Below are 57,348 nucleotides of genomic sequence, written 5' to 3'. Positions count from 1 at the left end.
AGGATATGGGGCGGGGTTCGTCTATCCAGAAATTGGCTTTGCTGCACGTCGTCTTGTCCTTTCACGCCCGCCTTTCGGCCCTTCCACCCCGCCTCTTCCTCTCAGGCCGGCGGGGCGGCGGCGGCCTTGTCGGTGGTGATGCCCTGCCGCTTGCGCTCGCGATAGAAGGTATAAAGGCCGGAACCGATAACGACTGCCGCGCCCACGAGCATATAGGCGTTCGGATGTTCGCCGAAGACGAAAATGCCGATGACCAAGGCCCAGAGCAGGCCGGTATAGCGGAAGGGCGCGATGAAGGAGATCTCGCCCGTGCGCATCGATTGGATGATCGCCTGGTAGCCTGCGAAAACCAGCACGGACGCAAATGCCAGATGTCCCAGCGCATAGGTGCTGACCGGCTGCCAGCCGCCCATCGGCACAACCAGGATTGCCCCGACAACGGTGTTGGCGAGGGAGGTGAAGAGCGTCACCGTCAACGAAGGAATGTCGGCCTTGATGCGTTTGGTGGTGAGATCGCGGCATGCCGTAAAACAGCAGGCGATGACGGCGAGCAGGGCTGCCGGCGTGAATCCTTCCGGGCCTGGTCGAATGATGATGAGCACGCCGAGGAAGCCGACGCCGATCGCCGTCCAGCGCCGCCAGCCGACCGGCTCGTTCAAGAAAAGCGCTGCCCCCAATGTTACGGCAAGCGGCAATGCCTGCATGATCGACGACATGGCGGCAAATTCAATATGGGCAAGTGCCGAGAGGAAGGTCAGGGTGGCGCCAAGCTCGAAGAAAGTGCGCAGCAGCACCAGCGGATGCATGACCGCCTTGGCCGACAGGGTCACGCCCATGTAGCGCGCGACACAGTAGATCAGCAGTGTCGCCATGACGCCGCGTACTGCCATGATCTGGGGGATGCTGAGCTCCGGGGTGACCGACTTGACCAGCGCGTCGTTGCAGGTGAAAGCCGCCATGGCGAGCGACATGAACAATGCGCCCCGCGAATTTTCAGACCATGCCATCTGCGAGATTCCTCCGGTACCGGGTCTCTTAAAGCAACGGCTTACGCGTCGCCAGCCCGATTGCCTCCCGGGCGGTACTCTTTTGGATAGCGGCAGGAAAATCGGATATCCGACACTGTGTAACAATATGAATTGTAAGGGTCCCGAATTAACCGTTGTTCAACCGAATTTGACGATTGTGAAAGCTATTCATTCCCGCATGAAGCTGGAATCGTGCCGTTGCTGTTTCGCGAATGCGCTGACGCGAAGCCGCATCTGGTTTACAGTTGGGGGAAAAATGTCTTTCATCGATCGTCTTCTTCAGAGCCGCAGGATCGTCACCAAGGTTCTCCTGTTCGTCATCCCGCTGGTGCTTTTGATCGCCGGGGTAGGCCTTGCGGGTTACTATACGGCCAGCATGCTGAACGGTCATATGACGGTGACGCGTGCGACGATCGAAAACATCGGCGACTTTGAAAACCTCCAGGCGGTTCTCCAGGAATTCAACGGCAAGCCCGACAATGCGTCACTTGCCGCCTTGAAGGCTGCGATCGACAAGCAGGAGAGCGGCGTCAACGTGCTCGAGGACCTGCTGGTCACCGATGGAGACCGCGAACGCATCGCCGTCGTCATCGGCCTCGCGCCGAAGATGCGCACCGAGACCGATGTGCTCTGGAAGATCAAGCAGAGGCGTGACGAAAATGCAGCAGCGCTCGACGGCAGTATCGACGACGTGCGTACCGTCGCGATAGGGGTCTCGGATCAGGTTGCCAACGTTCGCAAGCAGTTCGAAGGCAAGGAAAAATTCGCCAAGGGCATGGTGCTGGAAGCCTATGCCTACAAGGCGATCGCCGAACAGATCGGCGAGCTTCGCAATTCCGTCAAGGAAACCGGCACGGACGACGGCGCGATCAGTACCGCCGACATGTATCTCGGCATCCTGGACAAGACGTTTCAGGAGGTTCAGGCCTTCCTCACCCCGAACGGCATCAAGCAGCTGAAGCCGATCAACGACGCGATCAATGCTCTTGCTGCCACCATCAAGGGCAATCAGGATGTTTCGGAAAAGGCAAAGGCCGTGCGCGACACCGTTGCCGGCATGGAGAAATTCCAGGCCAAGATGGAGGCGGAAGTCACCAGCAAGGCCGGCAATGCGGCCAGCCGTTTCGCCAGCATCGAAGGCGAGGTTGCCAGCCTGCGCACGCTTCTCGACCGCAGTGCCGAAGCGTTGCGGCTGATCGACGCCATGCAGCTCTACGTCGAGCGGTTGCGCGCCACGCAGACGGAGGACGCGCGCAAGGTCGTCCTCGACGTCATGGCAAAGCTGAAGGCCGCCAGTGCGGAAGTTTCCGAACTCGCCAGAAACCCGGCCATGCGCGACTTCTCGACCACGCTTCAGCCGCGCCTGAAGTCGATCGAGGACGATACCGCCAAGCTTCTCACCATCGCCGCCGACTGGAAAAAGGCGCGCGCCGCCGCCGGCGAAACTCTGACCGGCGGCATGGCCGGCCTCAAGAATTTCGTGGCCCAGGCCCAGGAGGTCGGCAAGGAAGACAGCGAGCGTTCCGCCCAGCTGTCGCTCGTCGCCATGGTGGTCGGCACGCTGCTTGCCATTGCCGGCGGCCTAATGCTGGTGGAAACGCTGCGCGGCCCGCTGCGCCGTGTCACCGAAGTGATGAAGCGGCTCGCCGATGGCGATCTTGAGGTCAAGATCGAAGGCCGCGAACGCGGCGACGAGATCGGCGACATGGTTCGTTCGGTCACCGTCTTCCGCGATGCGGCGGTCGAAAATGTCCGCCTGGAGCAGGATGCCGCTGCGGCACGCGAGCTCTCGACGGCCGAGTCCGAGCGCCGCGCCTCCGAGCGCGCCCGCATTGCCGGCGAACAGCGCCAGGCGCTGACTGCACTCAACGACATGCTCGGCAAACTTGCCGAGGGCGACCTCGAGTGCAGCATGGACGAAAACCTGCCGGAAGACTTCATCGAGATGGCGCGCACATACAACCAGGCTGTCGAGGCGCTCCGTGCCACGCTCGCCGACGTTCGCTCGACCGCGGAAGAAATCGACGGCGGCACCGGCAATCTCGCCGCTTCGGCGGACGATCTTGCCCGCCGCACGGAACAGCAGGCTGCAGCACTCGAACAGAGCTCGCGCGCACTGCGCCATCTGAGCGAAATCGTCCGCTCGACGGCCGAAAGCGCCAAGCAGACATCCGTCTCGGTCAACGAGACCGAAGATTTCGCCGTCCGCTCCGGCGAGGTCGTATCGCGCGCCGTCGATGCCATGGGCGAGATCAGCCGTTCCTCGGAGAAGATCGCGACCATCATCGGCGTTATCGACGAGATCGCCTTCCAGACCAATCTCCTGGCACTGAATGCCGGCGTCGAGGCAGCCCGTGCCGGCGAGGCAGGCCGCGGCTTTGCGGTCGTTGCCCAGGAAGTCCGCGAACTGGCGCAGCGTTGCGCCGGTGCTGCCCGCGAAATCAAGGGCCTCATCTCGGCAAGCTCGACCCAGGTCAACAACGGCGTGCATCTCGTCGAGGAGACCGGTACGGCCCTCACCGAGATCATCACGCACATCACCGATGTCCGCAAACTGGTGTCCCAGATTTCGGCGGCCACCGGCGAGCAGTCGACCGGCATCAACGAAGTCACCAAGGCCGTGCAGGAAGTCGAGCTGATCACCCAGCGCAACGCCGCGATGGTCGAGGAAAACAACGCCGAGATCCACGGCCTGCGCAGGCGCGTGGAAATGCTGTCGGAAAAGATCGAGCGCTTCAAGACGCGCGATCCCAGCGTCAATTTCCACGCCGGCGCCAACGAACGCCGGGGAGCTTTCCGCCGCAGCGACGCGGCCTGAGGCTCCGCCTCACATGATTTCAAAAGCCGGGACGCGAGTTCCGGCTTTTTTGTTGAGTGTCAGCAATGGGCGGGTTGTGTCTTGAGGGCGGAGCCGGCGCGGATATCACCCGCCGGTGACACTCATGTGGCGGGCGACGGCGGGACGCTTGTGGGTGCGGTCGATGATGAAATCGTGACCCTTGGGTTTGCGGGTGATCGCTTCGTCGATTGCGGCCGAGAGATAATCGTCGTTCTCGGACGCCCGCAGCGCGGTGCGCAGGTCGGCCGCGTCGTTCTGGCCGAGGCACATGTAGAGCGTGCCGGTGCAGGTGAGGCGCACGCGGTTGCAGCTCTCGCAGAAGTTATGGGTCATCGGCGTGATGAAGCCAAGGCGCCCGCCGGTTTCCTCAACCTCGACATAGCGGGCAGGGCCGCCGGTCTTGTAGGGGATCTCGGTCAGGGTGAAGTGTTCCTCGAGATCGGCGCGCAGCTTGGAGAGCGGCAGGTACTGGTCGGTGCGGTCCTCGTCGATCTCGCCCATCGGCATGGTCTCGATGACCGTCATGTCCATGCCGCGGCCATGCGCGAAACGCAGCATGTCGGCGATCTCGAATTCGTTGAAGTCCTTCAGCGCCACGGCATTCAGCTTGATCTTCAGCCCGGCCTTCTGGGCGGCGTCTATGCCTTCCATGACCTTGTGGAAATCGCCCCAGCGGGTGATCGCCTTGAATTTTTCGGGGTTGAGCGTGTCGAGCGAGACATTGATGCGGCGCACGCCGCTATCGTAGAGCTCGTCGGCGTATTTTGCGAGCTGGGAGCCGTTGGTGGTCAGCGTCAGCTCGTCGAGCGCACCGGCCTTCACGTGCTGGCCGAGCTCGCGCACCAGGAACATGATGTTCTTGCGCACCAGGGGCTCGCCGCCCGTAAGGCGGATCTTACGAACGCCCTTGGAAATGAAGGCGGAACAGAGCCGGTTGAGCTCTTCCAGCGTCAGCAGGTCCTTTTTCGGCAGGAAGGTCATGTTTTCCGCCATGCAATAGGTGCAGCGGAAATCGCAGCGGTCGGTGACCGAGACGCGCAGATAGGTGACCGCGCGGCCGAACGGATCGATCATCGGCGCCTTGTCGGCGGTGATGGGCGCTGCACCTGCGACCGGTCCTGCAAAACTGTTCACGTGATAATCTCCCTTACCCCGAAGGTGGGGGTTTCGAGCCTTCGCGTCAAGTATACGACAGTTGGCCTGGATGAACAGGTCGGCCATAAAACTGCTTGCGGCGAAACGTCGTAGCTCATAATCCTCCGCCAGGCATATGACAATCGGGAGCCTGAAAAGCATGAGCGACATCTGGCCGACGGAACTGCGGGTTTCCAAGGACCGCCATACGCTGAACGTCACCTTCAGCGATGGCACGGCTTATCCCTTGCCGGCCGAGACGATGCGCGTGCTGTCCCCTTCGGCGGAAGTGCAGGGCCATGGTCCGGGCCAGAAGGTGACCGTGCCCGGCAAGCGCAATGTCGGCATTGCGGCGATCACGCCGGCCGGCAATTACGCGGTGCGAATCCGTTTCGACGACGGCCACGATAGCGGCATCTTCACCTGGCCATATCTGCGCGAACTCGGCGAACGCGGTGCCGAGCTGTTTGCCGATTATGAGCGCGATCTCACGGAGAAGGGCTTCTCCCGCGATCCGCCACAGAGAACGCGGTAAGCGGTGATCAGGCGGGTTCGCGGCTGTCCTCGCGGATTTCCGACTGCAGGGTGACGATCAGTCGTTCCATGGACTCCGCCATCGCCATGCATTGATCCAGCGGCTCGGAGGAGAGCGTCCGCTCGATCAGCGCCGTCTGGATGCCCATCGCCGCTTCCGTCACCGAGCGGCCTTCGTTGGTCAGGTAGAGGCGCAGCACGCGCTTGTCCTGTTTGTCGCCGCGCCGTTCGATCAGCCCGCGCTTTTCCATCAGCGGCAGCGCCATGCTCATGTTGGAACGCCCCACCAAGAGCTTGCGGGCAAGCTCCTGCTGCGAGATTCCCTCGAACCGGTAGAGATTGATCAGGATGTCGAGATGCGGCGGCTTGATGTCGAGTTCGGTGAGCTCGCGGGTCAGCACGGTTTGCATCAACTGGCAGGCGCGGGCGACGGCGATCCAACTGCGAAAACGCGGATGATCCCAGGGGAGGGGTTGATTTTTGTTCATTGCTGTACTTTATTGTTCAATATTGAACATTTTCGGATTTTCCCACTATGCCATCCTTTGCACTCAAGGTCACCCGTTTCGGATTTGCTGTTGTGGGGCGGCCTTTGCCCCGAACCGCTGCCAAGCTCGCCTTTAGGCTCTTTTGCCTGACGCCCTCGCGCCGTGCCAAGGGCGACAAGGCGAGAGCGATGGAGAATGAGGGAAGGGAGCGGCTCTCTGCCGCCCAGAAGATCCCGCTTGCCATCGGAAGATCGACCGTGATGGCCTATCGCTTCAACGGCGACGGCAAGCCCGGCCGGCCGCGTTACCTGGTCGTGCACGGCTGGGGCTCCAGTGCCGCCTATATCGCCGCCCTGCCGGCGGGTCTTGCCGAAACCGGAGCGGAGGTCGTGGTGCTCGATTTTCCAGGCCACGGACTTTCGAGCGGCCGCAGCCTCAATATGCGCCAGGCCGTCGAGGCGATCGTTGCGGTGGAGAAGCGGTTCGGCCATTTCGATGCGGCGGTCGGTCATTCGTTCGGCGGTGCGAGCATGATGCTCGCCGCCGGCGGGGTGATGAAGGAGGCCGGCGCGATCTCTCCGTCGAAGCTGGTGGTGATCGGTGCGCCGAGCCATATCCATTGGCTGTTCGACGATTTTTCGCGGATGGTCGGCCTGCCGCCGCGCGTCAAGGCGCAGTTGATCCGGCGGGCGGAAAAGGTAGCCGGCGCCTCGCTCGACGATTTCGACACGGTGGCAAGCGCCGCGCGGTTGGGGACGCCCCTGCTGGTCGTGCATGCCGAGGAGGACAAGGAGGTTGCCGCCGACCACGCCCGCCGTTTCGAGGGGCTTGCCACGGCACGGCTCGAATGGGCGAACGGGCTCGGGCATCGCCGCATCGTCAGCGACCGCGGCGTGATCGAGACCATTGCCGCCTTCCTGACCAACGATGGCCGGCCGCTGCGCGGGACCTCCGTCGTCGGAAATACCGGCGACGACGCGGCTGCTTGATCCACAGGGGATGTCATCATAGTGTCGCCCGCGCGGGCTAAGGCCCGCCGATATCGAAAGGGCGAGCCATGACCATCATCACATCCGTCGAGGAATTGAAGGCGATCTATGACGGTGTCTCGGACGCATCGCTCGCCAAGGTGACGAAGACGCTGACCCCGGAATACCGGCTGATGATAGAAGCCTCGCCTTTCGTCGCATTCGCGACCGTCGGGCCGGAGGGGCTGGACTGCTCGCCTCGCGGCGATCTCGGCGGCGCGGTCCGTATCAGGGACGATTCGACGCTGCTTCTGCCCGATTGGCGCGGCAACAACCGCATCGATTCGCTGATCAATATCGTCCGCGACCCGCGCGTGGCGCTGATGTTTCTGGTCCCCGGCTCGACGACGACGATGCGCATCAACGGCCGCGCCGTCATCTCCGTGGACCCTGCGCTGCTCGACAGCTTCGAGATGGATGGCCGGCATCCGCGCAGCGTGACGGTCATCACCATCAACGAGGTCTATTTCCAATGCGCCCGCGCGCTGATGCGGGCCGAACTCTGGAACCCGGAACATTTCGTCGATCCCAAGAGCCTGCCGACGCCCGGCACGCTTCTGAAGGCCGCCAAGGCCGATTTCGACAAGGAAACCTACGACCGCGAATGGCCGGAGCGCGCTGCCAAGACGATGTGGTAGTTTGGTACGACATTCGGCCGGCCGTTCGACGAAAAGTGGAAAAGGCTACCATGTGCCCGGATGGACATTTCCGGCAGCCGGGGCGACAATTGAAATGGCCCGCCGATGGGGACGGGCACGGGGGATTTGATGAAGTTTGGAACCGGCCTTGCGGCGGTGATCCTGGCCGCGACGATGTTCGGTGCCCCTGCGGTGCGGGCCGACCAGTTGATCGAGGAATACAACGCCTTCATCGGCGAGGACGACCTCTACAATTCCAATAATGTGCGCCTGCAGGAGCCTTGGCAGATCATCCGCCAGGACCGAGCCAATTTTCACCGCTTCGGCGTCTCGCAGCGCGGCGACCAGAGCGACAGCTTCTTCGACGATGCCGGCAATCGCGAACTGGTGGAGCGCATGATCAGCCGCGGCACCATCGATCGCGGCGCCCGCAGCGCCATCCTTCGCGGAAATGTCATGATCAACGTGCAGATTTTCCGTGGTCCCCGTGGCGACTACGTCAATGTCCTGGTCCACTAGCGGGTTTCGTCCTTCAGGCGGCAGCCGTGGTGCTGTCGGTCCTCGTCTGCAGCCCGGGTGACACCGCGCGAATTGCGCCTGGAGGAGAAGATCGCGGCCCTCGCGAAGCCTATCCCGACATGATCGACGCGAGCGGCGACCGCAGGCTGATCATGAGGGACGCAGGCGTCGCGGCCTGCGGCTGAGGGAAGATCTACTTCCTGTAGATCAGCCAGCTCTTGCCGACATAATCCTTCTTCATGCCGTCATCAAAGAAGACCGAGCGGTTCCGGCCGGAATTCTTGGCATTGTAGAGGGCGGTATCGGCATTGGCGTAGAGTTCGCCGGGATCGCTCGCCTGCGAGCCCATCGCAAAACCGAGAGAGATGGTGACCGGGCCGTAGTCGATGCCGGAGCGCGAATTGCGGAAGATCCGGGTTTCGAGCGCGCGGCGAACACGTTCGCAAATGATCATCACCTCTTCCGGCGTATTGCCTTCGACGATGATCGCGAATTCCTCGCCGCCGGAGCGGGCGACGAAGACATCCTTGCGGACGTTCGAGCGGATCACGGAAGCAACCGTCGCGAGAATCTTGTCGCCGACCGGATGGCCGTAGCTGTCGTTGATCTTCTTGAAGTTGTCGATATCGGCCAGCACCAGTGCGGTGACCGGCAGCAGGGCCGTATTGTCGTAAGTCGCTGCAAGGCGCTCGTCGAAGGCCCGGCGGTTGGCGATCCGGGTCAGCGAGTCGGTGTTGGCGATACGCTTGTATTCATCGAGTTCCCGGCGGACCTGGTCCATTTCCTGTGAGCGCTGGACGACACCGCCGACGGTCGTTTCGCCGTGCGCCATGGTGCTGCCCGTCGCCTCGCTCAGGAGCGCCAGCGCGTTGGTCAGCAGGTCGTTCGAAAAATTACTCTTGGAGTTGATCCGCTGAGCGGTTTCTCCAAGCAGTTTGCCGTAGCTCTCGAGCGAGTTCTGCTCCTGACGCAGCAGCTTCAGGAGCGCGTCAAGTTCACCAAGAATCCTGGTATGGGCGTCTTCGATGACCGCCGCCTGGCCGGTTCCAAGATAGCGATGCGAGAGCGCGTCCAGCTCCTCCTGCGTGGCACGGCTTCCGAGCCCCGCCAGATCACGGGTCAGGTCGGGATTGGAACCGATATAGGCCTCGTAAAAAAGCTGATAATTGCGAGGGATCGGGGCGACGCCCATCGATCGCACCGCGTAGATGATCTGGCCGATCAGATCGCTAGATTGCGCTCTCGGCGCCGTTGCCGTCGTCATCGACGATCCCCACTAGATCCCACCTGTATGCTATTAAACGAAGTAGTATGTGAAAAATGTTGGAAAAGAATTAAGGGGTAGGAGCTGAAGAGCTTATTCTTAAATTTATTTCGCATTTCTGAAATACCCGATTTTCCCTCAAAATTAATGGGTTTACAGACTTCGAGCCCAAAAAGATATTCACGCGTAGGATGTTGATATATTATCGGAATTAACCAATGTAGGCTGACCGAAAGAGAAAGCCCGCCATTCGGGAGGCGGGCTTTCTCGTTATATTGTAAATCAGGTCCCCTTATTTGGGACCGATCATGTTTTCGGGGCGGACATACTGGTCGAACTCCTCGTTCGTCAGGTATCCGCCGCCGACCGCTTCTTCGCGCAGCGTCGTGCCGTTCTTGTGCGCGGTCTTGGCGATCTTGGCACAGATGTCGTAGCCCAGCCTGGTGTTAAGGGCGGTGACCAGCATCAGCGAGTTTTCCACGCCGCGCCTGATATTATCTTCCCGGGCTTCGATGCCGACCACGCAATTGTCGGTAAAGGAGACGGCAGCGTCGCCGAGCAGCTGCACCGACTGCAGGAAATTGTAGGCCATCATCGGATTGTAGACGTTGAGCTCGAAATGGCCCTGGCTGCCGGCGAAGGTGAGAGCCGCATGGTTTCCGAAGATGTGGGCGCAGACCTGGGTGAGCGCTTCCGACTGGGTCGGGTTGACCTTGCCCGGCATGATCGACGAACCCGGCTCGTTTTCCGGCAGCGACAGTTCGCCGAGACCGGCGCGCGGGCCGGAGCCGAGGAAGCGGATGTCGTTGGCGATCTTGAAAAGAGCGGCGGCGGCGGCGTTGATCGCGCCATGCGCAAACACCATCGAGTCGTGCGAGGCGAGCGCTTCGAACTTGTTGGGGGCTGTCACGAAGGGCAGGCCGGTGATCTTCGAGATCTCCTCGGCGACCTTTTCGGCAAATCCGATCGGGGCGTTGAGGCCGGTCCCGACCGCCGTGCCGCCCTGGGCGAGCTTGGAAAGCGCCGGCAGCGTCAGTTCGATATTGGCGATCGCCGAGCCGACCTGCGCCGCATAACCGGAAAATTCCTGGCCGAGCGTCAGCGGGGTCGCGTCCTGCGTATGGGTGCGGCCGATCTTGATGATGTGGGAGAAGGCCTTGACCTTCACTTCCAGCGCTTCGTGCAGATGCTTCAGCGACGGGATCAGGTGGCGCACGATGGTTTCGACGCAGGCGATATGCATGGCCGTCGGATAGGTATCGTTCGACGACTGGCTCATGTTGACGTGGTCGTTCGGATGCACGGGCTTCTTGGAGCCCATCACGCCGCCGAGCATTTCGATCGCGCGGTTGGAGATCACCTCGTTGGCGTTCATGTTCGACTGAGTGCCGGAACCGGTCTGCCAGACGACCAGCGGGAAATGCTCGTTGAGCTTGCCGTCGATGACTTCCTGGGCCGCGTCGACGATGACCTTGCCGATCGCGGCGTCGAGGCCGCCCAGTTCCATGTTGGCGCGGGCGGCGGCCTGCTTGACGATGCCGAGCGCACGCACGACCGGAAGCGGCTGCTTTTCCCAGCCGATCTTGAAGTTGCCGAGCGAGCGCTGCGCCTGGGCGCCCCAATACCGGTCGCTCGCAACTTCGATCGGGCCAAACGTATCGGTTTCGGTGCGGGTCGATGCCATCTTCGCTGCCTCTTTTTGCTCGTGGTCGCTGCCGGTGTCTTGCAAGATCAACAACGCGTTACCGCGTCGGAGCCGGCCGGCGGCATTACTATACGATTGGCGGATGTCCGCAAGCCGCCGAAACAGGCTTTTTAGTACGCTTTCGTCGTGCCTTTTATGACACGCACCGCGGAATTATACAGGGGAATCCACTCTCTGGTTGGGTGCTTGCCGGCCGTCGTCAGTAAAAATTTAACGAATAGTTTCTTAACCTTCCGGCTGCGCACCGATGCTGTTTCCGGCGGAGCCTAAACCCGCCGATCACTCGGGCGTTTCTTTCCATCCCTCACGCGATCGGTTAGATGGCGTGATACATATTCGAGCCCGCGGATCAAGACGCGGATGCAGGTGACGGGGACGACATTGCAGCACAAACACAAAAAAACTTCGATCGCATTGGCGATCGTCTCCGGCATCTCGATGTTTACCGGTGCTGCCGTTCCGGCACATGCCGTGACCCTTCTCGACCTCTTGCGCGGTGGTCCGGGCGCAGAACGTGCAGGACGCGCCGATAATGGCCTGCCGGGCGTCGGCGGCAATACCGGCATGCCGACCGAGCGCAGCCTCGCCGATCCCGAGCCGTTGCCGAAAGTCTCCGGTCCCCGATATTACACCTACAAGCCGGATGCCGAGCGGGCTGTAAAAACGGCCGGCTTTGCTGCAGCCTCCGCGACCGACGGCACGCGCCTCGTCACCGAGGCCCGGGTTTCGGCACCGGCGGAAATCGCGACGGCTCTCGAAGCCTTCTACAGCAAGGCTGCCGAGCCTTTGTGGGTTTCCGGAGGCGACGTCAATGAGAAGGCGAGGGGCGTGCTGTCGCTCTTCGAGCGGGCCGGCGAATACGGTCTCGAACCGGCGGACTACATCCTGCCGGTCCCGGCGCTGACCACGGCAAGCGTCGCAGCGCCGACCGATGCGGCCGCCCCCATCAATGTTTCCGCGACGACATCTGCTCCGGTTTCTGCCGCCGATAGCCATGATCGCGCACTGATGCAGTTCGAGCTGGCGCTGTCGGAAAAAGTGCTGACGTTCGCGCAGGACATGGTGCGCGGCCGTATCGACCCGAACAAGCTGTCCGGTTTCCACGACTTCAAGCGCAAGGACGTCAAGCTCTCCCTCGTCCTGCCTTTCGCGCAGACCGGTACGGACGTCGCGGCCTATCTTGAAGGCCTTGCTCCGCAGGGTCCTCAATTCCAGGCGTTGAAGGCCGAGCTTGCAACGCTGCGCGCCGCAGCCGCCGATGACGGTCCGCAGATCGCGCTGCCGACCGACATCCTGCTGAAGCCGGGCAAAAGCAGCCCGGATATGGCGAGCATCATCGCTGCCATCCAGCACACCGGTTCGGAAGCGCTGAGGACCAAGCATGCGGCAACGCTTGCGGCCTACCAGCAGACCCCCGACTACACGCCGGAGCTCGTCGACGTGGTAAAGTCCTTCCAGGCCGAAGTTGGCCTCAAGGCCGACGGCGTCATCGGCAATGCGACGGTGCGCAGGATGGTCGGTCATACGTCGAAGGACAAGATCGAGAAGGTCGAAGTCGCCATGGAACAGGCGCGCTGGCTGCCGGACGATCTCGGCCAGCGTTACGTCTTCATCAACCAGCCGGCCTACACGGTCTATTACCACGATCATGGCGCCGAGCAGTTCTCGATGCGCGTCGTGGTCGGCGGCAAGGCCAACCAGACCTACTTCTTCCAGGACGAGATCGAAACGGTCGAGTTCAATCCCTATTGGGGCGTGCCGCAGTCGATCATCATCAACGAGATGCTGCCGCACCTGCGCCAGGATCCGAGTTATCTCGACCGTCTGGGATATGAGGTCTCGATCGGCGGCAAGGCGGTTCCGTCGAGCAGCGTCAACTGGTTCGGCTCGACCGACAAGATCTCCGTGCGCCAGCCGCCGTCGAGCGACAATGCGCTCGGCGACCTGAAGATCCTCTTCCCAAACAGCCATGCGATCTACATGCATGACACGCCCTCGAAGAGCTTCTTCCAGCGCGACATGCGGGCGCTGAGCCATGGCTGCGTGCGTCTTGCCGAACCGCGCAAGATGGCGGCCGCCGTACTCGGCACGACGATCGACGACGTGAACAGACGGATCGCCGCCGGCGAGAACGTCGCCGCCAAGGTGCCGGTCAGGATCCCGGTCTACGTCGCCTACTTCACCGCCTGGCCGAACAAGGACGGCAAGGTCGAATATTTCGACGACGTCTATGGCCGCGACGATGCGACGGCCAAGGCTTTTGCCGCGACGACCAAGGTCCGCGCAGCCCAGAGTTAAGGTCAGCTTTTGGGCCGAGAACGAGTTTCGGATTGCAGAAGAAGGCGGCCTCGTGCCGCCTTTTTATTTGGCCGCCGCCAGCCGCCTCACGTCGTTGGAAATCAGCGTTTCCACCATCCCTACGGTCAGCTCGTCATAACCGCCGATCACCCGATCCGGGTTGAGCATGTCGACCGCAACGTCGGAATAACCGAAGGTCACGGCGACCGAGGCAATGCCGGCATTCTGCGCGGCAAGGATGTCGTTGACGCTGTCACCGATCATGATGCTCGTCGCCGGATCGCCGCCGGCCCGTTCGATGGTGCCGAAAATATGCCGGGCATCCGGCTTGCGGACGGCGAAGGTATCGCCGCAGGTCATCGCGACGAAGCGGTCCAGAAGGTCTAGCTTCTCGAGAAGCGGGAAGGCGAGCCGTTCGGACTTGTTGGTGCAGACCGCGAGCCGCATGCCGGCTGCCGACAGGCGGTCGAGACACGCGACGACGCCGTCATAGGGGCGACTTCTGCCCGGCATCTGCGACTCGTAGTGCTCCATATAGCGGTCGAACAGCCTAGCCGCCGTCGGCTCGTCGAGCGGAACCCGGCGAAGTTCGAAGGCGCGGCGGATCATCACGCGCACGCCCTGGCCGACGAGATGGGTGAGATCCTCGAAGGTCACCGGCTGGAGGCCGATGTCCTCGATCGTATAATTGAGGCTGTCGATAAGATCCGGTGCGGTGTCGATCAGCGTGCCGTCGAGGTCGAAAATGACGAGTGGAGTGATCAATGGAACCTCGTGAACGTCGTTCGGGAGATGTCCCGGATTAAGCAATGCTGCCGTGAAAAGCAAATATGCGAGATTCGCCCACCTTCGTAAAACCCATGGCTTCGTAAAACCCGCCGCGAGGGGACTTTCGTTTGGCGGGAGAGGCGTGTACACAGCGGGTCGGCGAAAACAGCGGGAGCTTTTGGCGGATGGACGCCCGGGAAATGAAAGTCAAGGCGGCGCAGGCGGCACTGACCTATGTCGAGGACGGCATGAGGCTTGGCATCGGCACCGGTTCGACGGCGGACGAATTCGTCAGGCTACTTGCCGAAAAGGTCCACGGCGGCTTCAAGGTCGAAAGCGTGCCGACGTCCGAGCGCACCGCGAGGCTCTGCGTCGAGCTCGGCATTCCGCTGAAATCGCTCGACGAGCTTCCGGAACTCGATCTGACGATCGACGGAGCCGACGAAATCGATGCCAACCTGACCCTGATCAAGGGCGGCGGCGGCGCGTTGCTGCGCGAGAAGATCGTCGCCGCAGCGTCTGCCCGCATGATCGTGATTGCCGACGAAAGCAAGCTGGTCGGCATGCTCGGAGCCTATCCGCTACCGATCGAGATCAATCCCTTCGGCCAGACGGCGACGCAGATTGCCATCGAAAAGGCCGCTTCCCGGTTAGGATTGACCGGCGAGTTGAAGCTGCGCAAATCGGGGGCTGAAGTCTTCACGACGGATGGCGGCCACTACATTTTCGACGCATCTTTTGGCCGCATTCCTGATGCAGACGCACTGTCGGCGGAGCTTAATTTCATTCCCGGTGTCGTGGAACACGGGCTGTTCATTCATATGGCGTCCTTAGCGATCATTGCCGGTGAGGCTGGAGCGCGGACGCTCGAGGCGAAGTAAACTAGGAGCAAGCAACTCATGATCAGATTCGCGGTTCTCGGCCGTGCCGCCGCTGTGGCCATCCTCTTCTCCGGCGCCTTCGCGGTATCGGCTCGCGCGCAGGAAGTTTCGGAAGCCCAGCTTGCCGCTGCGCGCAACGCGATCTCGGCACTCAACGTCACGGATCGCTACGACAATATCCTGCCCAACCTGGCAGAGCGTCTGAAGGCCCAGTTCATCCAGGCTTCTCCGAACTTCCAGGGTCAGATCTCCAACGTCGTCGATGAGCAGGCGCTTGTGCTTGCACCGCGCCGTGCCGATCTGGAAAGGGAAGCCGCGACGATCTACGCCAAGAGCTTCTCGGTCGATGAACTGAAGTCGATTTCCACCTTCTTCAGCACGGATACCGGCAAGAAGCTCTTGACCACCCAGCCGCTCGTCAGCCGCGAATTGACCAAGGCCGCCGAAATCTGGGCAAACGGGATTTCCCGCGATCTGACCAACCAGAGTTCGGAAAAGCTGCGCGGCATTATCGACGCTAACCCGATCCATGCGCCCGTCGTCGATCCGGCTCCGGCGGAAGCACAGGCTGCTGCTCCAGCGCCGGCAAAGCCTGCTACTCCGCCGGCACCGGCAAAACCCGCTGCTGCGCCTGCGGCCAAGCCAGCTGCTCCGGCCGCCACCGCTCCGGCCAAGCCCGCCGCCCCGGCCGCCAAGCCGGCCCCGGCCCCGGCGCCCGCGCCGAAGCCCTGATAGCATCGTCGACCCGCCGAATTTTAAGGAAGCCCGGAGCAATCCGGGCTTTTCCTTTTGGGTCTCTCGTCCCTATATGTGAGCCACATCCAGCTGCCTGCTCTCAAGGAGAATATTATGACCGCCTATGACTATGATCTCTTCGTGATTGGCGGCGGATCGGGCGGCGTGAGGGCCGGGCGCGTGGCGGCATCGCTTGGCAAGCGGGTGGCGATCGCCGAGGAATATCGTTTCGGTGGCACCTGCGTCATCCGCGGCTGCGTGCCGAAGAAGCTCTTCGTCTACGCATCGCAATACCATGAACATTTCGAGGATGCGGTCGGTTACGGCTGGGAAGTCGGAGCAAGCACGTTCGACTGGAAGAAGCTGATCGCCGCCAAGGACAGGGAGATCGCCCGTCTCGAAGGCCTCTATCGCAGGGGTCTTGAAAACAACGGTGCGGAAATCCTGGAGACCCGCGCCGAGCTGGTCGATGCGCATACGATCCGGCTCGTGAAGACCGGCAAGACGGTGACCGCCGAAAAGATCGTGATCGCCACCGGCGGCGCACCCAACCCGCATGCGGCGCTGCCCGGCCACGAGCTCTGCATCTCGTCCAACGAGGCCTTCGACCTGCCCGAACTGCCGCGCTCCATCCTGATCGCCGGCGGCGGCTATATCGCGGTCGAATTCGCCAACATCTTCCACGGCCTCGGCGTCGACGTGACGCTGATCTATCGCGGCAAGGAGATCCTCTCGCGCTTCGACCACGACATGCGCCAGGGCCTGCACAAGGCGATGGTCGAGAAGGGGATTCGCATCGTCCTCACCGACGTGATCGAGGAAATCACCAAGGCGGCGGCCGGCGGGCTTGTCGCCAGGACCATGAACGGCGAGACGATCGCTGTCGACACCATCATGCTGGCGCTCGGCCGCGATCCGAATACCACGGGATTGGGCCTGGAGGCCGCCGGCGTCGAGGTGAACGAACGTGGTGCCATCGTCGTCGACAGATATTCCCGCACCAGCGTGCCGCATATCTATGCGCTCGGCGATGTCACCGACCGGGTACAGCTGACGCCCGTGGCGATCCACGAGGCGATGTGCTTCATCGAAACCGAATACAAGGACAATCCGACCGCCCCCGACCATGATCTGATCGCCACCGCCGTCTTCTCGCAGCCGGAGATCGGCACGGTCGGCCTGTCGGAAGAGGAGGCCGCCAAGCGCTATCCGGAGATCGAGATCTACCGCGCCGAATTCCGGCCGATGAAGGCGACGCTTTCGGGACGGGCCGAGAAGATGATCATGAAGCTGGTCGTCGATGCGGCAAGCCGCAAGGTGGTCGGAGCCCACATCCTCGGCCACGATGCCGGCGAGATGGCGCAGCTTCTCGGTATTTCGCTGAAGGCCGGCGTCACCAAGGATGATTTCGACCGCACCATGGCCGTCCATCCGACGGCGTCCGAGGAACTCGTCACCATGTACAATCCGAGCTACCGGGTGAAGAACGGCGAGCGCGTCTGACGCGCTCCCGGCTTCGGCGCTGGGCTAGCTGGTGATGCGCGGCGCGCTGACGATCTTGTGGAAAAGGGTATTCATGGCGTCCGCGATGCCCTGCTCGAGCGAGACTTCGAAGAAATAACCGGGGCTCGCGCATTCCTTCATCTTCGTAGAAATGCTGTCATCGAACGGCTCTACCCACTTTTTCCAAAAGTCATTGCTGTGTAGCGGCAGATATGTGGTGTAGAGCACCGCAATGCGGATGTTCTTTTCCTTCAGCTTCTGACAGAATTTTGTATCGATAGGCTCGATACAACGGCCTGCTGTGTTCGTCACCAGACCTTTCTCGCTGGTGCAACCGTTCGGTTTGTAGCTGTCGCCTACACCATCGGCCACCAGGAAAACAATCTTCTGGCGGTCGGCCTTGCTCGTGCCGTTTCCCGGTAGGCCATACGCTGGTTTACTGAGGATCTCATCCCCAATGCGCGTCAGAGCGTCATCAAAGCTGGTTTGTTGATCGCTGTTGTAGTTCTGCTTTGGAATGCTCATCAGTCTGATCTTTTCAGTTGCATCACCGACCGAAGAAAGGTTTTCGCTCAGTTCGGCGACCTTGAAGAGCTTTGCGTCCTGCGCCCGTTCCCCGAAGGTGTAGGCCGCCATACGAAACTGGCCGGGCACGGTCTGCGTATCCGTTGCCGTTTTCATCAAAGTTTCCGTTGCTTCGGCGACGACATCGATACGAATGGGGATGCGGTTCTGCTTGGCGACGTTGTAATAGCTGTTTGGATCTTCTTTTCCGTCCTCGAAAACGATATGGCAGGCAAAGGCGCACTCTTTGTTGTTGCCCTTGCTGTCACCGTTGCGAGTTGCGTATTTCATGTCGTCGATGGCCTTCGAGTTGGCCCCGACCCCCATCGACGGCGTGTTGTCGAGCAGCATGTAGAAGTCGAGGAACGACGGCGTCTGGTACTGCGCGGTGGCCCGGCCGGACACGGTAATGTCGTCCTTGCCGAGGATCGTCATGAAAGTGGTCGGCAAGGTTGCGCTGAACGATACGCGCGAGGTGAGGATGCCGTTGTTCTTCGCGACCTCGATATCGACGCTGACCGGCAGGGAGGAAAGCTCGCCGGACATCTGACCGAGGAAGATGCTTCGGGCCTCGGCCGGATCTAGCGCCACGCTCCCGTCCCCCGGCAGTTGCATCGCCTGGGCGACAGCCTTTGATTTCTCGGCAATGGCGCCGACGGCGGCCGCATCGGCCGCGCCCACGAGTTGCTGCTTGACGGTGAGCGCGTGGCCGAAATCGAGCGCCATGCCGGCTGTTCCAATCAGCGGAACCAACAGAAAGGCGGTCATGACGCCGAAATTGCCGCGGCGATCCTTCCAGAAACGTGTCATCGGATGCATCGCCTGCTCCCCAGCAAGAAAACCCTGCGCGAAACGTCGCGCAAATTCGTGAAGTTGTGGCTAAGAACGGGACTAAAATTCAAGCCATGTCCTGAATTCATACTGCATGCGATCCGACCGGGTGCGGCGCCAGCTTGATATTCGTGGCCATATCGCGGGGGACGAGCCGGCGGTGAAAGCGGGCAAAACGGCTATGCAACGGGGCTGTTAAGGTCTATAAGCCGCCTCGATTTTAAGGACTTGCCCGGCAGAGGATGGCCGAGGCTGAAACAGGTGAGCGAGATGGCACAGAACTGGACCCCGAGCAGTTGGCGGCAAAAACCGATCCAGCAGGTCCCTGAATTTCCGGACAAGGCCGCATTGGCAGCGACTGAGGCTCAGCTCGCGACCTTTCCGCCGCTCGTGTTTGCCGGTGAAGCCCGCCGCCTGAAGAAGCAGCTCGCCAGCGTCGCGGAAGGCAATGCCTTCCTGCTGCAGGGCGGCGACTGCGCCGAGAGCTTCGTCGAACACGGTGCGGACAATATCCGTGACTTCTTCCGTTCGTTCCTGCAGATGGCGGTTGTCCTGACCTATGGCGCCCAGCTTCCGGTCGTCAAGGTCGGCCGCATCGCCGGTCAGTTCGCCAAGCCGCGTTCTTCGAATGTCGAGGTGCAGGGAGGCGTCGAACTGCCGTCCTACCGCGGCGATATCATCAACGGCATCGAGTTTTCGCCGGAGTCGCGCATTCCCGATCCGGAACGCCAGATGATGGCCTATCGCCAGTCGGCGGCAACCCTCAATCTTTTGCGCGCGTTCGCCATGGGCGGCTACGCCAATCTCGAAAACGTCCACAAGTGGATGCTCGGTTTCGTCAAGGATAGCCCCCAGGGCGAACGTTACCGCAAGCTCGCAGACCGCATCAGCGAGACCATGGACTTCATGACCGCGATCGGCATCACCTCGGAAAACCAGCCGAGCCTGCGCGAGACGGACTTCTTCACCAGCCATGAGGCGCTGCTTCTCGGTTACGAAGAAGCCTTCACGCGCATCGACTCCACGTCCGGCGATTGGTACGCGACGTCAGGCCACATGCTGTGGATCGGCGACCGCACCCGCCAGCTCGACCATGCGCATGTCGAATATTTCCGCGGCATCAAGAACCCGATCGGTCTCAAATGCGGCCCATCGCTGCAGGCCGACAACCTGATCGAGCTCATCGACGCGCTGAACCCGGCCAACGAAGCCGGCCGCCTGACGCTGATCTGCCGTTTCGGTCATGACAAGGTTGCCGAGAACCTGCCCAAGCTGATCCGCGCTGTCGAGCGTGAGGGCAAAAAGGTCGTCTGGTCCTGCGACCCGATGCACGGCAACACGATCACCCTCAACAACTACAAGACCCGGCCGTTCGAGCGGATCCTGTCGGAGGTCGAGAGCTTCTTCCAGATCCATCGCGCGGAAGGCACCCATCCGGGCGGCATCCATATCGAGATGACCGGCAAGGACGTCACCGAATGCACCGGCGGCGCCCGTGCCGTCACGGCTGGCGATCTGCAGGACCGTTACCACACCCATTGCGACCCGCGCCTCAACGCTGACCAGGCGCTGGAACTGGCCTTCCTGCTCGCCGAGCGGATGAAGAGCGGCCGCGACGAAAAGCGGATGGTCGTCAACGGCTGAACCGCCGCTCACGATGGTTGGAAATCAGAGAAGGCCGGCGGTGACGCCGGCCTTCTTCGTATTATTTCCCCTGATGGTCATCATCAGCCGAATAGATTTGACCCCGAGGCTCGTGCTCGCGACACTGGGCGTATGGTGGTCGTCGGGGATGGTGCATGCAGCAGAAAAACAGCGGTCGTTGCCTGTGCGGTGCGATCCGCTTTGAGACGGTTGGGCCGCTGCGGACGGTCACGGCCTGCCATTGTTCGCAATGCCGTCGCCAGACCGGGCTCTATTATGCGGCCACCAGCGTTCGCGTCGAGAACATGACGCTCGAAGGCGAGGAGACGCTGAGCTGGTATCGTGCCAGCGACGAGGCGCGGCGCGGCTTCTGCTCGCGATGCGGTTCGGCGCTGTTCTGGCAGGCTGAGGGCGCGGCAAGCATTTCCATCCTCGCGGGTGCCTTCGATCAGCCGAGCGGGCTGGTCATGGGCGAGCATATCTACTGCGCCGACAAGGGAGATTTCTACGAACTGCCGGAGGACGGCGTGCCGCATTATCCGGGCGATCGTCCTGCATCTGCCTGAACGACAAAAAACTCACGGAACAACGTTGCCGCCGCCTGCGGCTGACGCTAAATCGGTACCATGACCCAGGACATCAGCCAGACTTTCCGCATCGCCGTCGCGCAGCTCAACCCGACCGTCGGCGATATCGCCGGCAATCTGGCGCTGGCTCGTGAAGCCCGAAGAGATGCCGCCCGCGAGGAGGCGGATCTCATCCTGTTCACCGAGCTCTTCCTGTCCGGTTATCCGCCGGAAGACCTCGTCCTGAAGCCGGCTTTCCTGAAGGCCTGCCTGAAGGCGGTGGAGGAGCTTGCTGCCGATACGGCGGATGGTGGACCGGGTGTCATCATCGGCTTCCCGCGCCAGGGCGAGGAAGGCCGGCACAACTCGATCGCCGTGCTCGACGGCGGCAAGGTGATCGCGGTGCGCGACAAGATCGACCTGCCGAACTATGGCGAGTTCGACGAAAAGCGCGTCTTCATCGCCGGCGAAATGCCCGGACCGGTGAATTTCCGGGGCGTGCGGCTCGGCATCCCGATCTGCGAGGACATCTGGGGCGATCTCGGCGTCTGCGAGACCCTGTCGGAAAGCGGCGCAGAAATCCTGCTGGTGCCGAACGGCTCCCCCTATTATCGCGGCAAGGTGGATATCCGCCATCAGGTCGTTCTGAAACAGGTGATCGAGACCGGCCTGCCGATGATCTACGCGGCCCAGCTCGGCGGCCAGGACGAGCTGGTCTTCGACGGCGCCAGCTTCGCCTTCAACGTGGACAAGTCGCTCGCCTTCCAGATGAGCCAGTTCGAGCCAGCCGTCGCCGTCACCGAGTGGAGACGGATTGGCGAGACCTGGCATTGTGCACGTGGCCCGATGGCGCGCATTCCGGAAAGGGAGGAGGCGGATTACCGCGCCTGCCTCTTAGGCTTCCGCGACTATGTCAACAAGAACGGCTTCAAGTCGGTCGTGCTCGGCCTGTCCGGCGGCATCGACAGCGCCATCTGCGCGGCGATCGCCGTCGATGCGCTGGGCGAGGAGCGGGTGCGCACGGTGATGCTGCCCTATCGCTACACCTCCGAGGATTCGCTGAAGGATGCGGCCGATTGCGCCAGGGCGCTCGGCTGCCGTTACGACATCGTGCAGATCGCCGAGCCGGTGGACGGTTTTTCGTCGGCGCTGGCCGAACTGTTCGAGGGAACCGAGGAGGGCATTACCGAGGAGAATCTCCAGAGCCGTGCGCGCGGCACGATCCTGATGGCGATCTCCAACAAGTTCGGCTCGATGGTGGTGACGACCGGCAACAAGTCGGAAATGTCGGTCGGTTACGCGACCCTCTACGGCGACATGAACGGCGGCTTCAACCCGATCAAGGACCTCTACAAGATGCAGGTCTATGCGCTGGCCGCCTGGCGCAACCAACACCTGCCGCCGACGGCGCTGGGGCCGAGCGGCGAGGTGATCCCGAAGAACATCATCTCCAAGGCCCCGTCCGCGGAACTCAGGCCCAACCAGACCGACCAGGATTCGCTGCCGCCCTATCCGGTGCTCGACGACATTCTGGAGTGCCTCGTCGAGTTGGAGATGGGCACCGAGGAGATTATCGCCCGCGGCCACGACATCGCCACCGTGCACCGGATCGAGCACCTGCTTTATCTCGCCGAATACAAGCGGCGCCAATCCGCACCCGGCGTAAAAATCACCAAGAAGAATTTCGGCCGCGACCGGCGTTACCCGATCACCAACCGCTTCAGGGATCGGTAGGAGAGGGATCATGGCCCTGCGCAGCTCGGTCGAGATCTTCAATATTCGAACGAGGACGATGCGGGTGGTCTGGCAGACGGAAGCCCTGTTCGAGGCGCCCAACTGGTCGCCCGACGGGCGTTACCTGATGCTGAACAGCGATGGCCTCATCTATCGGCTGTCTCCGGACGGTGACGGCGGGCCTGAAATGGTCGATACCGGCTTCGCCCGGCAATGCAACAACGACCACGGCATTTCGCCGGACGGTTCGCTGATCGCCATTTCCGACAAGGTAGAGTTCGGCAAATCGGCGATCTATGTCTTGCCTGCCGAAGGCGGTGCGCCAAGTCTGGTAACCCGGAAGCTGCCCTCCTACTGGCATGGCTGGTCACCCAACGGAAAAAGCTTCGCCTATTGCGGCATCCGGGGCGACGACTTCGACATCTATACGATCGGCATCGAGGGCGGCGAAGAGACGCGGCTGACATTCGCCGAGGGCCGCAATGACGGGCCGGACTATTCGCCGGATGGCGCCTGGATCTATTTCAATTCCAGCCGCACCGGACGGATGCAGATCTGGCGCGTTCCGGCCGCCGGCGGCCCTGCCGAGCGGATCACCGACAGCGTTTACGGCGACTGGTTTCCGCATCCGTCACCGAAGGGTGACAAGATCGTCTTCGTCTCCTACGACGCCGATGTCTTCGACCATCCGCGCGACTTGAATGTCCGCGTCCGGCTGATGGACATGGACGGCGGCAATGTCGAGACGCTGTTCGATCTCTTCGGCGGGCAGGGCACGATGAACTCGCCCAACTGGTCACCTAGCGGTGATGAATTTGCCTATGTGCGCTATTTCCCCGTCGCATGAGCACCTTGCGCCGAGGATGGCGTGAGGGCATAACCGATCCTGTCAGGTGCCGGCGACAAGCCGGAGAATCGGGAATCCGGGGTGGAACCGGAACGTGCCCAACGCTGTGAGGTGGACGCTCGGCCGCAGGATATGAAAGCCACTGGGAAACCGGGAAGGCGGCGGCGAGAGGCGGACGAAGCCAAGTCAGAAGACCGGCCTGACGAGATAGACCAGCCCGCGCGGACGGCGGAAAGGTTTCGGACCTCTCCTCGTCTCTGAAGGACAGGGTGAGCGACAGCATTGTTGGGGATAAACGATGCGACCTGATCCTTTCGCGCATGCCTTGCTGCCTGCCGGTGAATTTTCCAAGAGCGAACGTGCGGCCGTCTACCGGGCGATCGAGACCCGCCGCGACGTGCGCGACCAGTTTCTGCCCGATCCGCTGCCGGACGAACTGGTGATGCGGTTGCTCGGGGCCGCGCATGCCGCCCCCTCGGTCGGTTTCATGCAGCCCTGGAATTTCATCCTCATCCGCGATCGGGCGATACGGGAGGCCGCATGGACCGCCTTTTCGAGCGCCAATGACGAGGCGGTGGAAATGTTTGCCGAGGAAAACCGCGACTTGTACCGCAGCCTCAAGCTCGAAGGCATCCGCAAGGCGCCGCTGTCGATCTGCGTCACCTGTGATCCGGATCGCGCCGGCCCGGTCGTGCTCGGCCGTACCCACAATCCGCGCATGGACGCCTATTCGACCGTCTGCGCCGTGCAGAACTTGTGGCTCGCGGCAAGGGCGGAGGGCGTCGGCGTCGGCTGGGTCAGCATTTTTCGCGACGAGGACGTGCGCGGGCTGCTCGGTATTCCCGACCGCATCGAGATCGTCGCCTGGCTCTGCCTCGGTTATGTCGACCGGCTCTATGGCGAGCCGGAGCTGGCGCTCAAGGGCTGGCGCCAGCGCCTGACCCTGGACGAGCTAATCTTTCAGGACCGATGGGAGAACCGCTGACTATTGCTGCGGCTGCGGTCCTGCCGATTTCGGATTGGCGAGATCGATGCTCTCGTCGGGCAGGAAGGTCGGCCCGACGGTGCGCACCTTCTTGTTCGGATCGTAGGCTCGCTCCGGTGGCGGTGTGAGCACCGGCCGCTGGACTGCGGCCTGCGGCGGGCGCGTCTGCAGTTTGGTGATCCCGGAATAGGGCTCCTCCTGCCTGGGCAGTTCGATCCCCGGCACCTTTCGCCGGTCGTCGACCACAGGCGGAAGAGGCTCGAAAGAGGGGATGCAGCGCTGTTCGCGAATGGCGGCGAGAATGGCATTCCGCTCTTCCGAGGGCAGGATCATCTGCCGCGAGCTGTTCCGTTCCGCCGCCAGCGCATCGCGGCTCTGCTCCATTCTGTCCAGTGCATCCCGCATCTGGCCGCAGACCTCGGCATTCGGGCCACCCAGAACCACGACGCTGCCGTTGCCGCAGCCGGCCCGGCGCATGTCGATCCTGAGCTCGCGGATATCGGCATTGTATTCGCCAAGCTGCTGGGCGTAACTGCGCGCCGCAGACGTGTTGCCGATGATCTGCGGGCTGTTTCCGAGTTTCCGGTAAAGGGCTGCACAAACGGCAGGGTCCCCCGCCAGCGCTGCGGCCGGCAGAAGCAAGAGCGGTATGGTCAGCAGGCCGCGAAGCGGTATCGGCAATTCCGGCATCCTCTCCATGAGTGGGAGATGGCATCATGGAACGTGCCAGTTGACAATCTCATAAAGTGGCGATCACCACATACGAAAACAGATCTCAAGCACCGGGTGAGCCCCAAACGGGGCTCGCGCCTATGCATGGGATCGGTCACAACTTAAGATTGAGATTGCAGATTTGGCTGCGAGGCTTCTACGACGGCCAGCGCCGCCATGTTCACCACGCCGCGCGACGTGACCGAGGACGACAGGATATGCGCCGGCTGGGCGGCTCCCAGAAGAATGGGGCCGACATGCAGAGCGTCCGTCAGGTTGCGGACCAGACCGAGTGAGATATTTGCCGCGTCGAGGTTCGGGAAGACCAGCAGGTTGGCCTCGCCGGTCAGCGAGCTGTTCGGCATGGCCCGCTTGCGCAGCGTTTCTGACAGCGCCGAGCCGCCCTGCATTTCGCCGTCCACTTCCAGCTCCGGCGCCCGCTGACGTACAAGCTTCAGGGCGGTCCGCATCTTCTGAGCGCTTTCCGAATCGCGCGAACCAAAATTCGAATGGCAGATCAGCGCCGCTTTCGGGGTGATGCCGAAGCGGCGGATTTCCTCGGCCGCCAGAACGGTGATCTCGGCGATTTCCTGCGCGGACGGGTTGTAGTTGACGAAGGTGTCGGTGAAGAACATCGCGCCGCGCTGCGAGATCACCAGGCTGAGGCCCGAAAAGGCGCAGACGTCCGGCCGCTTGCCGATGATCTGGTTTACGTCGCTGAGGTGCTTGTCGTAACGGCCTTCGACGCCGCAGATCAACGCGTCCGCATCGCCGCGCTTGACCGCGAGCGCGCCGATCACGGTATTGTTGGTGCGCACGATGGTGCGCGCCGCTTCCGGATTGATGCCTTCGCGGCCGACCAACGCGAAATATTCGTCGACATAGTCGCGATAGCGCGGATCGTCTTCCGGGTTGACCACGGCGAAATCGACATTCGGGCGGATGCGGATGCCGAAACGGGCAAGCCGCGCCTCGATGACCGAAGGGCGGCCGATCAGGATCGGGGTCGCCGTCTTCTCCTCGAGCAGAACCTGGGCGGCGCGCAAGACGCGCTCGTCTTCACCTTCGGAGAAGATTACGCGGTTCTTTTCGGAAACCTTGGCAGCGCTGAAGATCGGTTTCATGACGAAGCCGGAGCGCCAGACAAAGCGGTTCAACTGATCGAGATAGGCCTCGAAATCATGGATCGGCCGCGAGGCGACGCCGGTCTCGGCGGCGGCTTTGGCAACCGCCGGAGCAATGCGCAGGATGAGGCGCGGATCGAAGGGCGAGGGGATGAGGTAGTCGGCGCCGAAGATCGGCGTCTCGCCGGAATAGGCGCGAGCGGCAACGTCGGAGACTTCCTCGCGGGCAAGCGCTGCGATTGCCTTGACCGCCGCCATCTTCATTTCCTCGTTGATCGTCCGGGCGCCGCAATCGAGCGCACCGCGGAAGATATAGGGGAAACACAGCACGTTGTTGACCTGGTTCGGGAAGTCCGAACGGCCGGTGCAGATCATCGCGTCGGGACGGGCGGCTCGGGCAAGCTCGGGCATGATTTCCGGTGTCGGATTGGCGAGCGCCATGATCAGCGGCTTTTCGGCCATCTGTGCCAGCAGTTCTGGCTTCAGCACGCCGGCGGCGGAGAGGCCAAGAAACACGTCGGCGCCGCCGATGCTGTCGGCAAGGACACGCTTTTCGGACTTCTGGGCGTAGATTTCCTTCCACTCGTCCATCAGCGTGTTGCGCCCGTCATAGACGAGGCCTTCGATGTCGTGGACCCAGATGTTCTCCTTCTTCGCGCCGAGCGAGACGAGGAGATGCAGGCAGGCGAGCGCGGCAGCACCCGCGCCTGACGTGACGATCTTGACGTCGGCGATGTTCTTGCCCGCGAGCTCCAGACCGTTCAAGACGGCGGCTGCGACGATGATCGCCGTGCCGTGCTGGTCGTCGTGGAAGACCGGGATGTTCATTTTTTCGCGCAGCCGGCGCTCGACTTCGAAACATTCCGGCGACTTGATATCTTCGAGGTTGATGCCGCCGAAGGTCGGCTCGAGCGCCGAGACGGTCGAGACCATCGCCTCGATGCCGGGCGCGTCGATCTCGATGTCGAAAACGTCGATGCCGGCGAATTTCTTGAAGAGGACGGCCTTGCCTTCCATGACGGGCTTGGAAGCCAGTGGCCCGATATTGCCGAGCCCCAGGACGGCCGAGCCGTTGGAGACGACGGCGACGAGGTTGGCGCGGGCGGTATAGTCCGCGGCCATATCCGGATTGTCGCGAATCGCGAGACATGGGGCTGCGACGCCCGGGGAATAGGCAAGCGCCAGGTCGCGCTGGTTGCCGAGCGGCTTGGTTGCCTGAATCTCCAGCTTGCCGGGCCGCGGGTAGCGGTGGAAGAACAGCGCCTGCTCGTCGAGATCGCCGCTGACCGGCATGGTCGGCGCCTTCGGTTTGTCCTGCGCGTTCATGTTTCCTCCTGGCTTGCTTGTTCTGTCTTTGAGGGGTCGAAAGGAGAGACCTCTCCTTACATCAATCGATCGGCAGCGACAGCAGCTAATTTGGGGTGATGGCGGAAATTGGAACATGGCCGATCGGAGCGCCGGGACGGGCTTTTCCCGGCCTTTGTCATCATCCTGAAACACGAGTCTGGTTTTGAAGCCACCAGAAGCGGCAGCGAAAGGACGACTTCGTGACCGGTGAGATGGATACAAGGCATTTCAGAACGCTCTTCATTTCGGACGTTCATCTGGGCTCCAAGGCGGCCCGAACGGATTTTCTCCTGGGTTTCCTGCGTTATCACGAAGCGGAGACCATTTTCCTGGTCGGCGACATCGTCGACGGCTGGCGGCTGAAGCGCAACTGGTACTGGCCGCAGGGCTGCAACGACGTGGTCCAGAAGCTGCTGCGCAAGGCGCGCAAGGGCACCCGCATCGTCTACATCCCCGGCAACCACGACGAATTCCTGCGCTCCTTCCCGGGCACCCATTTCGGCGGCATCGAAGTCGCCGAGCGCGAAATCTACGAAATGGCCGACGGCAAGAAATACCTGATCCTGCACGGCGACGAATTCGACGTCGTGGTTCGCAACGCCCGCCTGCTCGCCTATCTCGGCGACTGGGCCTATGACGCGGCGATCGTCATCAATATCGGCCTTGCCGCCATCCGCCGCCGCCTCGGCATGCCCTACTGGTCCTTCTCCGCCTGGGCCAAGCTGCAGGTCAAGCATGCCGTCAATTTCATCGGCGAATTCCAGCGGGTCGTCGCCGACGAAGCCCGCCGCAACAATGTCGACGGCGTCATCTGCGGCCATATCCATCACGCCGTCATGGAAGACATCGACGGCATCCACTACGTCAATACCGGCGACTGGGTGGAAAGCTGCACGGCGATTGCCGAGAATTTCGACGGCACGCTGGAGATGATCTCGTGGCAAAACATCGCCGCCACGGCGGAGATCAAGTCCTTGCCGGCGCCGCAATCCGTCGAGGACATGCAGGCCGCCTGAGCGGTCTGCGACAGACGGGCCGGTCTGAGGGCTATATCTTGCCATAGGCAGGCACAAGGGTGTGTGTTAGGTAAGCTGAAACTTCAGCAACCCACCCGTGAAATCGTGATTCCCTTAAATACGGCGCAAACAGCGCCCCGGTTCTTCCAGTTGCGCTGTGCGATCGCCTATGGGGCGCCGCTCGGGGTGAATGGCGTGATTCTGCCCTATCTGCCCGTCTGGCTGGACGGGCTGGCCTTCACCGAATTCGAAATCGGCATCGTTCTCGCCGCCCAGCTTTTCCTGCGCGTCGCCGCGGCCCCTGTTGCCGGCCTGCTTGCAGACCGCATGACGGAACGCACCCTGATGCTCGCCTGGTCCGGCGCGCTGTCGTTGCTGACGGCATTCGCCATGTTCTTCACCCGCGACTTCTGGCCGGTTCTCATCGTCGTCGCGGTTCAGGCGGCGGTTTTCGCGCCCTATGCGCCAATCGTCGAATCGATCGCCGTGAGCGGGGTCCGGCGCTGGGGTTTCCAATATGGCTCGATGCGGGTGTGGGGGTCGGTCGGCTTCGTGGCCGTGGTGCTCTTCGTCGGCGAGCTCCTCGGCTTCTGGGGTTTCCAGGCTGTACCGTCGGCGATAGCGGTCGGTTTTCTTCTGACCGTCGCCGTTGCGTTCGCGGCTCCCAGGCTCGGCCGGGCGGTTGCAAGGCCGGACCCGGACAGGGTGCCTCTGCCGAGCTCGCTGAAAAGGCTCGACCTGCATGTGCTGATGATCGGAGCGTCGGTGGCGCAGGCAGGGCACGGCATGTTCTATACGTTCGGCACCATACACTGGCAGCAGATCGGTTTTTCGAGCGGCTCGATCGGCGTCCTGTGGAGCGCGGCCGTCGTGTCGGAGATCGTCGTCTTCTTCGCAGCGGGCTGGATCGCCAGACGGATCTCGCCCTGGACGCTGATGCGGATCGGTTGTGCCGTCGCGGTGGTCCGCTGGACGCTGTTTCCGATGCCGCTGGATTTCTGGGGATATCTGGCGCTGCAGGCCACCCATGCCTTCACCTTCGCCTTCATCCATATCGGCATCCAGCACCGGCTGGTCGAGGCGGTGCGCGAAGACCAGGAAGCTTCGATGCAGGGCGCCTATGTCTTCTACAACGGCGTCTTTCTTGCGCTTGCGACGATGCTTTCCGGGGTACTCTACCGCCAGTTCGGCCTGACGAGCTATGTGGCGATGTCTGTCCTGGCGCTGCTTGGCCTGTCGATCATCGCGCTTGCTGCAAGACTTCAGCCCCAGAGGGTCGCTTCCGGCGGATAGACGAGCGACCCCTCGTAACGCAGCCCGTCCGGCCGGTCGCGGGAAAGCAGCAGCGGCCCGTCGAGATCCGCATAGTCGGCATCCTGGGCAAGCAGCACGGCCGGCGCCATGGCGAGCGAAGAGCCGACCATGCAGCCGATCATCACGGCAAATCCGAGCCGCTGTGCTTCCGCCTTCATCGCCAGCGCTTCGGTTAGACCGCCGGTCTTGTCGAGCTTGATGTTGACTGCGTCATAACGGTCGCGAAGGCTTGCCAGGTCCTCCGTGGCATGCACGCTTTCATCGGCGCAGACCGAAACGAGGCGGCGGATCCGGCCAAGCGCCGCATCCCGGCCGGCCGGCAATGGCTGTTCGATCAACGAGACATTGGTTTCGGCGGCAATCGCCATGTGGTGGGCGAGGTTTTCCTCGGTCCACCCTTCGTTTGCATCGACGATGATCCGCGCGGCCGGCGCGGCGTCACGAACAGCCCTCAGCCGCGCCTCGTCATTGTCCGTTCCGAGCTTGATCTTGAGAAGCGGTCGGTAGGCATTCCGGACCGCCTCCGCTGCCATGACCTCCGGTTCGCCGAGTGACAGCGTGAAGGCGGTAACGAAGGGTTTGCGGCTGGTGGCGCCGATCACATCGGCAACACGCTGCCCGCTCAGCTTCGCCTCGAGGTCCCAGAGAGCGCAATCGACGGCGTTTCGCGCGGCACCCGGTGGCATCCGTCTCTGCAGCTCTGCGCGTGTCAAACCGGCGCGGATTGCGTCCGCGATGTCCGCGATATCCTCCATCACACCGTTGAGGCTTTCGCCATAGCGCTTGTAAGGCACGCATTCGCCGCGGCCGGAAAAGCCGTTCTCGCTGACGGTGCAGGTGATGACCTCGGCTTCGGTCTTGGAGCCGCGGGAGATCGTGAAGGAACCGGAGATCGGAAACGCCTCTATTGTGGCTTCGAGGTGACGGCTCATGGTTTTACGCGTCCCGTTGTGGCAAATCCCTATGACGCAGCTATATTGCCGGTCTCGAAAGTGCGATCAACCGCATCGTATTGAAACTCCTGACAAGCTTAAGCGCGAAAGAAACACGTGACGTTCCAGCCAGCCGAAATCAAGGCCGAAAATATGCCCGGCGACGGCGGTGAACGGTATGTATTGGCCGGCGAATGGCGCGGCCCGACGATAGCACCTGTGCTCAAGGAGTTCGAGCGGTTCGAACATGCCGCAAACCGGGGCAAGGTGGAGATTGATCTGTCCGGTATCACCGGCGTCGATACGGCCGGCGCCTGGCTCATCCGCCGGCTGATGACCGCCAAGGCTGGGCAGGGCGCAGAAGCGGCCCTGGTGGGCGGCGAAGGCCCGATCCGGGAGCTGATCGGCGTCCTGCCGGAACACGTTCCCGCGCCGCCTGCGGACGGCGCAAACAAGGGAAACCTGTTCGAACGCCTGTTTGCGCCGGTCGGCGAAGTGATGGTCTCGCTCGGCGGCGATTTCTACGCAGCCATGCATATTCTCGGCTCGGCGGTCCGCGGCGCTCAGATGAAGCTCGGCCGCGGCGCCGGCGTCTCGCCGGCATCCGTCGTCACCCATATCGACCGCATGGGCGTGCGTGCGGTCCCGATCATCGTGCTGATGTCTTTCCTGATCGGTGCGATCATCGCCCAGCAGGGCGCCTTCCAGCTCCGGTATTTCGGCGCCGAGATCTTTGTCGTCGATCTGGTCGGCATTCTGCAGCTTCGCGAGATCGGCGTGCTTCTGACGGCGATCATGATCGCCGGCCGTTCGGGCAGTGCCATCACCGCCGAGATCGGTTCGATGAAAATGCGCGAGGAGATCGATGCATTGACGGTGATCGGCCTCAATCCGATCGGGGTCCTGATCTTCCCGCGCCTGGTGGCCCTGACCGTCGCCTTGCCGCTTCTGACGATCATCGCCAACTTTTCGGCCCTGTTCGGGGCGGCCGTCGTCGCTCTTGCCTATTCCGGCATCACCTTCGATACCTATCTGTCGCGCCTTCATGAGGCGATCGACCATACCTCCGTCGCCTCGGGCATGATCAAGGCGCCGTTCATGGCGCTGGCGATCGGCATCGTTGCCGCCGTCGAGGGCATGAAGGTCGGCGGCAGCGCCGAATCGCTTGGCCAGCATGTCACCACCTCGGTGGTAAAATCGATCTTCGCCGTCATCTTCATGGATGCGATGTTCGCCCTTTTTTATTCCGCAATCGATTTCTGATGGAGAACGGTTTGGAAGAGGTGCCGCAGACCGCGATCAGGGACAAGTCGAATGGCCGGCAGGTGGTGCTGTCGGTCCGCGACCTGACGGTCGGCTTCGGAGAAAAGCTGGTGCTCGACCACCTGAACCTGGACATCTATCGTGGCGAGATCCTGGGATTCGTCGGCGCGTCCGGCACCGGAAAATCGGTGCTGATGCGCACCGTCCTCGGCCTGCTGCCGCACCGTTCCGGCACGATCCACATTCTCGGCGCCGACTACGACACTGTCGCGGAAGACGAGCGCATGGCGCTCGACACGCGGCTTGGCGTACTCTTCCAGCACGGAGCGCTGTTCTCGGCCCTGACGGTGAAGGAAAACATCCAGCTGCCGATGCGCGAATATCTCGATCTGCCGCAGTCGCTGATGGACGAACTCGCCTACCTGAAGATCGAGATGGTCGGTCTGCCACCCGATGCGGCCGACAAGTATCCGTCCGAACTGTCCGGCGGCATGATCAAGCGCGCTGCACTTGCACGTGCCCTGGCGCTCGATCCGGACCTCGTTTTCCTCGATGAGCCGACCTCCGGCCTCGACCCGATCGGCGCTGCCGATTTCGACGCGCTGATCGCCAGGCTGCGCGATACGCTGGGCTTGACCGTCTACATGGTGACACACGACCTCGATAGTCTTTTCTCGGTCTGCGACAGAATTGCTGTGCTCGGAGAGAAACGGGTCTTGGTCGAGGGTACGCTTGAGGATATGTTTGCCTGTGACGATCCATGGGTACAGTCCTATTTCCGCGGCAAGCGGGCGCGGTCAGTCGTGGTCCAAGAAAAGCAGCCTGCGGCAGAAGTAGAAGAGTGACGTAATCCATGGAAACCAGAGCCAACTACGCCATTGTCGGTTTCTTCACCTTGCTGGTGATCGCTGCCGCTTTCGGCTTCGTCTACTGGATGGCGCAATCCGGCCGCGGCGGACCGACGGCCGAACTGGCGATCCGCATCCCGGGCTCGGCGAACGGATTGTCGGTTGGCTCTCCGGTTCGCTTCAACGGTATTCCGGTCGGTTCGGTGCGCAGCCTCACGATCGACCCGGACGATCCCCGTTATTCGATCGCATTCACGGAAGTGCGAGCTGATGCGCCTGTCTATCAGTCCACCCAGGCCGCACTCGAAGTGCAGGGCCTGACGGGGGCTGCCTATATCGAGCTTTCGGGCGGTGCCAAGGGCGAGGAGAACATCCTCCAGAAATCGATCGAGAACGGCCGTCCGGCCGTGCTGATCGCCGAGCAATCGAGCGTCACCAACCTGCTCGCCACCGCCGACAAGATCCTCGACCGTGCAGACGCGGCGATTGGCGATATCCAGGGCTTTGTCGCCGATGCGCGAGGTCCGCTGACCCAGACCATCCGCAATGTGGAAACCTTCACCTCGGCGCTCGCCCAGAATTCAGACAGTATCGACAAGTTCCTGAACAGCCTGTCGACGCTCTCGGGGACGATCGACCGGGTCTCCGGAACGCTGAACTCCACCCTGGCCGCGGCCGAACGGCTGGTGAAGGCGATCGACGCGGAAAAGATCAACGCTGTCGTTTCCAATACCGAGCGCGCCACCCGCAATATCGCCATTGCCTCGGATAAATTCGACGACGTGGTGACCAATGTCAGGAATGCTGCCGCCAACTTCGAAAAAGTGGGTTCCGACGCCCAGACCCTTATGAGGCGCGCAGATGGCGTACTGAGCGCGGTCAATACCGATCAGGTCGCGACGACGATCCGCAATATTACCGCCGCTTCCGAGGATGCCCGCCAGACCATCGGTTCGGCCCGAAGCGTGGTCGACAATTTCGCGCATCGCAAGGACGATATAGACCGCGCGATCGGCGATTTCACCGATCTGGCCAAAAAGCTCAACGACGCTTCGAGCCGTGTCGACGGCATTCTGGCCAAGGTGGACGGGCTTGTTTCGAGCGACGACTCGCAAGGCCTGTTCGCCGAGGCGCGCAAGACGCTGGAATCCTTCCGCACCGTCGCCGACAACATCAACGCGCGGGTCGGACCGATCGCCGACAACCTCTCGCGCTTTTCGGCAAGCGGCCTGAGGGACATACAGACGCTGGTCAACGACGCGCGCCGCACGGTGCAGTCGCTCGACCAGACGATCACCAATTTCGACCAGAATCCGCAGCGGCTGATCTTCGGCGGCGAGACGGTGAAGGAATATGACGGCAGGACGCGGCGGTAAGCTGGGCGTTTTCAGTGTTTGACAGTGGGGTTTTAATGACCGGTTCGGAGTTCCTGATGCGACGTGCGGCGACCCGCGCCTCGGCTCTGCTTGCCTTGCCGCTGATTGCGGCTCTGGTGAGCGGCTGCGGCAGCAAGGCGAACAACGACACGTTCGATCTGTCGATCACGCCGTCCGGCCAGGGCGTCTCCGCCCGCAACCGACAGATCCTCGTGCCCGAACCGACGGCGCTGAAATTGCTGAACAGTGAACAGGTCGTGGTGCGCGTCTCGCCGTCCGAAATCCAGTATCTTGCGGATTCCCGCTGGGGCGACCGGCTTCCGGCCCTCGTCCAGTCGAAGCTGGTCGAAGCCTTCGAAAACTCCGGCCGCCTCGGCGGCGTCGGTAAGCCGGGGCAGGGTCTTGCGATCGACTATCAGGTCGTGACGGATATCCGTGCCTTCGAGGTCACCGCCGGTAGCCCGCGTCTCGCCAACGTCGAAATCTCGGCAAAAATCCTCAACGACCGCAACGGCACGGTGCGCGCCCAGAGCGTGTTCAAGGCGACCGCCCCAGTCTCCGGCGCCGAGAACCGCGATTTCATCGAGGCGCTGGATCGCGCTTTCGCAAAGGTCGGCGCCCAGATCGTCGACTGGTCGCTGAAATCGATGTGATAAGCGGCCGTGGTATCATAAGCGCGGAGCCACAACTGTAACGAGGCCAGTTGAACCATGGGAGGAAGTTGACGGCGAGCTTGTCGTATCGGGTAACGACGTGGCGGAAGTGCTCCAGCGTGGAGACAGCGCTCAATGAAGTTGGGCTCGCGGTAGAGGCGTTGTCAGCCAGCGCGATCGTACGTTGGCTGAGGTGGTTGAGCGGCACACCTCTTGGCTTGTTGGTTAAAAGCGGCTCGATCACGCGCCATTCAAAATCTGTCAGGTCATATTGGCTCATGGTGAGTCCTGAATCAGAATCCGGCGCGATGTGAAAGCATCCAAGCAGCCAGTCGGCAGACAGCCCCAATAAGGTCGCCGACAGCAGAAGTTCACGAAGCTGAAAGTCCCATCTTGCAATAGCTGTCGGTGACAACACCGCAGGCTTATCTAGCCTTGGACGCAGCTCAATGTTATCGCTACGGTAATAGGAGTTGGAGCAAGACAATCATGGATTTGGCAATTCCCAGTGCAGCCAATCTCGGCCTGTTCGTCAGCGCCACGCTGGTGCTGCTTCTCGTGCCGGGACCGGCAGTCCTTTACATCTTCGCGCGCTCGGTCGAGCAGGGCCGTTCTGCCGGCCTCGTTTCAATCCTTGGCATCCACACGGCCACACTTGTTCACGTCGTTGCCGCCGCTGTGGGGTTGTCGGCGCTCCTGGCATCGTCTGCGCTGGCCTTCAGCGTAGTGAAGTATGCTGGCGCGGCCTACCTGATCTGGCTTGGCCTCAAGAAGCTCTTCGGCCCCTCGGACATTCCCGGCGTCGAGAGCGACTTGCCAGTGCGCAGCCGCATGCGCCTCTTTCGCGAGGGCTTTATAGTCAACCTCCTCAATCCAAAAACAGCGCTGTTCTTTCTGGCTTTCCTGCCGCAGTTCGTTGAGGTCGACCGTGGCCACGTGGCGATGCAGATCGCTTTTCTCGGGATTCTCTACACGGTGATTGGTATTCTGACGGATAGCACCTATGCACTTGCTGCCGGCACGGCCGGCAACTGGCTGAAGCGCAGTCCCGTCTACCTCAAGGCTGAACGCTGGGTCAGTGGTTTCGTCTACATCGGCCTTGGCTTGACGGCCGCTTTTGCGGGCAATCAAAAGAAATAAACCGCCTGGGTTCCCCGGGCGTCGCACCACCTAGCAGGGCGGGTTCGGATCAGCCGCCTTACCGTCGCGATATGCGTCGACCGGCACCTTCGAACCGTCGCCCCGTTGTCCGTTACCCGTTGTCCGTTGCCCCGTCGCCCCGAAAAGGTGGTGTTGAAGCCATGGATGATTACACCCGGACGATGATCGTCCTGGACCGCGGCGTCTCGCGCTTCCAGTTCCGGGCCGATGCGCTGATCTGGTCCCACCGGCATATTCTGATCCACCGGGCCGTCAACGATCCCTTCTGGGCCTTGCCCGGCGGACGTGTCGAATTTCATGAGGACCGCTCCGCTTCGTGATCGAAAATTTCTTTGAGCTCGGCGGTCGGAAAACCCATGAGATCGGCTTCTATTTCGAGGCGGAACTTTCGCGGCCGCTGGCATTCGACGACCACGGGATCGTCCATCGCAGCCGTGACGGTGACGCAGATCTGGAGTTTCGGTGAGTGCTGCCGACGCGGGATGATCTGAATGCGTTCGACCTGAAGCCCCGGCCTCTCCGTGGCCTTATCAACACGATGCCGCAGGGAGCGAAGCATATCGTTCACCCGGATGAGGCGAGCGCCTGAACTCGGCGAGACCAGCAACTCAAGTTCTGAATTTTTTACAGATCTTAATAAAAAAGCCGCCCCGAAAGGCGGCCTTTTGTCTTCGTATGTCAGAGCCGGCTCTTAGTTGAACCGGCCGGCGGCGTGGGCCAGCATCGTGTAGACCTTGCCCGTATCCGAGGTGAGGTAGCTTTGGGTGACTGTCTTGTCGCGGTCGGTGCGGGCGACGTCGGCGAGCAGCTTTTCGAAATCGGCGATATAGCGGTCGACGGCGGTGCGGAATTCCGGTTCGCGGTCGTACTTGCGCTTGATCTCGTCGAAGGTCTGCTGACCCTTCAGCGTGTAGAGGCGACGGGTGAAGACGTCACGCTCGCCGCGCTGGTAACGCCGCCACAGGTCGACCGATGCGTCATGATCGATGGCCCGGGCGATATCGACCGACAGCGAATTCAGCGATTCCACCATGTGGCGCGGGTTGCGGTTGTCACCGTTGCCACGCGGGGCTGGGGCCGGTTCGGCGGCACGCGGTGCCTGCTGTGGCTGCTGACGGGGTGCCGCCGGGGTATCCGTCACCTCGTCGCGCGATGCGCCGCGCAACAGGTCGCTGATCCAGCCGCCGTCGGTGCCGCGCGGCTCCGGTGAACGGGGAACGGGCGCCTGCCGATCGAGCGGCAGCGTTCCGCGCAGCGCGTTTCCAGCATACGGATCGTTGCGGGGTGCGGGCGGAGCCGGCTGCGGGATGGCTGCTGCAGCAGGCTGAGGACGGGCAGGGGCCGGCTGCGGAGCGGGAGCCGGCGCCTGGCGCGGTGCCGAAGCTTCGGAGATCTCGAAGTTCTGGGTCGAGCGGCCGACCAGCGCCGAGATATCCTGCAGTGCCTTGATCTGCTCGGCGACGGCACGCCGCATGGCGGCGGCGCTTTCCTTGGCTTCTTCCGGCAGGTCGAACGCGCCGCGCTTGAGTTCGGTGCGGGTCGTATCCAGCTCGCGACGGATATCCTGCGCCGACCGGCGGATTTCGTCGGTCGCGCCGGCAAAGCGGTTAATGGCTTCCTCGACCGATTCCCTGAGCGTATCGCGCAGCTGTTCCGCGGCACTGCCGGAGCGGGTTGTGGCATCCGACAGCAGCTGCTCGACGTCGCTCAGCGACTGCGAGATGCTGCCGCGCATCCGCTCGGAAAGATCGCGGGTGCGCCTCTCGGCGTCCGACAGCGTCGTCTCGATGGCGTGGTTGGCATCGCTGCCGGCGCTGATCAGCGCTTCACGCATAGCATCGGCTGTCACTTCGGCGCGATGCTGGGTTTCCCCGAGCGTCCGGCCGATATCGGCAAACGAGGCGTGCAGGCTTTCGCGAAGCCGTGACCCGACCTGCAGCGAACGTTCTTCCGCCCGTTCGAAAGCGCCGTCGACGAGGGTCGTCAGGCTGCGCATCGTCGTCTCGATTTCCTCGGAACGCTTGACCAGGCCGGTCGACAGGATGCGAAGCGCGTTCTGGCGTTCGTCCAGCGTGCTGACGAGGTTGGACTGTGCTGCACCGAGGAGCTCGGATGCTTCGACAAGCACCCTTGAGTGGTCGTCGAAACGGCCCACGAGGCTGCTGACCTGCTCGAGCGTATTGCCGAAGACGTCCGACATCCGCCCGATATTGTCTTCGAGCATGCGGGTCGAGCCGGAAACGATATCAGCGGAGTTGGTTGCCGACTGGACGAACCGGTTGGCCGTGACGCTGAGCTTGCGGTCGGCTTCCGAAAGGTGATGGGCGACGGCATCGGCGGTACTGCCGAGTTCCTTCGCTGTCTCATGGACCATCGCGGAAATGTTCGAATTGCTTTCGGCCAGCTTGTCGATGAGGCTGTTGACACTGAACGACAGGCCCTGTTCGACGTGACGCATGGTGCCGGCGGCACTTTCGGTCCGCTGGGTGATGGCGGCGAGCGTCTCGTTGGTCCGCGCGGCGATCGCATCGACGAGCGCGGAGTTCTCATTGCGGATGCGTGCCGTCGATTCTTCCGTGGCGGAAGAAAGCCGCGCGGTCGTCTCTTCTGCGGCAGAAGACAGCCGTGCCGTCGTTTCTTGCGCCACGGCCGAGAGCCGCTCCGCACCCTGCTGGGCAGCGGTCGTCATCTGCTCGATGGCGGTACGGCCAGTCGCGGCATATTCCTCGACCATCGGCTTTGCCTTTTCATCGAGAAGGCGTGCCAATTCAGCCGAGCGGCCGGCGAGCATGGAGTTCAGATCGCGGGCACGGGCATCGAGGGCCGTGTGGATGGCGTCGCCGCGGGCCGCGAGTGCGCGATCGACGGCGTCCATGGCGGTGTCGAGCTGGCTTGCGGTATCGGCGAGCGTGGTGCGGATGCCGTCGCCACGCGAGTCGAGCGCCTTCTGCGCCTCGTCAAGCGCCTCCGAGATTGCCGTCACCTGGCGTTTCACCAGGCTGTCGGCCTCCGCGACCTTGTGGACGATCGCATTGCCGGCTTCCGAGAAGGCAAGCGCTACGGTTGCCGCCTGGCCGGCAAGCCGGTTCTGGGTTTCCGAAATCCGGCCGACGATCTGGGTCGAACGTTCCTCGATCGCCCTGGTGAATTCGGCGTTGCGGTTAGTAAGTTCCTCGGTGAATTCCGCACCGGCACGCGCCAGCACTTCGGCGGAACGGGTGGCTTCGCTGTCCATGCTCTGGGCCGCGGCACCGACCGCTTCGCGCAATGTCGAGGCGAGGCCGACGGCCTTGCTTTCGATGGTCTTGGTGACGTTGTCGAGGCCGATCGTCAGCGCGCGGTCGATCGTGCCGAGGCGCTCCTCGATACGGGCGGTGCGGCCGTCCATGGTCTCGGTGATGCGGTCAGAGGCCTCGACGGCGACACGTTCCAGGTCGGCCGTGCGGTTGATGAGCGTTGCCGAGAGATTGCCGCCGGCTTCGTCGACCAGCTGGGCCGCTTCGAGAATCTCGCCCCGGATGCGGCCTTCGAGCCCGCCGAAGGTCGATTCGATGCGGCTGCCGGTTTCCTCGAGTGCCTCCTGGACACCGCCGACGGTTTGGCGGATGCGGTTGGAGAAGGCGTCGGCCGAGCGGCCGATCTCGCCGGCGGCATCGGAAAGCCTGACGGCGAGCGTACCGACATTGTCGCGCAGACGTTCTTCGAGAGACTGGCCTGCCGTATCGATCGCGTCGCGCAGAGCAGTCTGCTGGGTTTCGAGCGACATTTCCAGCATTCCGGCACTTGCCGCAATCGAAGTGCCGAGCGACGTCACCTGATCCTCCATCAGGGAGCCGATCTGGCTCTGTGCTTCGCCGAGCGTGCTGGCAATCGAGTGGGTACGCTCTTCGAGAGTGTCACGAATCTGCTCGTAGCCGGAACCGAGCGTCGTTTCGAGCTGCTGATGGCCAAGGCCGATGGTTGCGGCAATGCGCTCCTGCGTCGAGCCGAGCACGGCTTCGACGCGCTCCAGCCCGTCCGCCATGCCCGTTTCGAAACGCTGGGCGCCGGTTGCGAGCGCCGTTTCGATGCGGCTGCTTGCACCACCGACGGCCTGTTCGAGGCGTTCGCCGCCGCTTTCGAGGAGGCGTGCGAGCTCGGCCGTGCGGGTTTCGAGCGACAGGTCGAGATTGAGCTGATTGTCGGCATAGGCGTTGCGGATCGCTTCCGCCCGGTCCGCGAAGGATTGCTCGATGCGAACGTCGGCATCGATGAAGGTGTTGGCGATTGCCGTCGACTTTTCGTCCAGCATGCCGGCGAGGCGGTCTTCGCCGAGCGCGAAGGACGTGGCGATCTCCATCGACTTGTCGTCGAGGATTTCCGCGAGCTTCTCGCGGTTGACGCCAAGCGCCTCGTGGATCTCGGAGGTGCGGCGGGCGAGGTCGCCGCTCATACGCTGTTCGGTCTCCGTCAGCGCGCGGGTGATGGATTCCGACTTCTCGTCCAGCATGCCGGCGAGGCGATCTTCACCGAGCGCAAAGGACGTGGCGATTTCCATCGATTTGTCTTCGAGGATTTCCGAGATCCGCTCGCGATTGGCATCCAGCGACGACTGCATCTGGGAGGCGCGCCGACCCAGCTCGTCACCGAGCCGCTGTTCGCTGGCAGCGAGCGTGCGGGCGATGTGCTCCGATTTTTCGTCGAACATGCCGGCGAGCCGCTCCGGCGCGCCGGACATCAACGTCTCGATCGCACTGGACTTTTGGCTCAGCACCTCGGTCAGATGATCGTGGCTGCCGGAAAGGGCAGCGACGATGGCGCCGGAGCGAATTGCCAGGCTCTGTTCGAACTTGGCCTGGTTATCCGAAAGCGTGCCGAGCAGACTGCTGCTGCGCTCGGCGAGCGTTGCTTCGATGTTCTGATGTGCGCTCGCAAAACCGGCGTGAAGTTCGCCGGTGCCGGATGCAAACACGTCCTTGAGTTCATCGGTGCGCAGCGCAAGCGCGTCCTGAAGCTCGGTAGTGCGAGCGCCGATGACATCCTGAAGTTCGCCGCTGCCCGAAGCCAGTACGTTCTGAAGCTCGCCGGTGCGGGTGGTCAGCACGTCCTGGAGTTCGGTGGTCCGCGCTCCGAGCGTTTCGTGAAGTTCGCCGGTGCCCGCGGTAAGTACGGACTGGAGTTCGCCGGTGCGCGTTCCGAGTGCTTCCTGGAGCTCCTCGGTGCGAGAGACGAGAACGGACTGGAGTTCGCTCGTGCGTGTTCCGAGCACATCCCGGAGCTGGCTGGTCCGGGATCCGAGGACCTCTTGGAGTTCGCCGGTGTGTGTCGTGAGCGCGCCCTCGATCTCGGTAGCGCGGGAGGCCAGCGTATCCTGAATTTCAGTGCTGCGGGCCGACAATGCGTCGGACAGTTCGCGCGAGCGGCTTCCGAGCATAGCATCCAGCATTTCCTGGCCGGTGCCGAGCGTCGTCTCGAGTGCCAGCGACTGGTCGGTCAGCGAGGAACTGATGCGCTCGACGCTGGACGACAGGATGTTCTCGATCGCCTCCGAACCGCTTGCCACGGTCTCGTTGATGCGGGCGAGGCTGTCCATCAGCTTGCTGTCGAGCGTGCCGGCGCGCTGGTCGAAGGCGGAGGTGAATTGCGAGATGCTGTCGTCGAAGGTGGTGCTGAGCAGGCCGACGGTCGTCTGCAGGCGCTCTTCGAAGAAGCCGGAGCGCATGTCGAGGTCGAGGACAACGTCTTCGACCGTGCTTTGCAGGTTCTGGCGGAAAGACGAGCTCTTTTCTTCGAGCGAGCTGTTGAGAGCCGCAAGGATGCCGCCGAGCGAACCGGTGAGCGTCTGTTCGCTTTCGGCAAGTCCGTCGGTGATTTCCTTCGTGCGGGCCAGCAGCGTCTCGTTCAGCTGGCGGGTGCGGTCCGCAAGCGCTGCGTTGAGCTTTTCGGTATTGGCGTCGAGAGAAGAGGCGCGCGTCTGGAATTCGTTGAGAAGCGCCTGGCCGCGCTGCGAGAGCACGGTATTGATCGCCTCCATCCGCTCGTCGAACTCGTGGGCGAGCGCGAAGCCGGAGGAGTTGAGCGTCTGCAGCAGGTTTTCGGTCTTTGTCGTCAGCAGGCTGCCGAGTGCTTCGCCGGCCGCGTTGGACTTCTCCATCAGCGCCGCGCCGCGCGTCTCGATCATCGAGGCAAAGGCTTCGCCGGATGTCGCCAGGCGAATGGAGATTTCTTCGGTGGCGAGCGACAGCTCTTCCTTAAGCTGATCATGGGCTCCGACGATCGATGAGCGAATGCGCTCGGCGTGGTTGACGATCGCATCGCGTTCGGCGCCGAGTTCGTGGACAAGGCCGCGAACGCGCAATTCGTTGTCGGTGAAGCTCCGCTCCAGCGCATTCACTTCCGAATGGACCAGCGTCTCGAGTTCGGCGGCGCGGGCGATGGTGCGCTCGATGCCTTCGTTCATTGCCGAGACTTCGCGGCGCACGGCCTGGCCGACGCTCATGATGCGCTCGGAGGCGACGGTTTCCGGATCTGACAGGCGAAGTGCCACCTCGGCCATCGAACGGGCGGCGGTCCTCAGATCCTGGGCGCGGGCCATCATGATCGCGAAGGCGAAGAACAGCATGATGGGAACGAGGATGCAGACCGCCAGCGCGACGATGCCGGGAGCGGCAAGAACGCCTTCGACCGAGGTAATCTGCCAGAGCTGGTTGCCGTAGATCATCTGCCCGAGCGCTATGCCGCCGATTGCCCAGAGGATCGAGACAATCACCGCATTGCGGATGGACGAGCGCATCGCGCCGCCTTCCAGCGTCCGCAGGATCGCCGTCGAGCTACGCTTGCCCGCGTCGTTGGCGGGCTGGAATGTCGGAGATTTGGCAGCGGTTTCGGTGGCGGCCGATCTGTATGATTCGGCGGCATCGTCCTGGTACTGGGTCTGACGCGGTTTGTTAGTGTCTGACACTCTTGCCTCCGAGGCATGGGGCACTGATCTTTGGCGCGACTGATCATCGTTGAAGTTGATTTTTAGGGCATCTTCCAACGCCTGGAACGCCGTCTCATCGATCGACTCGCTGCTAGGGTTCTTTGCCATGCGGTTACGCCTCGTTACATACTCGCCCGGCAAATCCCATCTGACGCGCTGCCGCCCGCAGACCGACAGATGGAACGCTGCCTGCCGGAAACTCTCCACCCACAAAGCGGATTTCAAATTTCCTATTCATTTTCAAGTCGGATGGCCGTTCTTTCAAACGGATGATAATGAAAGCTTACCAACCTACCATCCGGGGCAAAAGGACGATATTCCTCGCCACCTTAGGCGTATTGTAGTGGCACATTCGGCCACCCTGCACAATTATGACGCCTGCCTTCGAACGATGCCGCGGAGTGTTGTTAACAGAATTTAAACCATGCGAAGATGCAAAAGTACTAAAATCCCGGGAGCTTAGCAGAAATTAACCATGCCGGAAGAATCCGGCCCAGATTGTGCCGGAATTTAACGGGATAGCTGCGATTGGCCCGCACAATTTGGGACATTATCAGAAGAACAACAGGGAAAACAGGTTCATGGCAATGGCAGCGGTCAGTATCGCGTTCGAAGCTCCAGAAACATTGAGGGGCGGTTGCCCTTCTCAGTCCCGTCCGATCGATCTCGTCCATCTCGCAACACAGACCATGGGCGACAAGAACCTGGAAGTCGAAGTGCTCCAGATGTTCGCGCGCCAGGCGCGCCGCGCCCTCCATGACATGGCGAACGCCGATACCGCCCTGGTCATGGCGGCCGCGCATCGCCTGAAGGGTGCTGCCGGTGCTGTCGGCGCTTTCAAGGTTTCGGCTGCTGCCGAGCGCGTCGAGGATAATGGCTCCGACGCCTCGTTGCGGGCGGCCGTCGCTGCCGCCGTCGTCGAGGCCGAAAACTTCATCAACAAGCTCTGCCGCTGAAGCGATTCGGCGAATCAGCTCCGCACGGCGCCGATGGAACAGCCGGCGGCGCCCGAAAATGTTGACTGCGTCGGGGTTTTATTGGAAGACAGCGCGCTTAAATAGTGTGCCCTGACCCTTCAACATCCCGGATTTCCCTATCATGACGAAACTGACCATCGTTGCCTTTGACGGAACGCGCTTCGATATCGAAGCCGAGCAAGGCTCCACCGTTATGGAGAATGCGGTTCGCAATTCCGTCCCCGGCATCGAGGCCGAATGCGGCGGCGCCTGCGCCTGCGCCACCTGTCATGTCTATGTCGACGAGGCGTGGACCGAAAAGGTCGGTCCGCCGGCGCCCATGGAGGAAGACATGCTCGACTTCGCCTTCGAGGTGAAGCCGAACTCGCGTCTTTCCTGTCAGATCAAGGTGAAGGCTGATCTCGACGGGCTCGTGGTCAACGTACCCGAGCGCCAAGCCTGATCGTGGCCTGATCGTCACTTTGCCGAAATACCTGTTTCTGGGCAAAAAAAAGCCTCGCTCCGCGAAAGCGGCAAGCGAGGCAAGGCGGGCGCATCACCAGCAGGGGAGGGAGGAAACACCTGCGGCTTGAAGACGCGCCAGGAGAACTAAAACACCGGAAACCAAACTCAGGAACACCTGAAACAACCGCGTCCGACACATCGGTTCGAAAACCGGAAAGGTACGCTGATCCTGCGGCTATCTACCTCATCTGCCTCGTTTTTCGAAGCGTTGGCAGGTAAGCTATGTCTTAGGTTGTATCCGATATTTCTATTTTAGACTATCACCATAAATCACCCGTCATTGACGAGGGATGATGCAAGCTCCGCAAAAGCCTGGGCGCGGTTGGTCGGGCTGCTTCACCCCAAAATCGGATCAATTGCCGGATCGCTTCAGGCGATACTGCAAGAGCCGAATCATCCGCGAGTCGAAATTGGCCGCCTCGATCTGGTCGAACCGCAGCTGCTCCCGGTCATGCGCCTCAAGAACACGGCGGGTCGTCTCCGCCACCTGTCTTTCCAGCGCATCGCAGGTTCTGTTGGCGGGGAGGCTGAGCAGTTCCCGTTCGAGTTGGCGCGCGTTGTTGCGGGCGATTTCCGCATGCCGCTCCTCGTGGCGCTTGATGTCCTTCGACAGCGTATCCCAGATGAAGCCGAGATCGGCCGTGGCACGGCCGCGATTGCCCCAGCGCGGCAGGATGATGTGGGTTCGAAGTGTCACCCGCGCCCCGCCGACCGAGCAGCGCCCGCTCTTTTCGACATAGGTGACGTCGCCGCCGAACTTGATTTCGGTGGCGCCGGGATGGCGATGGCCGGTGCCGCGGGTGAGGGGACCACGGTTCTCCAATTCCTTGTCGAGGTCCTCGGCCGTGCGGCCGCCGATCCGGAAATAGGAATAGGTCTTGTTGATGACCGGTTCTGCCATGGCCGTCGCAGGGATCACGCAGAGGAGAAGAAAGACACCGAAAAACCGGCGGACTCTGCGCATGGAGAACATTCTATGGCCTGCGACGTTGAACTTATGGGGACCTTGGGGCATAGCCAGCCTGAGCGCAACACAAAGGCATCAAATTTTGCGTTACCCTTCGAAAGACGGCCGGCCGGTGATATCGCAGCGCAACAGCACCTGGCGTGTCGGGCGGGGCCGCATCCTTGAACTCGGTCGCCAGGGCCAGATTATGGCGATCATCAACATCACGCCCGATTCCTTTTCCGACGGTGGAAGCTACGCGGACATGGATGCCGTGGTGGCTCACGCCGTTTCCTGCGTCCGCGACGGCGCCGCTATCCTCGATATCGGCGGTGAGTCGACGCGGCCCGGCGCCGCCGAGGTGACGGCGGCCGAAGAGCAGGACCGCGTCCTGCCGGTGATCGAAAAACTGGCCGCCGAGACCGATGCGCTGATCTCGATCGATACCTACCGCGCGGAAACCGCTCGCCTGGCGATGGCGGCGGGAGCCCATATCATCAACGACGTCCACGGCCTGCAGCGCGAGCCGGAAATTGCAGCCGTTGCGGCTCGAACATCCGCCGGGGTCTGCATCATGCATACCGGCCGCGGGCGCGAGCAGGAAAAGCGGCCCGATCGAATCGCGGACCAGGAATTTTTCCTGCAGCAGTCTCTCGAGATCGCTCGCAGCGCCGGCATTTCCGACGAGGCGATCGTGCTTGATCCCGGCTTCGGCTTTGCCAAGGACCGTGACGACGACATCGAATTGATGGCGCGTTTTGCCGAACTGCATCGGCTCGGTTTTCCGCTGCTCGCTGGCACCTCGCGCAAGCGTTTCATCGGCGCCCTGACGGGACGGGAAAAGGCGAACGAACGCGACGTCGGCACCGCCGCGACCACGGCAATCCTGCGCCTTGCGGGGGCGTCGGTCTTCCGCGTCCACAACGTTGCCGCCAACCGGGATGCGCTGGCGATGGCCGACGCGGTTCTCGCAGCAGCCTCCGCTTACTACGCAAGAGAGGGCCTTTGATGGCGACCTACACGATCACGCTGAAGAACTGTGCGTTCTACGCCAAGCATGGCGCTTTCGAGCAGGAGGCCACGCTCGGCCAGCGTTTCTTCATCGACGTCATCATGGATGTCGAGGCGGACGAGGCGCTCGAAAACGACGATGTTTCAAGCACGGTGCACTACGGCATCGCCTACGAGATCGTCGAGAAGGTGGTGACCGGCCACCGCCGCAACCTCATCGAGACGCTCGCTAAGGACATCGCCAAGGCGCTCTGCGCCTGGTCGCCGCAGATCCGCCGGGCAGAGATCGCCGTTCGCAAGCCGAGCGTGCCGATCCCCGGCATCCTGGATTACGCGGAGGTGCGTGTTGAGCATTTCGCCTGAAAAGACGGTCGAGGTCGCGGCTCTGGGGCTTGGCGGCAATATCGGTGACCCGCCGTCGTCGATGGCCGAGGCGCTCAGGCAGCTCGATGGGCGCGAAGACTGCCGGGTTCTCGCTGTCTCGAAACTCTACTCGACCCCGCCCTGGGGCAAGACCGACCAGGCGGATTTCTTCAACTGCTGCGTCCTGGTGGAGACTTCATTGGAGCCGCAGGACCTGCTGGACGTCTGTCTGTCGATCGAGCGCGGCATGAAGCGCGTCCGGCTGGAACGCTGGGGACCACGGACCATCGATATCGATATCCTGACCTATGGCATGCGCGAACAGAGAAGCGAAAAACTGGAAGTGCCGCATCCGCGCATGACCGACCGCGGCTTCGTGATGATGCCGCTGGCCGACATCGCGCCGGAATTGGTGGTGAAGGGGAGAACGGTGCGCGACTGGCTGGCAAGTGCGGATACCGCTGGCATCAGGGTCGCGCGGGATAGCCAGGATTGGTGGCGGAGCGCCTGAGGCGCCCCGGCGATCCTACTGGTTGATCGAGCCGACGGCGATCGAATCCATGTCACGGTCCAGGCTGAGGCCGATCACCGGCACCATCTGGTCCTCGACCTTGATCGAGATGGTGATGTTCATCTTGTTCTCGCCGCGCAGGCTCGCGACCATCGCGCCGTTGAGCTGATTGCGGTTGATGCCCATGACGACCTTGTCGCCGCTGACCGAGCCGGAAATGATGTCGAGACCCTTGCCTTCGGCGCCGTCCAGGAACTTGCCGGTATAACCGCGGCCGTTCTGAGTGATCGTGGCCGACATCGGCTGCTGGAATACGCCGACGCGGCAGGTTCCGTCGAGCTTGATGCCGACATTGCTGTCCGGGATCGCGGCACCCGTGAGGTTGCAGTTGAATTTGGTGCCCTTGTATTTCCCGGCGACGATTTCGCCAGGACCTTTCCAGACGCCGGCGACCGACTGGAAGAAAGCCTTGTCGCGCGGAGCGGCCTCGGCCTGCGGTGCCATGGCGGAGGTCGCCGCGACGGTCAGAATGGCGAACCCGCCAAGAAGCGAAAAGAAGCGCGAATACATGAACTTTCCCCTGACGAGCAGCAACTTTAAGTGTCCCGTAATTTAAGTGGGAATGGTTAACGAGTGGTGACGATGGCCCCGTCTGAGCCATGGTCAGGTACTCTATTGTTCATCTTTGCGCCCGCCGACAGTCGCGATATCCGAGATGAAATCGCCGATTCCGGGTCTTTTGACCGCCCGGAAGGGCAGTGGCCGGCAGAGGTCCATGGCAGCGATGCCGATTCGCGCGGTCAGCAGGCCGTTGATCACGCCCTCGCCCAGACGCTTGGATAGTTTCGAGGCGAGGCCGTGTCCCAGAACCTGTTGCGCGACACCGTCGCCGACGGCGATCGAGCCCGTCACGGCGAGATGGGCGATGACATCCCGCATCAGCCTCAACAGCCCGAGCGTGCCAGGTCTGCCGCCGTAAAGCTCGGCCATGGCACGGATCAGCCGCGTCACTTCGAAAAGCACATAGGCGAGATCCACGATGGCGCGCGGGCTGACCGCGGTGACGATCGAGACACGCTTGGACGATCCGAGGATGAGCGCCCGGGCCTTGCGGTCGAGCGGTGCCAGGAGCTCCCGTTCGGCAAGCTCGATGAGCTGCGGCCCGTCGATGATCTCGTCCTTCGTGGCATCGAGGTTGGCGCGCCCCTTCGCAGTCTCCGCCCGGTGACTGAGGATCTTGGTGAGCGTGGCGACGACGGTGCGCGCAGCGGCCGGGCGAGGAGAAACGACCGCCTCTTCCGCCTGGGCCTTCAGCGTCTGGACGGCAGAAAGCCGCATCATGCCGAAAATCTCGCGGCCGACGATCACGGCGACGGCGATAAGCCCGATGGCAAGCGCGGTGAGTGCCGCATATCCGAGCCAGTCGGCGCGGGTGAACAGGTCGCGGACGACGCTATCGGCCCAGAGACCGAAGGCGAGGGACAGGAAGGTGCCGAAGGCGGCCGTCGCCAGATTGACGAACGAGAATCTCTTGCGCGCCCGAGGCTCGGCGACCGGGATGGCCTCCGCGGCGAGTTCGGGGGGCGTCACGAACGGATCCTGTTCGTCGGGCGTCACCACGACGCCGTCCTGGAAGCTGCGCGGGCTGCGACGCGGGGCAGGCAGGGTTTCTTGCCGCGACGCGTTTTCCTCTTCGATGGAGAAAGATGCGGGCCGGCGCCTGGTGTTCTGAGGTGATTCGGGCGGTCTCATGCGAGGCGATCTCCGAACAGGAACTGCATGGCGCGGTCGAGCCGGATATGCGGCACCGAGAGCTTGATGCCGCCATTGGCCTCTTCCAGCGCCGGCGGACGAAAGCGTACCACATTGATCTCCGGAAGTTCCGCATCGACGGAATCCAGCTGTTGAAAAAATGCTTCAGGGTTTTCCGGCAAGTCACCGGGAAATATCGCAGTTTTCTTACTTCCATCGAAGCGTTCGCCATTGATCATCTCGCCCGCAATAGGCGTGCCGACGATGACCGGCAGGAGATGGCCGTCTTCCTTGACCGTCGCCTCGCGGGTGGCGCGCACCGATGCGATCGCCATCACCTCGATGCCGGCGCCGGCCATGCCGATGCGCTGCACGGCCCGATCGACCAGCCGGCCGGTGAGCCGTTCCAGGCGGTCATGGCTCTCGTGGTGCAGGTGATCCGCCTTGGTCGCCGCGACCAGAACCTTGTCGATCCGGCGACCGATCAGGGAGGAGAAGAAGCTGTTGTGGCCTGGACGGAAACAGGCGAGTACGTCGGTCAGCGCCCGTTCCAGATCCTGCACCGCTTCGGGGCCGCGATTGATCGCCTGCAGCGCGTCGATCAGCACGATCTGGCGGTCCAGCCGCGCGAAATGCTCGCGGAAGAACGGCTTGACCACGACGTTCTTGTAGGCCTCGTAGCGACGCTCCATCATCGCCCGCAGCGAACCCTTCGGCGCTTTGGTGTCGGGCATGTTCGGCAGCGGTGCGAACGTGAGCGCCGGCGAGCCTTCGAGATCGCCGGGCATCAGGAAGCGGCCGGGCGGCAGGGTTGAAAGCGACCGTTCGTCCGCCTTGCAGGCCTTGAGGTAGCCCGCAAAGGCGTCCGACAGCCGCCTTGCGGTCATTTCGTCAGCCGGGGCGTCCGCATCTATGCCATTTGCGAGGGCGAGCCATTCCCGCGACAATTCCTCGCGTATGCCGGTCCCGGCAAGGGTTACGGTATTGTCGCTGAAGGTGCGAAAATCCTGCCCCAGCAGCGGCAGGTCGAGCAGCCATTCGCCGGGATAATCGACGATGTCGATCGACAGCCGGCCGCGCGAAAACATCCGGCCCCAGCCGCTGGCGCTCTGGTAGTCGAGGGTAATGCGCAATTCCGAGATCGCACGGGTCGAATCCGGCCAGATGCGGTCGCGCACCAGCGCCTGGATGTGGTCTTCGTACTGGAAGCGCGGGATGGCGTCGTCCGGCTGCGGCTCGAGCCGTACGGCAGAGATTCGGCCGGACCGGAACGCCTCGAAGAGCGGCAGCCGGCCCCCGTTCAGGAGATTGTGGATGAGCGACGAGATGAACACGGTCTTGCCGGCTCGCGACAGGCCGGTCACGCCGAGCCGGATCGTCGGATGCACGAGACCCGAGGCACGGTCGGCGAGATTGTCGAGCGCGATGCGCGCGTCATCCGAGAAGCTGGTAAGCGAAGGCGGCAAGGCGTCATTCCGGGGCCAGAGTTTACGCCTATATAGGAAGCCGGTGGGAGGCCGCAAAGCCGTCGCTCGGGTCCAGTTCAGGCCGTCAGGAAGTCGGTCAGGGTCCAGGCTGCATCGGAGCCTGCGACAAAACCGCGATAATCGAGTACCGCAAGACCGGCAGGAGGGTAGCCGCCGGGGACGGCCGCCACCATCTGGTCGGCGCCGATCAGCCCTTCCAGCACTTCTTCCATGGTCGGGTTGTGGCCGACGAGCATGACCGAGTTGCTGTCCCGCTGGCCTGCCAGAATCGCGAGATAGGTGCCGAGCGAGCCGTTGTAGAGCTCGTCGATGAAGACAGGCTCGATCTCCTCGCTGATCGCACGTCGGACCGCCTCGGCGGTCTGGCGGCATCGGATGGCGGTGGAACTGATAAGGATATCAGGCCGGTAGTTGCGATCGGCAGCCTTGTCGGCAACGATCTCGGCCTGTGCGAAGCCCTGATTGTCGAGGGGCCGATCGAAATCGTGTTGTCCCGGCTCCGCCCAGCCGGACTTGGCATGGCGCAGCAGGTAGATGCGGGAAGGAGGAGGATTGATCGTCGTCATGCCCGGCACCGCTAGTGAGAGGATGGAAGCGATGGGTAGCCTTTCGGCACGAGACTCGTCAACTGCCACAGATGTTCTGAAATAGCCTGCCCGAGCGCAGCCTCCTGTGGAGAAGAGTTTCGGGTGTTCAGAATAAAAGCTTAAAAAATAGCCGTTTAGCGGATTTTTATGACAGTTTTAAAAATGCCTTAATACTGAGCGCGAGGCTTGAATCGGGATGGGAGGATAGGATATAGAGCGCCGCATGAGATGTTCTTCAGGAGAATCGCGTTGAGTGAGAAGATCGATCTTAGCAATTATGTGCTCTCGGAAAACGACGAGTTCATGAATGCAAATCAGAAGGCGTATTTCCGGGCAAAGCTTATCGCCTGGAAAAACGATATCCTGAGAGAAGCGCGCGAAACGCTGGGTCACCTGGCAGAAGAGAGCGCCAACCACCCGGATCTCGCCGACCGGGCTTCCTCCGAAACCGACAGGGCTATCGAGCTTCGAGCCCGTGACCGCCAGCGCAAGCTGATTTCCAAGATCGATGCCGCCTTGCAGCGCATCGAAGACGGCACCTACGGTTACTGCGAGGAAACGGGCGAACCGATCGGCCTCAAGCGTCTCGACGCCCGTCCGATCGCCACGCTGTCGATCGAGGCGCAGGAACGCCACGAGCGCCGCGAAAAGGTCTATCGGGACGAATAATTCGCCCGATCAGTCAGAAAAAATTCAGGGCACGGTTTTCCGTGCCTTTTTTCTTGGCCGAAAATTCAAACCTCGGGCCGGCTCACTTGTCGCGGGTGACGGACATCTCGCCGAAGATGCGGGCGACTTCCGACTGCAGGCTTGGCTCCGGCGTTGCGCCAGTGACCGGCGGCACACCGGGGTTCCTCGGCTGCATCTGGCGGTTCGGCGCCGGGATGACGGCAGGCTCCCGGGCGGCGAGGTTGTTTGCCATTTCCTCTTCGAGAATCCGTTCGAAGTCGCTGCCGAGCTGTTTCGGCTTGTCGGCGGCCGATTGCAGGGCAGGTGGCACGATCGCGGCGCTGACCGGCACGACGCGCGGCTCGGGTGCTTCCTGGAAGACCCGTCCACGGGCGGCGTCGAGCACATCGGCCGCGTCGTCGAAGGCCGGAACCTGGGCAGGGGTTGGGGCAGGAGGCGGCGGTGCCGCAGCGGCTGCCAATGCTGCGATCGGCCGCAACTGTTCGGGTTTTACCTCCGGGGCTTGGCGGGCCGGCGGTTCGATCCTCGGGGCGGCGGCCGGCTCGGGAGATGCGGCATTGTGAGCCGGGGCAGGCGGCGCGGGGCGCGGGGCAAGTGTCCCGCTCATCGGTATGGGGCCCGTCGTGGGAGCCGGCGGCGCGGCGCGCGGCGTCTCTCGCTGCGGCAACGCGCTTTCCCGGGGCGGCTCGACGCGCGGTTCCGGAATTGCGGGACGTGGGATCGGGGCGGGGCGTGGCTCGGCAACGGCAGCCGGTCGGGCTTCCATGGCGGGTGCCGCCTGGACGGGAACCGTCATGTCCATTGGCTGGAACCGGTTGGCCCCCGTCGCCAGGGTCGCCGGCATGGCAGGCGCCGCCGTGGAAATTCCGCTTTCGATGACGATATCGGTCGGTCCGCCGATCATGATCAGGTGTTCGACCCCGTCGCGGCGGATGAGAACCAAGCGACGGCGCGCATCGACTGCCGCCGCATCCAGCACCTGCAGCCGCGGCTGGCGGTTTTTTCCGCCGCGCACGAAGGGCGAAGGGCCGGTCCGGCTGCGGATGAGCCAGAGCACGCCGATGAGCACGAGAAGCCCGATGCCGACGCCGACGACTGCGATCAGGAGGTTCCCTCCATAGGCGCCTATCAGGTCATTCAACATATCTTGCCACTCCTCATGTGAAAGCCGCGGTAAAAAACGACTTTTTTCCTACCGAAGCAAGCTGCTAACTGTCACTGTCCCGCGCTGAAAGACAGCGTAGAAAAGCAAAGATAGGTCACTCCGCCAAACTGTCCCGGGTTTTGTGGCCCAGCAGAGCTTTTTGCTTAACCGGCAACTTGCTAATAAGGAATCGCGGGATTCCTGATCCCTGATGTTCATGGCCGCAGCGCCGGTCGAAATGCGAGGAATTGATGACGAAGTTGCAGCAGAGCGGCAACTACGAGGCGCCCCTGGTGGAAAAAGGGACGCGTGGCGGCACCATCATCCGGATCGTCCTTCTGGCGCTCGTTCTCTGTGGCGTAGCCGCCGGATTCGTAATGTTCCAGCATGCGCTCGACAACGAGGTGGTACTCGGCCTGCTCGGCATTCTCGCGATGGTCGGCATCTTCTTCCTGGTGTCCTCGATCATCGGCCTCGTCGAGGTAATGCCGCAGTCGCGTTCCGACGAGCTGGCTCGCGGTTTCCTGGCCAACCATCCCGACGGCATTCTGATCACCGACGCCAAGGGTCGTATTCTCTATGCCAACGCCGCCTATGGCCGGATGACCGGCGCGACCAAGGCGAGCAACGTGCAGTCGCTCGAGGCGCTTCTGTCCAAGACCCGCGAATCGACCGAGGCGCTTTACCGGCTGACGACGGCTCTGCGCGAAGGCCGGGAAGGCCATGAGGAGTTCCGGCTTCTCCAGCCGATCGGACGCACGACCGGCAACGGTTCCGGCGCCCACTGGTACCGTCTCAAGGCACGGCTGCTGACGCCCGCCGACAGCCGCAAGGGCCAGCTCGACATCTGGCAGATCACCGACATCACCTCGGAACGCGACGACCAGGAACGGTTCTTCCGCGAACTGCAGAACGCCATCGACTATCTCGACCATGCGCCCGTCGGGTTCTTCTCTGCGGGCAAGAAGGGCGAGATCTTCTACCTGAACGCCACGCTTGCCGAATGGCTCGGCATCGACCTGACTAAGTTCGTGCCGCGCTCGGTGACGATCGCCGATCTCGTGGCCGGTGAGGGCATGGCGCTGATCCAGTCGGTGCAGGCAGCACCCGGTCTGAAGCGCACCGAGACCCTCGACCTCGATCTGCGCCGCACCAACGGCCAGAGCCTGCCCGTGCGCCTGGTGCATAATGTCAGTGCCACCCGCGACGGCGCGCCGGGCGAAAGCCGCACCATCGTGCTGGCGCGGCCGAAGGGCGGCGAGGGCGACCAGTCCGCCTCCGCGATGCGCTTCACGCGCTTCTTCAACAACACGCCGATGGCGATTGCCTCCGTCGATGGCGAAGGCCGGATCCTGCGCATCAATGCGCCGTTCCTCAAACTGTTTGCCGACGTCGTGTCCCGCGACGACGTGGACGCCGGTATCGAACTCGACCGCATCGTGCACGACAATGCCCGCCAGCATCTGATGCAGGCGATTGCCGCTGCCAAGGACGGACAGGGCGATATCGCCCCGATCGATTCGCGCCACCCGGGTGACGAGAACCGCTATGTGCGCTTCTATGTGAACGCCGTGATCGACGAAAGCGACGAGGCGCCGGAAGAGGCCGCGATCGTCTATGCCGTCGAGACGACCGAGCAGAAGGCGCTCGAAACCCAGATGGCCCAGACCCAGAAGCTCAATGCGGTCGGCACGCTGGCGGGCGGCATCGCCCACGACTTCAACAACGTCCTGACTGCGATCCTTCTGTCCTCCGATCATCTCCTGCTGCAGGCGCGTCCCTCCGACGCGAGCTTTGCCGACCTGATGGAGATCAAGCGCAATGCCAACCGTGCCGCCGTGCTGGTGCGCCAGTTGCTCGCCTTCTCGCGCAAGCAGACCATGCGGCCGGCGGTGCTGAACTTGACCGATGTCGTCGGCGACCTGCGCATGCTGGTCGACCGGTTGATCTCCGGCACCAATGTGAAGCTCGAAGTGGATTACGGCCGCGATATCTGGCCGGTGCGCACCGATCTTTCGCAGTTCGAGCAGGTTCTGATCAACCTTTGTGTCAACGCGCGCGACGCCATGCCCCAGGGCGGCACGATCCTGATCAAGACCCGCAACGTATCCGCCGAGGATGCGGGCGGTTTCCATCAGACGGATCTGCCGGCCGAGGATTTCGTGATGATCGAGGTTTCCGACACCGGCACGGGCATTCCGCCTGAAATCATCGACAAGATCTTCGAACCGTTCTTCACCACCAAGGAAGTGGGCAAGGGCACAGGCCTCGGTCTCTCCATGGTCTATGGCATCGTCAAACAGTCGGGCGGCTATATCTATCCCGAATCGGAGGTCGGCCGCGGCACGAGTTTCCGCATCTTCCTTCCACGCCACATTCCCGAAGCGCCTGTCGTCGTCCCCGACGCTCCCGCAGCCGGTCCGCAGGCGCAGCCGACCGCTCTCGCGCCCGTCGCCTCGACGCCGGTTTCCGACGACCTCGACCTCACGGGAAAGTCGGCGGTCGTCCTGCTCGTCGAGGACGAGGAGGCAGTTCGTCGCGGCGGCAAACGCATGCTGGAAACCCGTGGCTATACCGTGCATGAGGCGGGCTCGGGCACCGAGGCGCTCGAGATCATGGAAGAGCTTGAGGGGCAGGTGGATATCGTCGTCTCGGACGTCGTCATGCCGGAAATGGACGGCCCGACGCTTTTGACCGAGCTGCGCAAAACCTATCCGGACATGAAGTTCATCTTCGTCTCCGGTTATGCCGAGGATGCGTTTGCCCGCAATCTGCCGGCCGACGCCAAGTTCGGCTTCCTGCCCAAGCCGTTCTCGCTGAAGCAGCTTGCTGTCGCAGTCCGGGAAATGCTCGATTCGGAGTGAGAATCGGACGGTCTCTCATAAATATTCAGACGCCCCGATTCGCCTGGGGATCGCGGCGAGGCGTTGATTTCACAAGCGAATTTTAAATGCCCAGGCACGGGTGAACATTTTGAGAACGAAATCGAAATAGCTATTTTGACTCAATCGTTTGATCGGTCCTTGCCAAATGAGAACAAAATAGGTACATCACCTTTATCGGCAGCTTCATTGCTTGCGCGGCGGCAATAACCTAAAGGTGGGACCAGATGGCACAGAATAGTTTGCGGCTCGTAGAGGATAAAGGCGTGGACAAGAGCAAGGCGCTGGAAGCGGCACTTTCACAGATCGAACGATCCTTCGGTAAGGGATCGATCATGAAGCTCGGTTCGAACGAGAATATTGTCGAGATCGAGACGGTTTCGACCGGCTCTCTCAGCCTCGATATCGCGCTTGGAATCGGCGGCCTGCCGAAGGGCCGCATCATCGAGATCTACGGTCCGGAAAGCTCGGGTAAGACGACGCTTGCGCTGCAGACGATTGCCGAAGCCCAGAAGAAGGGCGGCATCTGCGCGTTCGTCGATGCGGAACACGCGCTCGATCCGGTCTATGCCCGCAAGCTCGGCGTCGATCTCCAGAACCTTCTGATCTCGCAGCCGGATACCGGCGAGCAGGCGCTCGAAATCACCGATACGCTGGTCCGTTCCGGTGCCGTCGATGTCCTCGTCATCGACTCGGTTGCAGCCCTGACGCCGCGTGCGGAAATCGAAGGCGAGATGGGCGACAGCCTGCCGGGCTTGCAGGCGCGTCTGATGAGCCAGGCGCTGCGCAAGCTGACGGCTTCGATCTCCAAGTCGAATACGATGGTGATCTTCATCAACCAGATCCGCATGAAGATCGGCGTGATGTTCGGCTCGCCGGAAACCACCACCGGCGGCAACGCCTTGAAATTCTACGCCTCGGTTCGCCTCGACATCCGCCGCATCGGCCAGGTCAAGGAACGCGAGGAAGTGGTCGGCAACCAGACCCGCGTGAAGGTCGTCAAGAACAAGATGGCGCCTCCCTTCAAACAGGTCGAATTCGACATCATGTATGGCGAAGGCGTTTCCAAGACCGGCGAACTCGTCGATCTCGGCGTCAAGGCCGGCATCGTCGAGAAATCCGGTGCCTGGTTCTCCTATAACAGCCAGCGTCTCGGCCAGGGCCGCGAGAACGCCAAGACCTTCCTGCGCGACAACCCGGAGCTTGCCCGGGAGATCGAGACGTCGCTGCGCCAGAATGCCGGCCTCATCGCTGA

At 62.3% G+C, this 57,348-nt stretch carries 49 protein-coding genes, 2 pseudogenes and 1 riboswitch (2 of these 52 cut by a window edge); of the genes and pseudogenes, 31 read left to right on the top strand and 20 right to left on the bottom strand.

Annotation, left to right across the window (positions count from 1 at the left end; all coding sequences use genetic code 11):
* Positions 1-47, bottom strand: the beginning of a protein-coding gene (locus J2857_RS09035) for a multidrug effflux MFS transporter (protein WP_210009759.1). It extends 1,180 nt beyond the left edge of the window; the window shows 47 of its 1,227 coding nt (coding positions 1-47); its start codon is at positions 45-47; its stop codon lies beyond the left edge, outside the window.
* A gap of 54 nt (positions 48-101) precedes the next feature.
* Entirely contained in the window at positions 102-1,007 is a 906-nt protein-coding gene (locus J2857_RS09030) for a DMT family transporter (protein WP_210009758.1), read from the bottom strand.
* Positions 1,008-1,284: 277 nt separating this feature from the next.
* Here J2857_RS09030 and J2857_RS09025 point away from each other — a divergent pair, with 277 nt between their 5' ends.
* On the top strand, positions 1,285-3,846 hold the full coding sequence (locus J2857_RS09025) for a methyl-accepting chemotaxis protein (protein WP_210009757.1): 2,562 nt from the start codon (positions 1,285-1,287) through the stop codon (positions 3,844-3,846).
* 105 nt (positions 3,847-3,951) lie between these two features.
* Here J2857_RS09025 and moaA read toward each other — a convergent pair whose 3' ends face one another.
* Positions 3,952-4,941, bottom strand: coding sequence for a GTP 3',8-cyclase MoaA (gene moaA, locus J2857_RS09020; RefSeq protein ID WP_245363218.1), 990 nt, complete (start codon positions 4,939-4,941; stop codon positions 3,952-3,954).
* 220 nt (positions 4,942-5,161) lie between these two features.
* On the opposite strand from moaA, the gene J2857_RS09015 reads away from it, so the two are divergent.
* A complete protein-coding gene (locus J2857_RS09015) occupies positions 5,162-5,536 on the top strand; it encodes a gamma-butyrobetaine hydroxylase-like domain-containing protein (protein ID WP_210009756.1) in 375 nt (124 codons plus the stop codon).
* Positions 5,537-5,543: 7 nt separating this feature from the next.
* Here J2857_RS09015 and J2857_RS09010 read toward each other — a convergent pair whose 3' ends face one another.
* The gene (locus tag J2857_RS09010) at positions 5,544-6,023 is read right to left on the bottom strand and encodes a MarR family winged helix-turn-helix transcriptional regulator (RefSeq protein WP_210009755.1); all 480 of its coding nucleotides are present in this window, start codon (positions 6,021-6,023) and stop codon (positions 5,544-5,546) included.
* 47 nt (positions 6,024-6,070) lie between these two features.
* On the opposite strand from J2857_RS09010, the gene J2857_RS09005 reads away from it, so the two are divergent.
* The 3 genes from J2857_RS09005 (at position 6,071) to J2857_RS08995 (ending at position 8,208) form a co-directional block, all read left to right on the top strand.
* Positions 6,071-7,012, top strand: coding sequence for an alpha/beta fold hydrolase (locus tag J2857_RS09005; RefSeq protein WP_210009754.1), 942 nt, complete (start codon positions 6,071-6,073; stop codon positions 7,010-7,012).
* 68 nt (positions 7,013-7,080) lie between these two features.
* Complete coding sequence (locus J2857_RS09000) at positions 7,081-7,689, top strand: pyridoxamine 5'-phosphate oxidase family protein (protein ID WP_210009753.1); 609 nt, start codon at positions 7,081-7,083, stop codon at positions 7,687-7,689.
* Between the two features lie 129 nt (positions 7,690-7,818).
* Positions 7,819-8,208: a hypothetical protein gene (locus J2857_RS08995; protein WP_245363055.1), complete on the top strand. Its 390-nt coding sequence runs from the start codon at positions 7,819-7,821 to the stop codon at positions 8,206-8,208.
* A gap of 193 nt (positions 8,209-8,401) precedes the next feature.
* Here the strand turns inward: J2857_RS08995 and J2857_RS08990 are convergent, their stop codons facing one another.
* Together J2857_RS08990 and fumC are read right to left on the bottom strand one after the other, a co-directional pair.
* Positions 8,402-9,472: a GGDEF domain-containing protein gene (locus J2857_RS08990; protein WP_210009751.1), complete on the bottom strand. Its 1,071-nt coding sequence runs from the start codon at positions 9,470-9,472 to the stop codon at positions 8,402-8,404.
* Between the two features lie 292 nt (positions 9,473-9,764).
* On the bottom strand, positions 9,765-11,156 hold the full coding sequence (gene fumC / locus J2857_RS08985; RefSeq protein ID WP_210009750.1) for a class II fumarate hydratase: 1,392 nt from the start codon (positions 11,154-11,156) through the stop codon (positions 9,765-9,767).
* A 381-nt stretch (positions 11,157-11,537) separates the two neighbouring features.
* Here fumC and J2857_RS08980 point away from each other — a divergent pair, with 381 nt between their 5' ends.
* Positions 11,538-13,475, top strand: coding sequence for a L,D-transpeptidase family protein (locus tag J2857_RS08980; RefSeq protein WP_210009749.1), 1,938 nt, complete (start codon positions 11,538-11,540; stop codon positions 13,473-13,475).
* Positions 13,476-13,538: 63 nt separating this feature from the next.
* On the opposite strand, the gene J2857_RS08975 is transcribed toward J2857_RS08980, so the two are convergent.
* Positions 13,539-14,240 (bottom strand): HAD family hydrolase, encoded by a 702-nt coding sequence (locus J2857_RS08975; RefSeq protein ID WP_210009748.1) that lies wholly within the window; start codon positions 14,238-14,240, stop codon positions 13,539-13,541.
* A gap of 188 nt (positions 14,241-14,428) precedes the next feature.
* Here J2857_RS08975 and rpiA point away from each other — a divergent pair, with 188 nt between their 5' ends.
* The 3 genes from rpiA to gor all read left to right on the top strand — a co-directional run bounded on the left by rpiA (position 14,429) and on the right by gor (position 17,362).
* Positions 14,429-15,124: a ribose-5-phosphate isomerase RpiA gene (rpiA, locus tag J2857_RS08970; protein ID WP_210009747.1), complete on the top strand. Its 696-nt coding sequence runs from the start codon at positions 14,429-14,431 to the stop codon at positions 15,122-15,124.
* An 18-nt stretch (positions 15,125-15,142) separates the two neighbouring features.
* The gene (locus J2857_RS31385) at positions 15,143-15,856 is read left to right on the top strand and encodes a DUF2059 domain-containing protein (protein ID WP_210009746.1); all 714 of its coding nucleotides are present in this window, start codon (positions 15,143-15,145) and stop codon (positions 15,854-15,856) included.
* 117 nt (positions 15,857-15,973) lie between these two features.
* Positions 15,974-17,362, top strand: a complete 1,389-nt coding sequence (gor, locus tag J2857_RS08960; RefSeq protein WP_210009745.1) for a glutathione-disulfide reductase — start codon at positions 15,974-15,976, stop codon at positions 17,360-17,362.
* A 24-nt stretch (positions 17,363-17,386) separates the two neighbouring features.
* Here the strand turns inward: gor and J2857_RS08955 are convergent, their stop codons facing one another.
* Positions 17,387-18,745, bottom strand: a complete 1,359-nt coding sequence (locus tag J2857_RS08955; protein WP_210009744.1) for a TadE/TadG family type IV pilus assembly protein — start codon at positions 18,743-18,745, stop codon at positions 17,387-17,389.
* A gap of 282 nt (positions 18,746-19,027) precedes the next feature.
* On the opposite strand from J2857_RS08955, the gene J2857_RS08950 reads away from it, so the two are divergent.
* From J2857_RS08950 to bluB, 5 genes are all read left to right on the top strand, one after another.
* Positions 19,028-20,401 (top strand): class II 3-deoxy-7-phosphoheptulonate synthase, encoded by a 1,374-nt coding sequence (locus J2857_RS08950; protein WP_210009743.1) that lies wholly within the window; start codon positions 19,028-19,030, stop codon positions 20,399-20,401.
* A gap of 155 nt (positions 20,402-20,556) precedes the next feature.
* Positions 20,557-20,967 carry a GFA family protein gene (locus J2857_RS08945; RefSeq protein ID WP_210009742.1) on the top strand — a complete coding sequence of 137 codons (411 nt, stop codon included), beginning with the start codon at positions 20,557-20,559 and terminating at the stop codon, positions 20,965-20,967.
* Between the two features lie 60 nt (positions 20,968-21,027).
* Positions 21,028-22,701 carry an NAD+ synthase gene (locus tag J2857_RS08940; RefSeq protein WP_210009741.1) on the top strand — a complete coding sequence of 558 codons (1,674 nt, stop codon included), beginning with the start codon at positions 21,028-21,030 and terminating at the stop codon, positions 22,699-22,701.
* Positions 22,702-22,717: 16 nt separating this feature from the next.
* Positions 22,718-23,548, top strand: coding sequence for a TolB family protein (locus J2857_RS08935; RefSeq protein ID WP_210010094.1), 831 nt, complete (start codon positions 22,718-22,720; stop codon positions 23,546-23,548).
* Positions 23,549-23,575: 27 nt separating this feature from the next.
* Positions 23,576-23,765, top strand: a riboswitch (cobalamin riboswitch).
* Between the two features lie 81 nt (positions 23,766-23,846).
* Positions 23,847-24,533 carry a 5,6-dimethylbenzimidazole synthase gene (gene bluB, locus J2857_RS08930; protein WP_210009740.1) on the top strand — a complete coding sequence of 229 codons (687 nt, stop codon included), beginning with the start codon at positions 23,847-23,849 and terminating at the stop codon, positions 24,531-24,533.
* On the opposite strand, the gene J2857_RS08925 is transcribed toward bluB, so the two are convergent.
* Together J2857_RS08925 and J2857_RS08920 are read right to left on the bottom strand one after the other, a co-directional pair.
* Positions 24,534-25,214 (bottom strand): hypothetical protein, encoded by a 681-nt coding sequence (locus J2857_RS08925; RefSeq protein WP_210009739.1) that lies wholly within the window; start codon positions 25,212-25,214, stop codon positions 24,534-24,536.
* A 152-nt stretch (positions 25,215-25,366) separates the two neighbouring features.
* The gene (locus J2857_RS08920; RefSeq protein ID WP_210009738.1) at positions 25,367-27,694 is read right to left on the bottom strand and encodes an NADP-dependent malic enzyme; all 2,328 of its coding nucleotides are present in this window, start codon (positions 27,692-27,694) and stop codon (positions 25,367-25,369) included.
* 233 nt (positions 27,695-27,927) lie between these two features.
* Between J2857_RS08920 and J2857_RS08915 the strand changes: the two genes are divergently transcribed.
* A complete protein-coding gene (locus tag J2857_RS08915; RefSeq protein WP_210010093.1) occupies positions 27,928-28,731 on the top strand; it encodes a UDP-2,3-diacylglucosamine diphosphatase in 804 nt (267 codons plus the stop codon).
* A gap of 105 nt (positions 28,732-28,836) precedes the next feature.
* Positions 28,837-30,024: an MFS transporter gene (locus tag J2857_RS08910; RefSeq protein ID WP_306869655.1), complete on the top strand. Its 1,188-nt coding sequence runs from the start codon at positions 28,837-28,839 to the stop codon at positions 30,022-30,024.
* On the opposite strand, the gene dgcA is transcribed toward J2857_RS08910, so the two are convergent.
* Positions 29,994-30,977: an N-acetyl-D-Glu racemase DgcA gene (dgcA, locus tag J2857_RS08905; RefSeq protein WP_210009737.1), complete on the bottom strand. Its 984-nt coding sequence runs from the start codon at positions 30,975-30,977 to the stop codon at positions 29,994-29,996. The genes J2857_RS08910 and dgcA overlap by 31 nt on opposite strands.
* Positions 30,978-31,130: 153 nt before the next feature.
* Between dgcA and J2857_RS08900 the strand changes: the two genes are divergently transcribed.
* The 4 genes from J2857_RS08900 to J2857_RS08885 are packed head-to-tail and all read left to right on the top strand — an operon-like array spanning position 31,131 to position 35,117.
* Entirely contained in the window at positions 31,131-32,240 is a 1,110-nt protein-coding gene (locus tag J2857_RS08900) for an ABC transporter permease (protein WP_210010091.1), read from the top strand.
* Complete coding sequence (locus J2857_RS08895) at positions 32,240-33,085, top strand: ABC transporter ATP-binding protein (protein ID WP_210009736.1); 846 nt, start codon at positions 32,240-32,242, stop codon at positions 33,083-33,085. The genes J2857_RS08900 and J2857_RS08895 overlap by 1 nt, the downstream gene beginning before the upstream one ends.
* 8 nt (positions 33,086-33,093) lie before the next feature.
* On the top strand, positions 33,094-34,464 hold the full coding sequence (locus J2857_RS08890) for an MlaD family protein (RefSeq protein WP_210009735.1): 1,371 nt from the start codon (positions 33,094-33,096) through the stop codon (positions 34,462-34,464).
* A gap of 35 nt (positions 34,465-34,499) precedes the next feature.
* Positions 34,500-35,117 (top strand): ABC-type transport auxiliary lipoprotein family protein, encoded by a 618-nt coding sequence (locus tag J2857_RS08885; RefSeq protein WP_210009734.1) that lies wholly within the window; start codon positions 34,500-34,502, stop codon positions 35,115-35,117.
* A 5-nt stretch (positions 35,118-35,122) separates the two neighbouring features.
* On the opposite strand, the pseudogene J2857_RS30890 reads toward J2857_RS08885, so the two are convergent.
* Together J2857_RS30890 and J2857_RS08880 are read right to left on the bottom strand one after the other, a co-directional pair.
* Positions 35,123-35,281: pseudogene (locus J2857_RS30890) on the bottom strand (IS5/IS1182 family transposase); the annotation flags it as partial.
* A 38-nt stretch (positions 35,282-35,319) separates the two neighbouring features.
* Positions 35,320-35,397: pseudogene (locus tag J2857_RS08880) on the bottom strand (IS5/IS1182 family transposase); the annotation flags it as partial.
* Positions 35,398-35,606: 209 nt separating this feature from the next.
* Between J2857_RS08880 and J2857_RS08875 the strand changes: the two are divergent.
* The 3 genes from J2857_RS08875 (at position 35,607) to J2857_RS31375 (ending at position 36,744) form a co-directional block, all read left to right on the top strand.
* Positions 35,607-36,257, top strand: a complete 651-nt coding sequence (locus J2857_RS08875) for a LysE family translocator (RefSeq protein WP_210010090.1) — start codon at positions 35,607-35,609, stop codon at positions 36,255-36,257.
* A 161-nt stretch (positions 36,258-36,418) separates the two neighbouring features.
* Complete coding sequence (locus tag J2857_RS31380) at positions 36,419-36,598, top strand: hypothetical protein (RefSeq protein ID WP_306869667.1); 180 nt, start codon at positions 36,419-36,421, stop codon at positions 36,596-36,598.
* Positions 36,595-36,744: a hypothetical protein gene (locus J2857_RS31375; RefSeq protein WP_348635667.1), complete on the top strand. Its 150-nt coding sequence runs from the start codon at positions 36,595-36,597 to the stop codon at positions 36,742-36,744. Before J2857_RS31380 ends, J2857_RS31375 begins: the two co-directional genes overlap by 4 nt.
* Before the next feature lie 225 nt (positions 36,745-36,969).
* Here J2857_RS31375 and J2857_RS08865 read toward each other — a convergent pair whose 3' ends face one another.
* Complete coding sequence (locus J2857_RS08865; RefSeq protein WP_210009733.1) at positions 36,970-43,347, bottom strand: hypothetical protein; 6,378 nt, start codon at positions 43,345-43,347, stop codon at positions 36,970-36,972.
* A 479-nt stretch (positions 43,348-43,826) separates the two neighbouring features.
* Between J2857_RS08865 and J2857_RS08860 the strand changes: the two genes are divergently transcribed.
* Both J2857_RS08860 and J2857_RS08855 read left to right on the top strand, forming a co-directional pair.
* Positions 43,827-44,195, top strand: coding sequence for an Hpt domain-containing protein (locus J2857_RS08860; protein ID WP_373426810.1), 369 nt, complete (start codon positions 43,827-43,829; stop codon positions 44,193-44,195).
* A 142-nt stretch (positions 44,196-44,337) separates the two neighbouring features.
* Positions 44,338-44,658, top strand: a complete 321-nt coding sequence (locus J2857_RS08855; protein ID WP_210009731.1) for a 2Fe-2S iron-sulfur cluster-binding protein — start codon at positions 44,338-44,340, stop codon at positions 44,656-44,658.
* A 414-nt stretch (positions 44,659-45,072) separates the two neighbouring features.
* On the opposite strand, the gene J2857_RS08850 is transcribed toward J2857_RS08855, so the two are convergent.
* Positions 45,073-45,693 carry a DUF922 domain-containing Zn-dependent protease gene (locus J2857_RS08850; RefSeq protein ID WP_210009730.1) on the bottom strand — a complete coding sequence of 207 codons (621 nt, stop codon included), beginning with the start codon at positions 45,691-45,693 and terminating at the stop codon, positions 45,073-45,075.
* Positions 45,694-45,799: 106 nt separating this feature from the next.
* On the opposite strand from J2857_RS08850, the gene folP reads away from it, so the two are divergent.
* The 3 genes from folP to folK are packed head-to-tail and all read left to right on the top strand — an operon-like array spanning position 45,800 to position 47,551.
* Positions 45,800-46,675: a dihydropteroate synthase gene (folP, locus tag J2857_RS08845; protein WP_210010089.1), complete on the top strand. Its 876-nt coding sequence runs from the start codon at positions 45,800-45,802 to the stop codon at positions 46,673-46,675.
* The gene (gene folB / locus J2857_RS08840) at positions 46,675-47,040 is read left to right on the top strand and encodes a dihydroneopterin aldolase (RefSeq protein ID WP_210009729.1); all 366 of its coding nucleotides are present in this window, start codon (positions 46,675-46,677) and stop codon (positions 47,038-47,040) included. The genes folP and folB overlap by 1 nt, the downstream gene beginning before the upstream one ends.
* Complete coding sequence (gene folK, locus J2857_RS08835; protein WP_210009728.1) at positions 47,024-47,551, top strand: 2-amino-4-hydroxy-6-hydroxymethyldihydropteridine diphosphokinase; 528 nt, start codon at positions 47,024-47,026, stop codon at positions 47,549-47,551. Before folB ends, folK begins: the two co-directional genes overlap by 17 nt.
* Positions 47,552-47,566: 15 nt before the next feature.
* Here the strand turns inward: folK and J2857_RS08830 are convergent, their stop codons facing one another.
* The 4 genes from J2857_RS08830 to J2857_RS08815 form a co-directional block, all read right to left on the bottom strand.
* Positions 47,567-48,121, bottom strand: coding sequence for a hypothetical protein (locus tag J2857_RS08830; RefSeq protein ID WP_210009727.1), 555 nt, complete (start codon positions 48,119-48,121; stop codon positions 47,567-47,569).
* A gap of 102 nt (positions 48,122-48,223) precedes the next feature.
* The gene (locus J2857_RS08825) at positions 48,224-49,303 is read right to left on the bottom strand and encodes a YcjF family protein (protein ID WP_210009726.1); all 1,080 of its coding nucleotides are present in this window, start codon (positions 49,301-49,303) and stop codon (positions 48,224-48,226) included.
* Entirely contained in the window at positions 49,300-50,769 is a 1,470-nt protein-coding gene (locus J2857_RS08820; RefSeq protein ID WP_210009725.1) for a YcjX family protein, read from the bottom strand. The genes J2857_RS08825 and J2857_RS08820 overlap by 4 nt, the downstream gene beginning before the upstream one ends.
* A gap of 77 nt (positions 50,770-50,846) precedes the next feature.
* Positions 50,847-51,356 (bottom strand): SixA phosphatase family protein, encoded by a 510-nt coding sequence (locus tag J2857_RS08815; protein WP_210009724.1) that lies wholly within the window; start codon positions 51,354-51,356, stop codon positions 50,847-50,849.
* A 270-nt stretch (positions 51,357-51,626) separates the two neighbouring features.
* On the opposite strand from J2857_RS08815, the gene dksA reads away from it, so the two are divergent.
* Positions 51,627-52,046, top strand: a complete 420-nt coding sequence (gene dksA, locus J2857_RS08810) for an RNA polymerase-binding protein DksA (protein ID WP_007771163.1) — start codon at positions 51,627-51,629, stop codon at positions 52,044-52,046.
* 82 nt (positions 52,047-52,128) lie between these two features.
* Here dksA and J2857_RS08805 read toward each other — a convergent pair whose 3' ends face one another.
* Positions 52,129-53,211, bottom strand: a complete 1,083-nt coding sequence (locus J2857_RS08805) for a flagellar biosynthetic protein FliO (RefSeq protein WP_210009723.1) — start codon at positions 53,209-53,211, stop codon at positions 52,129-52,131.
* Between the two features lie 251 nt (positions 53,212-53,462).
* Between J2857_RS08805 and cckA the strand changes: the two genes are divergently transcribed.
* Together cckA and recA are read left to right on the top strand one after the other, a co-directional pair.
* The gene (gene cckA, locus J2857_RS08800; RefSeq protein ID WP_210009722.1) at positions 53,463-56,075 is read left to right on the top strand and encodes a cell cycle histidine kinase CckA; all 2,613 of its coding nucleotides are present in this window, start codon (positions 53,463-53,465) and stop codon (positions 56,073-56,075) included.
* Between the two features lie 245 nt (positions 56,076-56,320).
* A protein-coding gene (gene recA / locus J2857_RS08795; protein WP_210009721.1) for a recombinase RecA crosses the window boundary here: on the top strand, positions 56,321-57,348 show its 5' portion. Its footprint extends 61 nt past the window's final position; 1,028 of the gene's 1,089 nt are visible here — the first part of the coding sequence; its start codon is at positions 56,321-56,323; its stop codon lies beyond the right edge, outside the window.

The sequence above is a fragment of the Neorhizobium galegae genome (assembly GCF_017877055.1).
GTDB classification, from domain to species: Bacteria; Pseudomonadota; Alphaproteobacteria; order Rhizobiales; family Rhizobiaceae; genus Neorhizobium; species Neorhizobium galegae_D.
This window is presented reverse-complemented; position numbering and strand designations above follow the sequence as displayed.

What these genes read in the sequence shown, in the direction of transcription:
- cckA (WP_210009722.1), top strand. Translation starts at nt 53,463, where the DNA reads ATGACGAAGTTGCAGCAGAGCGGCAACTACGAGGCGCCCCTGGTGGAA.
- J2857_RS08895 (WP_210009736.1), top strand. Translation starts at nt 32,240, where the DNA reads ATGGAGAACGGTTTGGAAGAGGTGCCGCAGACCGCGATCAGGGACAAG.
- J2857_RS08830 (WP_210009727.1), bottom strand. Translation starts at nt 48,121, where the DNA reads ATGTATTCGCGCTTCTTTTCGCTTCTTGGCGGGTTCGCCATTCTGACC.
- J2857_RS09005 (WP_210009754.1), top strand. Translation starts at nt 6,071, where the DNA reads ATGCCATCCTTTGCACTCAAGGTCACCCGTTTCGGATTTGCTGTTGTG.
- J2857_RS08890 (WP_210009735.1), top strand. Translation starts at nt 33,094, where the DNA reads ATGGAAACCAGAGCCAACTACGCCATTGTCGGTTTCTTCACCTTGCTG.
- J2857_RS08980 (WP_210009749.1), top strand. Translation starts at nt 11,538, where the DNA reads ATGCAGGTGACGGGGACGACATTGCAGCACAAACACAAAAAAACTTCG.
- J2857_RS08855 (WP_210009731.1), top strand. Translation starts at nt 44,338, where the DNA reads ATGACGAAACTGACCATCGTTGCCTTTGACGGAACGCGCTTCGATATC.
- J2857_RS08885 (WP_210009734.1), top strand. Translation starts at nt 34,500, where the DNA reads ATGACCGGTTCGGAGTTCCTGATGCGACGTGCGGCGACCCGCGCCTCG.
- J2857_RS08900 (WP_210010091.1), top strand. Translation starts at nt 31,131, where the DNA reads ATGCCCGGCGACGGCGGTGAACGGTATGTATTGGCCGGCGAATGGCGC.
- J2857_RS08945 (WP_210009742.1), top strand. Translation starts at nt 20,557, where the DNA reads ATGCAGCAGAAAAACAGCGGTCGTTGCCTGTGCGGTGCGATCCGCTTT.
- J2857_RS08860 (WP_373426810.1), top strand. Translation starts at nt 43,827, where the DNA reads ATGGCAGCGGTCAGTATCGCGTTCGAAGCTCCAGAAACATTGAGGGGC.
- J2857_RS09010 (WP_210009755.1), bottom strand. Translation starts at nt 6,023, where the DNA reads ATGAACAAAAATCAACCCCTCCCCTGGGATCATCCGCGTTTTCGCAGT.
- J2857_RS31385 (WP_210009746.1), top strand. Translation starts at nt 15,143, where the DNA reads ATGATCAGATTCGCGGTTCTCGGCCGTGCCGCCGCTGTGGCCATCCTC.
- J2857_RS09000 (WP_210009753.1), top strand. Translation starts at nt 7,081, where the DNA reads ATGACCATCATCACATCCGTCGAGGAATTGAAGGCGATCTATGACGGT.
- J2857_RS08990 (WP_210009751.1), bottom strand. Translation starts at nt 9,472, where the DNA reads ATGACGACGGCAACGGCGCCGAGAGCGCAATCTAGCGATCTGATCGGC.
- J2857_RS08915 (WP_210010093.1), top strand. Translation starts at nt 27,928, where the DNA reads ATGGATACAAGGCATTTCAGAACGCTCTTCATTTCGGACGTTCATCTG.
- J2857_RS09025 (WP_210009757.1), top strand. Translation starts at nt 1,285, where the DNA reads ATGTCTTTCATCGATCGTCTTCTTCAGAGCCGCAGGATCGTCACCAAG.
- J2857_RS08850 (WP_210009730.1), bottom strand. Translation starts at nt 45,693, where the DNA reads ATGTTCTCCATGCGCAGAGTCCGCCGGTTTTTCGGTGTCTTTCTTCTC.
- gor (WP_210009745.1), top strand. Translation starts at nt 15,974, where the DNA reads ATGACCGCCTATGACTATGATCTCTTCGTGATTGGCGGCGGATCGGGC.
- J2857_RS08940 (WP_210009741.1), top strand. Translation starts at nt 21,028, where the DNA reads ATGACCCAGGACATCAGCCAGACTTTCCGCATCGCCGTCGCGCAGCTC.
- J2857_RS08920 (WP_210009738.1), bottom strand. Translation starts at nt 27,694, where the DNA reads ATGAACGCGCAGGACAAACCGAAGGCGCCGACCATGCCGGTCAGCGGC.
- folB (WP_210009729.1), top strand. Translation starts at nt 46,675, where the DNA reads ATGGCGACCTACACGATCACGCTGAAGAACTGTGCGTTCTACGCCAAG.
- J2857_RS09015 (WP_210009756.1), top strand. Translation starts at nt 5,162, where the DNA reads ATGAGCGACATCTGGCCGACGGAACTGCGGGTTTCCAAGGACCGCCAT.
- bluB (WP_210009740.1), top strand. Translation starts at nt 23,847, where the DNA reads ATGCGACCTGATCCTTTCGCGCATGCCTTGCTGCCTGCCGGTGAATTT.
- J2857_RS08815 (WP_210009724.1), bottom strand. Translation starts at nt 51,356, where the DNA reads ATGACGACGATCAATCCTCCTCCTTCCCGCATCTACCTGCTGCGCCAT.
- J2857_RS08955 (WP_210009744.1), bottom strand. Translation starts at nt 18,745, where the DNA reads ATGCATCCGATGACACGTTTCTGGAAGGATCGCCGCGGCAATTTCGGC.
- J2857_RS09030 (WP_210009758.1), bottom strand. Translation starts at nt 1,007, where the DNA reads ATGGCATGGTCTGAAAATTCGCGGGGCGCATTGTTCATGTCGCTCGCC.
- J2857_RS08865 (WP_210009733.1), bottom strand. Translation starts at nt 43,347, where the DNA reads ATGGCAAAGAACCCTAGCAGCGAGTCGATCGATGAGACGGCGTTCCAG.
- J2857_RS08825 (WP_210009726.1), bottom strand. Translation starts at nt 49,303, where the DNA reads ATGAGACCGCCCGAATCACCTCAGAACACCAGGCGCCGGCCCGCATCT.
- J2857_RS08875 (WP_210010090.1), top strand. Translation starts at nt 35,607, where the DNA reads ATGGATTTGGCAATTCCCAGTGCAGCCAATCTCGGCCTGTTCGTCAGC.
- dgcA (WP_210009737.1), bottom strand. Translation starts at nt 30,977, where the DNA reads ATGAGCCGTCACCTCGAAGCCACAATAGAGGCGTTTCCGATCTCCGGT.
- J2857_RS08995 (WP_245363055.1), top strand. Translation starts at nt 7,819, where the DNA reads ATGAAGTTTGGAACCGGCCTTGCGGCGGTGATCCTGGCCGCGACGATG.
- moaA (WP_245363218.1), bottom strand. Translation starts at nt 4,941, where the DNA reads ATGATCGATCCGTTCGGCCGCGCGGTCACCTATCTGCGCGTCTCGGTC.
- J2857_RS08950 (WP_210009743.1), top strand. Translation starts at nt 19,028, where the DNA reads ATGGCACAGAACTGGACCCCGAGCAGTTGGCGGCAAAAACCGATCCAG.
- fumC (WP_210009750.1), bottom strand. Translation starts at nt 11,156, where the DNA reads ATGGCATCGACCCGCACCGAAACCGATACGTTTGGCCCGATCGAAGTT.
- J2857_RS08805 (WP_210009723.1), bottom strand. Translation starts at nt 53,211, where the DNA reads ATGTTGAATGACCTGATAGGCGCCTATGGAGGGAACCTCCTGATCGCA.
- rpiA (WP_210009747.1), top strand. Translation starts at nt 14,429, where the DNA reads ATGGACGCCCGGGAAATGAAAGTCAAGGCGGCGCAGGCGGCACTGACC.
- J2857_RS31380 (WP_306869667.1), top strand. Translation starts at nt 36,419, where the DNA reads ATGGATGATTACACCCGGACGATGATCGTCCTGGACCGCGGCGTCTCG.